At 44.7% G+C, this 57,671-nt stretch carries 49 protein-coding genes and 1 tRNA gene (1 of these 50 running past the window's edge); 34 read left to right on the plus strand and 16 right to left on the minus strand.

Annotated features, from left to right (window positions below; all coding sequences use genetic code 11):
- The 4 genes from MTF70_RS21415 to nspC all read left to right on the plus strand — a co-directional run bounded on the left by MTF70_RS21415 (position 1) and on the right by nspC (position 6,350).
- Positions 1-76, plus strand: a tRNA-Gly gene (locus tag MTF70_RS21415).
- Between the two features lie 897 nt (positions 77-973).
- Positions 974-3,850: a pyridoxal phosphate-dependent class III aminotransferase gene (locus MTF70_RS21420; RefSeq protein ID WP_205461179.1), complete on the plus strand. Its 2,877-nt coding sequence runs from the start codon at positions 974-976 to the stop codon at positions 3,848-3,850.
- A gap of 18 nt (positions 3,851-3,868) precedes the next feature.
- Positions 3,869-5,113, plus strand: a complete 1,245-nt coding sequence (locus MTF70_RS21425) for a carboxynorspermidine synthase (RefSeq protein WP_012841628.1) — start codon at positions 3,869-3,871, stop codon at positions 5,111-5,113.
- 103 nt (positions 5,114-5,216) lie between these two features.
- The gene (gene nspC / locus MTF70_RS21430; RefSeq protein WP_025767273.1) at positions 5,217-6,350 is read left to right on the plus strand and encodes a carboxynorspermidine decarboxylase; all 1,134 of its coding nucleotides are present in this window, start codon (positions 5,217-5,219) and stop codon (positions 6,348-6,350) included.
- A 77-nt stretch (positions 6,351-6,427) separates the two neighbouring features.
- Here the strand turns inward: nspC and MTF70_RS21435 are convergent, their stop codons facing one another.
- Together MTF70_RS21435 and MTF70_RS21440 are read right to left on the minus strand one after the other, a co-directional pair.
- Entirely contained in the window at positions 6,428-6,940 is a 513-nt protein-coding gene (locus MTF70_RS21435; protein ID WP_017636131.1) for an ACT domain-containing protein, read from the minus strand.
- A 222-nt stretch (positions 6,941-7,162) separates the two neighbouring features.
- The gene (locus MTF70_RS21440) at positions 7,163-8,065 is read right to left on the minus strand and encodes a DUF3943 domain-containing protein (RefSeq protein ID WP_025767274.1); all 903 of its coding nucleotides are present in this window, start codon (positions 8,063-8,065) and stop codon (positions 7,163-7,165) included.
- 191 nt (positions 8,066-8,256) lie between these two features.
- Here MTF70_RS21440 and MTF70_RS21445 point away from each other — a divergent pair, with 191 nt between their 5' ends.
- Positions 8,257-9,489, plus strand: a complete 1,233-nt coding sequence (locus MTF70_RS21445) for a CinA family nicotinamide mononucleotide deamidase-related protein (RefSeq protein ID WP_017636130.1) — start codon at positions 8,257-8,259, stop codon at positions 9,487-9,489.
- A 96-nt stretch (positions 9,490-9,585) separates the two neighbouring features.
- Here the strand turns inward: MTF70_RS21445 and yfaE are convergent, their stop codons facing one another.
- From yfaE to ubiG, 4 genes are all read right to left on the minus strand, one after another.
- Positions 9,586-9,867, minus strand: coding sequence for a class I ribonucleotide reductase maintenance protein YfaE (yfaE, locus tag MTF70_RS21450; protein ID WP_005376817.1), 282 nt, complete (start codon positions 9,865-9,867; stop codon positions 9,586-9,588).
- On the minus strand, positions 9,867-11,000 hold the full coding sequence (gene nrdB, locus MTF70_RS21455) for a class Ia ribonucleoside-diphosphate reductase subunit beta (RefSeq protein ID WP_005376818.1): 1,134 nt from the start codon (positions 10,998-11,000) through the stop codon (positions 9,867-9,869). The genes yfaE and nrdB overlap by 1 nt, the downstream gene beginning before the upstream one ends.
- Positions 11,001-11,083: 83 nt before the next feature.
- The gene (gene nrdA, locus MTF70_RS21460; RefSeq protein WP_205461180.1) at positions 11,084-13,366 is read right to left on the minus strand and encodes a class 1a ribonucleoside-diphosphate reductase subunit alpha; all 2,283 of its coding nucleotides are present in this window, start codon (positions 13,364-13,366) and stop codon (positions 11,084-11,086) included.
- 501 nt (positions 13,367-13,867) lie between these two features.
- Complete coding sequence (gene ubiG / locus MTF70_RS21465) at positions 13,868-14,575, minus strand: bifunctional 2-polyprenyl-6-hydroxyphenol methylase/3-demethylubiquinol 3-O-methyltransferase UbiG (RefSeq protein WP_017636129.1); 708 nt, start codon at positions 14,573-14,575, stop codon at positions 13,868-13,870.
- A gap of 475 nt (positions 14,576-15,050) precedes the next feature.
- On the opposite strand from ubiG, the gene gyrA reads away from it, so the two are divergent.
- The 3 genes from gyrA (at position 15,051) to MTF70_RS21480 (ending at position 19,115) form a co-directional block, all read left to right on the plus strand.
- A complete protein-coding gene (gyrA, locus tag MTF70_RS21470) occupies positions 15,051-17,771 on the plus strand; it encodes a DNA topoisomerase (ATP-hydrolyzing) subunit A (RefSeq protein ID WP_042522797.1) in 2,721 nt (906 codons plus the stop codon).
- Positions 17,772-17,894: 123 nt separating this feature from the next.
- Positions 17,895-18,518, plus strand: a complete 624-nt coding sequence (locus MTF70_RS21475; protein WP_042522844.1) for a tetratricopeptide repeat protein — start codon at positions 17,895-17,897, stop codon at positions 18,516-18,518.
- A gap of 42 nt (positions 18,519-18,560) precedes the next feature.
- Positions 18,561-19,115, plus strand: coding sequence for a hypothetical protein (locus tag MTF70_RS21480; RefSeq protein ID WP_005376825.1), 555 nt, complete (start codon positions 18,561-18,563; stop codon positions 19,113-19,115).
- A 118-nt stretch (positions 19,116-19,233) separates the two neighbouring features.
- Here the strand turns inward: MTF70_RS21480 and nrfA are convergent, their stop codons facing one another.
- Positions 19,234-20,661, minus strand: coding sequence for an ammonia-forming nitrite reductase cytochrome c552 subunit (nrfA, locus tag MTF70_RS21485; protein ID WP_205461181.1), 1,428 nt, complete (start codon positions 20,659-20,661; stop codon positions 19,234-19,236).
- A gap of 450 nt (positions 20,662-21,111) precedes the next feature.
- Between nrfA and nrfB the strand changes: the two genes are divergently transcribed.
- From nrfB to MTF70_RS21560, 15 genes are all read left to right on the plus strand, one after another.
- Positions 21,112-21,714, plus strand: coding sequence for a cytochrome c nitrite reductase pentaheme subunit (nrfB, locus tag MTF70_RS21490; protein ID WP_054866141.1), 603 nt, complete (start codon positions 21,112-21,114; stop codon positions 21,712-21,714).
- 1 nt (position 21,715) lies between these two features.
- Entirely contained in the window at positions 21,716-22,402 is a 687-nt protein-coding gene (gene nrfC / locus MTF70_RS21495) for a cytochrome c nitrite reductase Fe-S protein (protein WP_017636123.1), read from the plus strand.
- Positions 22,399-23,370 carry a cytochrome c nitrite reductase subunit NrfD gene (gene nrfD / locus MTF70_RS21500; RefSeq protein ID WP_005443386.1) on the plus strand — a complete coding sequence of 324 codons (972 nt, stop codon included), beginning with the start codon at positions 22,399-22,401 and terminating at the stop codon, positions 23,368-23,370. The genes nrfC and nrfD overlap by 4 nt, the downstream gene beginning before the upstream one ends.
- A gap of 9 nt (positions 23,371-23,379) precedes the next feature.
- Entirely contained in the window at positions 23,380-25,287 is a 1,908-nt protein-coding gene (gene nrfE, locus MTF70_RS21505) for a heme lyase NrfEFG subunit NrfE (RefSeq protein ID WP_104975450.1), read from the plus strand.
- Positions 25,265-25,798 (plus strand): DsbE family thiol:disulfide interchange protein, encoded by a 534-nt coding sequence (locus tag MTF70_RS21510; RefSeq protein ID WP_054577026.1) that lies wholly within the window; start codon positions 25,265-25,267, stop codon positions 25,796-25,798. The genes nrfE and MTF70_RS21510 overlap by 23 nt, the downstream gene beginning before the upstream one ends.
- A complete protein-coding gene (gene nrfF, locus MTF70_RS21515) occupies positions 25,785-26,195 on the plus strand; it encodes a heme lyase NrfEFG subunit NrfF (protein ID WP_085569796.1) in 411 nt (136 codons plus the stop codon). The genes MTF70_RS21510 and nrfF overlap by 14 nt, the downstream gene beginning before the upstream one ends.
- A gap of 146 nt (positions 26,196-26,341) precedes the next feature.
- Positions 26,342-26,518, plus strand: a complete 177-nt coding sequence (locus tag MTF70_RS21520) for a hypothetical protein (RefSeq protein WP_020480909.1) — start codon at positions 26,342-26,344, stop codon at positions 26,516-26,518.
- Between the two features lie 211 nt (positions 26,519-26,729).
- A complete protein-coding gene (gene ribA / locus MTF70_RS21525) occupies positions 26,730-27,386 on the plus strand; it encodes a GTP cyclohydrolase II (protein ID WP_005376846.1) in 657 nt (218 codons plus the stop codon).
- Positions 27,387-27,560: 174 nt separating this feature from the next.
- Positions 27,561-28,823 (plus strand): imelysin family protein, encoded by a 1,263-nt coding sequence (locus tag MTF70_RS21530; protein WP_053304295.1) that lies wholly within the window; start codon positions 27,561-27,563, stop codon positions 28,821-28,823.
- Between the two features lie 92 nt (positions 28,824-28,915).
- Positions 28,916-30,298: a di-heme oxidoredictase family protein gene (locus MTF70_RS21535; protein WP_005376848.1), complete on the plus strand. Its 1,383-nt coding sequence runs from the start codon at positions 28,916-28,918 to the stop codon at positions 30,296-30,298.
- A 10-nt stretch (positions 30,299-30,308) separates the two neighbouring features.
- Positions 30,309-31,346 (plus strand): imelysin family protein, encoded by a 1,038-nt coding sequence (locus tag MTF70_RS21540; protein ID WP_054866138.1) that lies wholly within the window; start codon positions 30,309-30,311, stop codon positions 31,344-31,346.
- Complete coding sequence (locus tag MTF70_RS21545) at positions 31,327-32,409, plus strand: DUF1513 domain-containing protein (protein ID WP_205461182.1); 1,083 nt, start codon at positions 31,327-31,329, stop codon at positions 32,407-32,409. The genes MTF70_RS21540 and MTF70_RS21545 overlap by 20 nt, the downstream gene beginning before the upstream one ends.
- Before the next feature lie 153 nt (positions 32,410-32,562).
- Positions 32,563-34,104 carry a L,D-transpeptidase family protein gene (locus MTF70_RS21550; protein ID WP_205461183.1) on the plus strand — a complete coding sequence of 514 codons (1,542 nt, stop codon included), beginning with the start codon at positions 32,563-32,565 and terminating at the stop codon, positions 34,102-34,104.
- A 166-nt stretch (positions 34,105-34,270) separates the two neighbouring features.
- Positions 34,271-34,819, plus strand: a complete 549-nt coding sequence (locus tag MTF70_RS21555; RefSeq protein ID WP_031778936.1) for a DUF882 domain-containing protein — start codon at positions 34,271-34,273, stop codon at positions 34,817-34,819.
- 129 nt (positions 34,820-34,948) lie between these two features.
- Complete coding sequence (locus MTF70_RS21560) at positions 34,949-35,605, plus strand: MBL fold metallo-hydrolase (protein WP_005376855.1); 657 nt, start codon at positions 34,949-34,951, stop codon at positions 35,603-35,605.
- 18 nt (positions 35,606-35,623) lie between these two features.
- Here MTF70_RS21560 and MTF70_RS21565 read toward each other — a convergent pair whose 3' ends face one another.
- Positions 35,624-36,289, minus strand: a complete 666-nt coding sequence (locus MTF70_RS21565; RefSeq protein WP_005376857.1) for a DUF2982 domain-containing protein — start codon at positions 36,287-36,289, stop codon at positions 35,624-35,626.
- Positions 36,290-36,562: 273 nt separating this feature from the next.
- Here MTF70_RS21565 and MTF70_RS21570 point away from each other — a divergent pair, with 273 nt between their 5' ends.
- The 6 genes from MTF70_RS21570 (at position 36,563) to MTF70_RS21595 (ending at position 42,565) form a co-directional block, all read left to right on the plus strand.
- Positions 36,563-36,967 (plus strand): hypothetical protein, encoded by a 405-nt coding sequence (locus MTF70_RS21570; RefSeq protein WP_005376863.1) that lies wholly within the window; start codon positions 36,563-36,565, stop codon positions 36,965-36,967.
- A gap of 414 nt (positions 36,968-37,381) precedes the next feature.
- The gene (locus MTF70_RS21575) at positions 37,382-38,473 is read left to right on the plus strand and encodes a TRAP transporter substrate-binding protein (protein ID WP_017636112.1); all 1,092 of its coding nucleotides are present in this window, start codon (positions 37,382-37,384) and stop codon (positions 38,471-38,473) included.
- Positions 38,474-38,588: 115 nt separating this feature from the next.
- A complete protein-coding gene (locus MTF70_RS21580) occupies positions 38,589-39,128 on the plus strand; it encodes a TRAP transporter small permease subunit (RefSeq protein ID WP_005376869.1) in 540 nt (179 codons plus the stop codon).
- Between the two features lie 12 nt (positions 39,129-39,140).
- Positions 39,141-40,427, plus strand: a complete 1,287-nt coding sequence (locus MTF70_RS21585) for a TRAP transporter large permease subunit (protein ID WP_005376871.1) — start codon at positions 39,141-39,143, stop codon at positions 40,425-40,427.
- 151 nt (positions 40,428-40,578) lie between these two features.
- The gene (locus MTF70_RS21590; RefSeq protein WP_205461184.1) at positions 40,579-41,934 is read left to right on the plus strand and encodes a cache domain-containing protein; all 1,356 of its coding nucleotides are present in this window, start codon (positions 40,579-40,581) and stop codon (positions 41,932-41,934) included.
- Positions 41,927-42,565: a response regulator transcription factor gene (locus tag MTF70_RS21595; RefSeq protein ID WP_005376875.1), complete on the plus strand. Its 639-nt coding sequence runs from the start codon at positions 41,927-41,929 to the stop codon at positions 42,563-42,565. Before MTF70_RS21590 ends, MTF70_RS21595 begins: the two co-directional genes overlap by 8 nt.
- A 40-nt stretch (positions 42,566-42,605) precedes the next feature.
- Here the strand turns inward: MTF70_RS21595 and MTF70_RS21600 are convergent, their stop codons facing one another.
- Positions 42,606-43,082: a MarR family transcriptional regulator gene (locus MTF70_RS21600; RefSeq protein WP_005376877.1), complete on the minus strand. Its 477-nt coding sequence runs from the start codon at positions 43,080-43,082 to the stop codon at positions 42,606-42,608.
- A 387-nt stretch (positions 43,083-43,469) separates the two neighbouring features.
- Between MTF70_RS21600 and MTF70_RS21605 the strand changes: the two genes are divergently transcribed.
- Together MTF70_RS21605 and MTF70_RS21610 are read left to right on the plus strand one after the other, a co-directional pair.
- Positions 43,470-45,041 carry a BCCT family transporter gene (locus MTF70_RS21605; RefSeq protein ID WP_005376879.1) on the plus strand — a complete coding sequence of 524 codons (1,572 nt, stop codon included), beginning with the start codon at positions 43,470-43,472 and terminating at the stop codon, positions 45,039-45,041.
- Between the two features lie 231 nt (positions 45,042-45,272).
- Entirely contained in the window at positions 45,273-47,156 is a 1,884-nt protein-coding gene (locus tag MTF70_RS21610; RefSeq protein WP_005376880.1) for a methyl-accepting chemotaxis protein, read from the plus strand.
- A gap of 69 nt (positions 47,157-47,225) precedes the next feature.
- Here MTF70_RS21610 and MTF70_RS21615 read toward each other — a convergent pair whose 3' ends face one another.
- Positions 47,226-47,945, minus strand: coding sequence for a 3'-5' exonuclease (locus MTF70_RS21615; protein ID WP_005376881.1), 720 nt, complete (start codon positions 47,943-47,945; stop codon positions 47,226-47,228).
- An 8-nt stretch (positions 47,946-47,953) separates the two neighbouring features.
- Positions 47,954-49,843: a DUF294 nucleotidyltransferase-like domain-containing protein gene (locus tag MTF70_RS21620; protein WP_033905640.1), complete on the minus strand. Its 1,890-nt coding sequence runs from the start codon at positions 49,841-49,843 to the stop codon at positions 47,954-47,956.
- Positions 49,844-50,157: 314 nt separating this feature from the next.
- Here MTF70_RS21620 and MTF70_RS21625 point away from each other — a divergent pair, with 314 nt between their 5' ends.
- Entirely contained in the window at positions 50,158-50,799 is a 642-nt protein-coding gene (locus MTF70_RS21625) for an outer membrane beta-barrel protein (protein ID WP_017820457.1), read from the plus strand.
- A gap of 89 nt (positions 50,800-50,888) precedes the next feature.
- On the opposite strand, the gene MTF70_RS21630 is transcribed toward MTF70_RS21625, so the two are convergent.
- From MTF70_RS21630 to MTF70_RS21640, 3 genes are all read right to left on the minus strand, one after another.
- The gene (locus MTF70_RS21630) at positions 50,889-52,079 is read right to left on the minus strand and encodes an amino acid aminotransferase (RefSeq protein WP_017636105.1); all 1,191 of its coding nucleotides are present in this window, start codon (positions 52,077-52,079) and stop codon (positions 50,889-50,891) included.
- 332 nt (positions 52,080-52,411) lie between these two features.
- Complete coding sequence (locus MTF70_RS21635; protein ID WP_005376885.1) at positions 52,412-52,711, minus strand: hypothetical protein; 300 nt, start codon at positions 52,709-52,711, stop codon at positions 52,412-52,414.
- Positions 52,712-52,956: 245 nt separating this feature from the next.
- Positions 52,957-53,187, minus strand: coding sequence for a hypothetical protein (locus tag MTF70_RS21640; protein WP_205461185.1), 231 nt, complete (start codon positions 53,185-53,187; stop codon positions 52,957-52,959).
- Positions 53,188-53,445: 258 nt separating this feature from the next.
- Between MTF70_RS21640 and MTF70_RS21645 the strand changes: the two genes are divergently transcribed.
- Positions 53,446-54,837 (plus strand): PLP-dependent aminotransferase family protein, encoded by a 1,392-nt coding sequence (locus tag MTF70_RS21645; RefSeq protein ID WP_205461186.1) that lies wholly within the window; start codon positions 53,446-53,448, stop codon positions 54,835-54,837.
- Positions 54,838-54,935: 98 nt separating this feature from the next.
- Positions 54,936-55,160: a hypothetical protein gene (locus tag MTF70_RS21650; protein ID WP_017636102.1), complete on the plus strand. Its 225-nt coding sequence runs from the start codon at positions 54,936-54,938 to the stop codon at positions 55,158-55,160.
- A 90-nt stretch (positions 55,161-55,250) separates the two neighbouring features.
- Here MTF70_RS21650 and asnS read toward each other — a convergent pair whose 3' ends face one another.
- Complete coding sequence (gene asnS / locus MTF70_RS21655) at positions 55,251-56,651, minus strand: asparagine--tRNA ligase (RefSeq protein ID WP_025767293.1); 1,401 nt, start codon at positions 56,649-56,651, stop codon at positions 55,251-55,253.
- Positions 56,652-56,840: 189 nt separating this feature from the next.
- Positions 56,841-57,671, minus strand: the 3' portion of a protein-coding gene (locus MTF70_RS21660; protein ID WP_205461187.1) for a methyl-accepting chemotaxis protein. Its footprint extends 795 nt past the window's final position; 831 of the gene's 1,626 nt are visible here — the last part of the coding sequence; its start codon lies off the right edge, out of view; the stop codon is at positions 56,841-56,843.

The raw sequence follows: 57,671 nt of genomic DNA on the forward strand, positions 1-57,671 counted from the left end.
GCGACACTAGCTCAGTTGGTAGAGCGCAACCTTGCCAAGGTTGAGGTCACGAGTTCGAACCTCGTGTGTCGCTCCAGATTTAAGGCCTAACATGAAAATGTTAGGCCTTTTTCGTATTTTTTGAAAATCTCAAACTTCTTTTCTGTCACAGACTTCGTTAAGTAACGAACCCTTTGTCTCATTGACTCAAGTGATTGTTCATTCTGCCATTGCAAAGCATCTTAGCCATTCCTACTAGTCTATGTTTAAACCATCACTTGTGGAGAATAACCACTCTTGCTCCAGGCAAAGCTGTGACGAGAATGCTATCTTTTTAAATGTTCCGGATATAGAAAGGAATGTTTTACGATTAAGTAGCACAACCTTAAACCTCTGTTGGATGAGGTGATGATATCTCAAGAATATTTGTTTAAATAACAGCTGTTTGAGAGAAGGAGAAAAGCATAGCTCATGAATATGAACATGCGAGTTACGATGGGGTATGTTTTGTTGTGATTTACATCACTGTTACTAATATGAAAAATCGTTGCCAGAAGATTTTATTTTGTGATAAATTCGCGCGCAATCTCGGAGCGTAATTAACAACGTTTGATCTCTGGGGGATACGCGTAGTGACCATTCAAGCTGATTGTGACACTGCGTAGGGTAGGTATCGGCAAAGCCTTTTGTCGATAGACGGGATACTAATGCTGTAAACGCGGCATATTAATGGGAAACCCAACATTGAAACCTTTGAATAAACACACACTAATCAGCTTCATACTGCCGAAATGTCCTGTTTTACAAAACGGGTGCATTACAGAACCTTGATTAATCCCTTTTACATATGAAGTCGCGAGTATCGTGGCGGATGATCTGTATTTGTCATTTATGCACTGACAAATGCGGAGGGGTATTCACACCTCCTGTAATTTCATTCTAATGATTATTAATACAGGATACAGAATTATTATAATTCAAGGGATTATGTAGTATGAGCACTGCCTTTGAAGTCGATAGCAATATCGCAAACATTTTTTCGTCTCAGGTTCCTATCGTTGAGGGAACGTATGACTTAACGCCAGATCAAGTATTGATTGATCAGGCTGAGCATGAATCTGAAGTACGTTCTTATCCACGTCGTTTGCCGATCGCAATTAAACAAGCCTTTGGGTGCTTGGTTGAAGATACGCGTGGACAGATCTTTCTAGACTGCCTTGCTGGGGCAGGCACTCTAGCTTTGGGGTATAACCATCCTGAAATAAACCAAGCTCTGAAAGAGCAATTAGATTCAGGACTGCCATATCAGACGCTAGATATTGCAACATCAGTAAAAACGACGTTTATTCAATCTGTTAAGTCTTTTCTTCCTCAAGAGTTAAGCGAGAACAGCGTTATCCAATTTTGTGGCCCGTCTGGAGCTGATGCGGTTGAAGCTGCTATCAAGCTCGCGAAACAGACTACCGGTCGCAACACTATGTTTGCCTTCCGTGGCGCATACCATGGTATGACTAATGGTACGATGGGGATGATGGGTAACTTAGGCACGAAAGCTCGTCGAACTGGTTTGATGTCGGATGTGCACTTTATGCCTTTCCCATACAACCTGCGTTGTCCTTTTGGGCTTGGCGGTGATGAAGGTGCGAAAGCAAGTATTCGTTATATCGATCGTCTTTTAAACGATGATGAGTCAGGCATTATGAAGCCTGCCGCGATTATCGTGGAGCCAGTGCAAGGTGAGGGTGGTGTTGTTCCTGCGCCAGCATTCTGGCTACGAGAGTTACGTCGTATTTGTGATGAACACGGTATCTTACTGATCTTCGATGAGATCCAGTGTGGTGTTGGTAAAACTGGCTACAATTTCGCGTTCGAAGAGTCGGGCATTGTTCCAGATATTCTGTGTTTATCAAAAGCAATTGGTGGTGGTTTACCAATGTCGCTATTGGTTATCAACAAGCAACATGATACATGGAAGCCGGGTGAGCACACAGGTACATTTCGTGGTAACCAGCTAGCCATGGTCTCTGGTGCGAAAGCATTAGAAATTATCCAGCGTGATAATCTTGTTGAGCATGCCAATATTGCGGGTCAGTACTTGCGCTACGGCCTTGAAAGTATTCAAAAGCGTGTGAACTGTATCGCAGAGGTTCGTGGCAAAGGTTTGATGCTAGGCGTGGAGATTAAAACTCCAAACGGTGAGCTCAATAAATTTGGTGAACCTCAAGCGGATAGTGAACTTACACTTTCTATTCAACGCGCAGCACTCGAGCGTGGCTTGATCGTTGAGAAAGGTGGACGCGAAGGCGCAGTAATTCGTTTCCTTCCTCCTCTTATCATCTCGTTTGAGCAAATCGACTTTGCTTTACGTGTATTTGAAGACGCGATTTTAGCCGCTGGCGGTAGTCACATCGAAACTCAGCCACAAGATGAATGGAAGAAGCATTTCATCCACACTGGAGAGATGGGCAGCAATGAATTTGCTTCGGTGATGAATCACACTACTACGGCAATGAAGTCAGTGTTTGAACAAGTGACTGCACCGTATTCAGGTATGGATCCAAAAGCATTGGAAGCAGCGATTCACGACGTTGATCTTGATAATGGAAATGCGCCTCTTAAAACCGTTATCGACGATGCTGCTGAGCTGGTCGCGAAAAACGCAATTTTTACTCAACATCCAGATTGTATTGCTCACCTACATACTCCACCGTTGATGCCTGCGATTGCGGCAGAGGCAATGATTGCGGCTTTGAACCAGTCGATGGACTCATGGGATCAAGCTTCATCAGCGACTTATGTTGAACAGAAAGTTGTGAACTGGCTATGCGATAAATATGAGTTAGGTGAAAAAGCGGACGGTATCTTCACGAGCGGCGGCACGCAAAGTAACCAAATGGGTTTGATGTTAGCGCGTGACTGGATTGCTGACAAACTCAGTGCACACTCAATTCAAAAGCTTGGCCTTCCTGAATACGCAGACAAGCTACGTATTGTATGTTCGAAAAAATCCCACTTCACGGTTCAAAAATCAGCGTCTTGGATGGGGTTGGGTGAAAAAGCGGTCATGACTGTCGATGCTAATGCCGATGGAACGATGGATGTCACTAAATTAGACGAAGTTCTCAATCAGGCCAAAGCAGAAGGTTTGATCCCATTTGCCATTGTTGGCACAGCGGGCACAACGGACCACGGTGCTATTGATGACTTAGACTTTATCGCCGATATGGCAGCGAAACATGACATGTGGATGCATGTCGACGGTGCATACGGTGGAGCTCTGATTCTAAGTAGCCAAAAAGCGCGTCTGAAAGGTTGTGAGCGTGCACATTCCATCAGCGTAGACTTCCATAAGCTGTTTTACCAAACCATCAGTTGTGGTGCGCTATTGGTAAATGACAAGTCTAACTTTAAATTCCTGCTTCACCATGCAGACTATTTGAACCGCGAACACGACGAACTACCGAACTTGGTGGATAAGTCTATTGCGACAACTAAGCGCTTTGATGCGCTCAAAGTGTTTATGACGATGCAAAGCGTAGGGCCAAAAGCCCTAGGCGATATGTATGATCATTTGCTTGAACAGACGCTTGAAGTGGCGGACATGATTCGAGATAACAAACACTTTGAGTTGTTGGCTGAACCATCACTATCTACGGTTCTGTTCCGCGCGACACATGAATCAGCGGATCTGGATGAACTGAACAAAACGTTGCGCTTAGAAGCGTTAACACGCGGTATCGCGGTATTGGGTGAAACCATTGTCGACGATAAAACTGCATTGAAATTTACGATTTTGAACCCGTGTCTGACGACGGCGGACTTTGAATCTTTGCTCTCAAAAATCAATACGCTAGCGGCAGAGCTAGTTTAACAAAGGTAACGGAAAACTATGGCAATTCTACAGATTGGTGCAGGCGGCGTTGGCTGGGTAGTTGCACATAAAGCAGCACAAAACAACGACGTTCTGGGTGATATCACAATCGCATCACGTACCGTAGGTAAGTGTGAGAAAATCATCGAATCGATTCAGAAGAAAAACAATCTGAAAGATTCAACTAAGAAATTAGAAGCGCGAGCGGTAAACGCGGACGACGTAGATTCTTTAGTTGCTTTAATTAAAGAAGTACAACCTGACTTAGTGATCAACGCAGGTCCTCCTTGGGTGAACATGTCTATTATGGAAGCATGTTACCAAGCTAAAGTGTCATACCTTGATACATCTGTTGCGGTTGATTTGTGCTCTGAAGGCCAACAAGTACCTCAAGCTTACGATTGGCAGTGGGGTTACCGTGAGAAGTTTGAAGAAGCCGGCATTACAGGTATTCTTGGTGCTGGTTTCGATCCGGGCGTAGTATCGGTGTTTGCCGCATACGCAGTGAAGCATCTGTTCGATGAAATCGATACTATCGACGTAATGGATGTAAACGCAGGCGACCACGGTAAGAAGTTCGCAACTAACTTTGATCCAGAAACGAACATGCTTGAGATTCAAGGCGATTCGTTCTACTGGGAAAACGGCGAGTGGAAACAAGTACCTTGTCACTCACGTATGCTTGAGTTTGAATTCCCGAATTGTGGTTCACACAAAGTGTACTCAATGGCGCACGACGAAGTTCGATCTATGCAAGAGTTCATCCCGGCGAAACGCATCGAATTCTGGATGGGCTTTGGTGACCGTTACCTAAACTACTTCAATGTGATGCGCGACATCGGTCTACTCAGCCCAGATCCACTAACGCTTCACGACGGTACGGTTGTTCAACCTTTGCACGTGCTAAAAGCACTACTACCAGATCCAACATCACTCGCACCAGGCTACACTGGCCTAACGTGTATCGGTACTTGGGTTCAAGGTAAGAAAGATGGTAAAGAGCGCAGTGTATTTATTTACAACAACGCTGATCACGAAGTCGCATACGAAGATGTTGAACACCAAGCTATCTCATACACCACTGGCGTACCAGCGATCACTGCGGCTTTGCAGTTCTTCCGTGGCAAGTGGGCAGACAAAGGCGTGTTCAACATGGAACAACTAGATCCAGACCCATTCCTAGAAACCATGCCATCTATTGGTCTAGATTGGCATGTTCAAGAACTGGAGCCAGGACAACCTGTTATCCATAAATTGAAGTAAGAATTTAGCGACTCTTATTTGTACGTTTAAGCCGATGCACTTGCGTCGGCTTTGTTCGATTTTATAGTGCCTTTGCTAAGGCGAAGGGACGTAAGGTATCAAAATGCAACAAAACGAACTAAAAACGCCATACTTCATGATCAATGAAGACAAGCTGATTGAGAACCTAGAGAAAGCAAAACAGCTAAAAGACATCTCTGGTGTGAAGCTTGTATTAGCACTGAAGTGCTTCTCAACATGGGGTGTATTCGACATCATCAAGCCTTACCTAGACGGAACAACAAGTTCTGGACCGTTTGAAGTGAAGCTTGGCTACGAAACGTTCGGTGGTGAGACACACGCATACAGTGTGGGTTACAGCGAAGATGACGTTCGCGATGTGGCGGACATCTGTGACAAGATGATCTTTAACTCTCAGTCACAGCTAGCGGCTTATCGTCATATTGTCGAAGGCAAAGCATCGATTGGCTTGCGCCTAAACCCAGGTGTGAGCTATGCAGGGCAAGACTTAGCAAACCCAGCGCGTCAATTCTCTCGTCTTGGTGTTCAGGCTGATCACATCAAACCGGAAATTTTTGATGGTATTGATGGCGTAATGTTCCACATGAACTGTGAGAACAAAGACGTGGATGCGTTTATCGGCTTACTCGATGCTATTTCAGATCAGTTTGGCGAGTACCTAGATAAGCTGGACTGGGTAAGCATGGGCGGCGGCGTGTTCTTCACATGGCCGGGGTACGATATCGAGAAGTTAGGGTTAGCACTTAAAGCGTTCTCAGAGAAACACGGCGTACAAATGTATTTAGAGCCGGGTGAAGCGATAATTACTAAGACAACTGATCTCGTTGTAACAGTGGTTGATATTGTAGAGAACGTAAAGAAGACGGCGATTGTCGATTCAGCCACAGAAGCTCACCGCTTAGATACGTTGATCTACAATGAGCCAGCGTCAATTCTTGAAGCATCTGAAAATGGTGAACATGAGTATGTGATCGGCTCGTGCTCTTGTTTGGCTGGTGACCAGTTCTGCGTGGCGAACTTCGAACAGCCTCTAGAGATAGGACAGCGTCTGCATATTCTAGATAGTGCCGGTTACACCATGGTGAAACTGAACTGGTTTAACGGTCTACGTATGCCGTCGGTCTACTGTGAACGCTCGAATGGTGACATTCAAAAACTGAATGAATTTGACTACTCTGATTTCAAACGTTCACTGTCTCAGTGGTCAGTGAAATAAAACGTATTGAGTATTAGAACGACAAAGAGCAGCTGAATTGCTGCTCTTTTTATTGGGGAAGCGTTAAAGGTATGCAGTTAGCTTTCTACAATTACACGAGTGTCTTCACTCAGAGATTCTAACTCATTGGCTATGTCTTCAATTTCTAGCTCGCTAGGTAGTTTTATCGCCATTTTAGCGCTGAATAAGCTAGAGCTTACCCCTCCGCCTCCAGCAATGAATACACGCTGACAATCCATATCTAAAATTGAGATACCTTGATTATCGAGAACGTGAGTAATTTCATTCACAATACCCGCTCTATCGTTGGCATCTAAACGAAGTTGGAAGATAGTGTCTTCACGATATGAGTGAGGCTCAGAGTCGACGAACCTAACAACAAGAGTCTGACAAGAAGAGAACGCTTGTTTAACGATGTCGACATTTTCTCTTGGAAGCTCTACTTTGATGACACCTGCAACTTGGTCTTCGATAAAGTTTACTTTGCTGATCAGCCATTTCCCGCCGTTTTCGTGTGTGATTGCAGCGAGCTCTTTAATCGTGGCGGGTGACGCTTGTCCGACAAAATTAACAATAAATACGGTGTTCATAATGTCCCCTCCTGGAATCAAGGTTTGGACGCAGTACGAATAAACGTGCTACTTAAGTTATTGGAATAAATCCTTTTATTTAGTGTAGGTGCTAAGGGCAGGTAATGTTTGATGAAAGTCAATTTTTAACACTAATTCGTGATGCAAATAATTAAAACAATGTTCAGAGCACAAAAAAAGCAGCCATCGTAAGGCTGCTTTTTACCGAGTATCAACTTAGGATTAGAAGGTTACTTTTAACTCGACACCATAAAATTGACTGTCATAGTTTGCGCCTGCGTCCATGGCGAATTTTGCAACATCTTGGTTTCCAAACCAAGGTGATGAATTGAATTGTAGTTCTGCACTACCGCCCCATGCATCAGTTACCCAATAATGAACATGTCCAACAGGGTTTAAGAAGAAGAGCGAAACATCACCTGCGGTTTCAGAGCCCATAACTTCGCCGCCGTTTGCAATAATGTCTTGCTCAGCCGTTAACATCATTTCACCAACAACAGCACCAAAGAATGGTGTGATAAAAATATCCTGCCAAGATGGTACTTCTGCGAACGCCTCCACGCCATACTCCCAAAAGAACGTCGACATAGTTGCGGAGTACAAAAACGACTGAAATTCATTATAGCCAGCGTGACGTGCTGCCGTGTAGTAAACGCCGCCAAAATATGGGTGCATGATGTAGTTGAGGACATGTTCATCGCGATCCCAAACGGGGCCGTCAGAGACATTATCTTTCCACTTTTGCCCCAACTTACTCATGTCTCGGTCTTCTTCGTCCCATTTGGTGATACTTTCTGGAAGAAAAGTCATCATGCCTACGGTCGCGATACTGAGACCTAGAATGGTGTAGGTTTGACCCATCAGGTAATCCCAGTCTTTATCTTGAGGGATGATGAGATGTTTAGGCTGAAGCCCTGCGTCAAGGTTTAGTGAATCATCATTATTCTGTTCATACATAACACCGCGATTTTGAGCCTCGAAGGTGTACAGAGTCGTCGTTTCGCAGTAACCTGACAAGCAATCAGGTGTGTAAGAAAACTCTGTATGACGGCTTAGGTCATAGTGACTTGCGTGCGCAAGCGCTGACGAAGCCAAGCAAAGGCCTGTTAGAGTCGTCTTGAACATGGATGATTTTGACACAAAGGTCTCCGAGTTAATGGTGTATGTTCGGGCTCGTAATTATCCCTCAAAACATCAATCATTTAAACACTTGACCCTTATTTAGTCCCAACAAACCTCGGCGAGATTTGTCCAAATAAAAAGAAAAATAAGCGCTATAACGAAAATAGGATTGTGCTTACGTTCAGGAGTCAGTTGTGAAAATAGCAATGCTTAGTACTGGTGAGGAAGTCCTCCACGGTGATATTGTTGATACTAATGCGGCATGGTTGTCTAGCCTGTTTTATCAACATGGATTTGGCTTAACAAAGCGCTCAACGGTTGGCGATAGCCTATCGAGTTTGGTTGAAGAGTTTTTAATGCTCAGTTTTAACAACGATGTGGTTATTGTTAATGGTGGTTTAGGCCCTACAACGGATGACATGAGTGCTGCCGCCGCCGCGAGAGCCGCCGATTGTAAACTGGTGCTATTCAAAGAGTGGTTGCAGCATCTAGAAAGTTTGTATGCTCGACGTGGCATCCCTATGCCGGACAGTAATTTAAAGCAAGCGATGCTGCCAGAAACAGCAGAGATATTGGACAACCCGATAGGCACTGCTTGCGGTTTCAAAGTGCTGATTAATGATGCCATTTTTTATTTCACACCGGGGGTACCAAGTGAATTTAAGCTCATGGCAGAGACGCAAATTCTTCCCGATCTGAGAAGAGTGTTTCCAGATGTTCAAGGCTCATGTTGTAGTCGAATCTACACGTTTGGTCTATCTGAATCCGGTATTTCAGATAAGCTAGATCAGCTAAAACTTCCTCAAGGCTATGAGCTAGGGTATCGCTCTTACTTGCCTTTTATTGAAGTGAAACTTTTTGGTCCTTCAGATCAGATTGAACAGCGTTTGAAACTAGTACAGATAATTAATAAACACCTTGAGAGTAATACCGTTAGTATTGACTTACCTATGGTTGAAAATGTCGGCCAGTTGTTGGTCGATAAAGGACTAACGGTGTCGACCTCCGAAAAAAGTAGCGGAGGATACTTAACGTACTGGCTAAACGGCGATGAAAACGCTGAAAAGCAACTAGGGCATGGTTGGATACTACCGAGCCTGACTCAAGCGATGGCCAACAGCGGAGATCCATTAGCAGAGACGTTTGCTCTGGCTGGCGCTACGCGAGAGAAGTGTGGGACGGATTTATCACTCGTTACTGGCCATATTGAAGAGGGCGTTTTTTCCGTCGCTTTATCGACACCGTCAGGCGAGTGGGGAGCGTTATATAAACTCTCGAAAAAGTATCAGCGCAATGATCAAGTTAAAGTGATCAGCACGGCAGCACTAGACTTGTTGCGTCGCTACCTAGAACGTAAACCGATGTTTGCGCATTATGCATTTTTAGAGAAAGTTAAAGAGATGCACCTCCCGAGCAGTGCTTTATAACCAAAGCTCTATACAGTAGTCTGAGAGACAAAACACAGAGACAAAAAAGCCAAGGTGATTACCTTGGCTTTTGCATTTTATACCGTCGAGTCAACGTTATGCGCGCTGCTTTTCTTTCATCGCGTAGTTAACGCCGCTAAGTGACAAATCTGATTTTGCTTTACAGATACAAGGTAATATTTCATCACTTTGTGTGTAAGCCATGGCAAAACCAACATACTCCACTTCACCAGACTCCAATTTGCAGCGACAGGCGCCGCAGTGCCCATCACGGCAGTTGTATTCTGGTAATAGGCCAGCTTGCTCCATTGTTTCCAAAATCGTATTGGAAGGGTTGGATTCAATGCTGATCAGTTTGTTGATTTTGAGTGTTGCCATTACAGCTCGAATCCTTCGAAGTCATCTGCGCGAACTTCATTGTCAATTTGACCCACAAGGTAAGAAGAGATTTCTGCTTCTTGAGGCGCAACTTGAACGTTATCTGAAGACAACCAAGCGTTAATCCATGGAATTGGGTTAGTTGTTGCTTCTGGATACGCTGCTGGTAGACCTACCGCTTGCATACGAATATTTGTGATGTATTCAACGTATTGGCTTAGGATGTCTTTGTTTAGACCGATCATAGAGCCATCTTTGAATAGATACTCTGCCCACTCTTTTTCTTGCTCAGCCGCTTCTTTGAATAGGTCAAAACAGTCCTGTTTTGCCTCTTCTGCGATTTGCATGAAAGTGAAGTCATCTTGACCGTTACGTAGCAGGTTGATCATGTGCTGCGTGCCGTTTAAGTGAAGTGCTTCGTCACGAGCGATCAGCTTGATGATTTTCGCGTTACCTTCCATTAGTTCGCGTTCTGCGAAAGCGAAAGAGCATGCGAAACTTACGTAAAAACGAATAGCTTCTAATGCGTTAACAGACATCAGACAGATGTACAGCTTCTTCTTAAGATCGTACAGACTAACCTTAACCGTTTCACCGTTAAGGACATGCTCACCTTCACCGTAGCGATGGTAATCATTCGTCGCTTGAATCAAATCGTCGTAGTAGTGCGCGATGTCTTTTGCACGCTTCAGAATGTGCTCGTTCTCAACGATATCATCAAACACTACAGCAGGGTCGTTCACGATGTTACGAATAATGTGTGTGTAAGAACGAGAGTGAATCGTTTCAGAGAAAGACCAAGTCTCAATCCAAGTCTCTAGTTCTGGCAGAGACACAAGCGGCAGCAGTGCCACGTTAGGGCTGCGGCCTTGGATAGAGTCAAGAAGCGTTTGGTACTTCAAGTTAGAGATGAAGATGTGCTTCTCGTGATCTGGCAGTTTGTTGTAATCGATACGGTCGCTAGATACGTCTACTTCTTCTGGACGCCAGAAGAAAGAAAGTTGTTTCTCGATAAGTTTTTCGAAAATCTCAAACTTTTGTTGGTCGTAACGTGCAACGTTTACTGATTGACCTAGGAACATTGGTTCCTTCAATTGGTCATTCTTTTTTTGGTTAAAAGTACTGTAAGCCATAATGCCTCAATTCCTTTTAAACCTCCCCGTAAGGGGGAGGTTATCGATAGTCTGTCTTTACGGGTTCGCTAGGTACGGGAAGATTAAATCTTACAACCGCCGCCAACACAATCGTCATCTTGTGGTTGAACAGCGTCTTTCTGTTCATCTTTCGCGCCATCACGAGTGTTGTGGTAGTAAAGCGTTTTCACACCAAACTTATACGCTGTTAGCAGGTCTTGAAGTAGTTTCTTCATTGGAACTTTGCCAGTCTCGTAACGTGACGGGTCGTAGTTAGTATTAGCAGAGATAGCTTGGTCAACAAACTTCTGCATAATACCCACAAGGTGTAGATAACCGTCGTTCGAACCGATATTCCAAAGCAGTTCATAGCTGTCTTTAAGTTCTGTGAACTCTGGTACAACTTGCTTCAGGATACCGTCTTTCGAAGCTTTTACTGAAACGTAACCACGTGGTGGCTCAATACCGTTAGTTGCGTTTGAAATCTGAGAAGAAGTCTCAGAAGGCATTAGCGCAGTCAGTGTTGAGTTACGTAGGCCGTGCTCCATAATTTCTTTACGTAGGCTGTCCCAGTCGTAGTGCAGCGCTTCGTCACAAATTAGGTCGATATCTTTCTTATACGTATCAATCGGCAGTAAGCCTTTCGCGTAGTTCGTCTCGTCGAATGAAGGACACTTACCTTGTTCTTTCGCCAGTGCTACAGATGCTTTCAATAGGTAGTACTGCATTGCTTCGAACGTACGGTGAGTTAGGCCGTTCGCGCTACCGTCAGAGTATTTCACGCCATTCTTCGCTAAGTAGTAAGCAAAGTTAATCACACCAACACCTAGCGTACGACGGTTCATAGTCGATTTGTATGCCGCTGGTAGAGGGTAATCTTGGTAATCAAGCAGTGCATCTAACGCACGAACAACAAGATCGGATAGCTCTTCGAAATCATCTAGAGACTTGATAGCACCTAAGTTGAATGCAGAAAGCGTACACAGTGCGATCTCGCCTGAGTCATCTTCAACGTTAGTTAATGGTTTCGTTGGCAGTGCGATTTCTAAACATAGGTTCGACTGACGAACTGGAGCGACTTCAGAATCAAATGGGCTGTGAGTATTACAATGGTCCACGTTCTGGATGTAGATACGACCCGTTGATGCACGCTCTTGCATTAGCAGAGTGAACATTTCAATCGCTTTAACCGTTTCTTTCTTGATTGAAGGATCGTTCTCGTACTTCACGTATAAACGCTCAAACTCTTCTTGGTTTTCGAAGAATGCGTCGTACAGACCAGGTACATCAGATGGTGAGAATAGCGTAATATTGCCGCCTTCAACTAAACGTTGGTACATCAGTTTGTTTAACTGAACACCGTAGTCCATGTGACGAACACGGTTTTCTTCAACACCACGGTTGTTCTTAAGTACCATTAGTGAGCGTGCTTCACCGTGCCACATTGGGTAGAACACAGTAGCTGCGCCACCACGTACACCACCTTGTGAACAACATTTTACTGCTGTTTGGAAGTACTTGTAGAACGGAATACAACCAGTGTGGAATGCTTCACCACCGCGAATCTCTGAGCCTAATGCACGGATACGACCTGCGTTGATACCAATACCAGCGCGCTGAGATACGTAACGAACAATTGAGCTTGCTGTTGCGTTAATAGAATCAAGACTGTCTCCACACTCGATCAGAACACATGAGCTGAACTGGCGAGTAGGGGTACGCACGCCAGACATAATTGGCGTAGGTAGAGAAATCTTAAATGTCGATGTCGCATCGTAGAAACGTTTGATGTAATCAAGACGTGTCGCTTTTGGATATTTCGCAAATAAGCACGCTGCTACAAGGATGTATAAGAACTGAGCACTTTCGTAAATTTGGCCCGTAACACGGTTCTGTACGAAGTACTTACCCTCTAGCTGCTTAACTGCCGCGTATGAGAAATTTAGGTCGCGTTTATGGTCGAGGTACGCATCAAGTTCGTCGAGTTCTGCTTTTGTGTAGTCTTCTAGAATATGTTGATCGTACTTACCCATATCGACGAGGCGAGACACGTGATCATAAAGCGTTGGTGGCTCGTATTGGCCATACGCTTTTTTACGCAGATGGAATACCGCTAGGCGAGCAGCTAGGTATTGATAATCCGGAGTCTCTTCAGAGATCAGGTCTGCCGCAGACTTGATGATTGTCTCGTGAATATCTGTCGTTGTGATGCCGTCGTAAAACTGGATGTGAGCGCGAAGTTCTACTTGAGAAACCGAAACATTATCTAGACCTTCTGCAGCCCAAGTGATAACGCGGTGGATTTTATCCAGATCGATACTTTCTTTACGGCCATCACGCTTGGTGACGGTAAGTTGTTGGTTCATTCTGCTTTATTTCCCTAAGAAAACTGATAAAAGCCGTATTTTTGTTTGTTTATGTGCAATATGAGTAAAGCTTGCGGCGGCTTTGTGATCAAAGTCTATCTATATATTGTCGCTTAAACACAACATATAGGGGTTCATTTGTTTGCGGGTTACAAGATAGTGCTATTACACTGATTTATCAAGGTACAGATCGGGGATGACTTGTGGATAACTGACAAAATGAAAAAAATCAGTAAGTGAACACTAACCGATGAGAAAAGGGCAGACTTGAATGGTTAAAAGTACGGTTTCGAGATCGGTTTAGAAATAACCGCATGCAAAAATATTTTCCTTGATCTTTGGTCGTTTTTATCTACGAAAAATAGCTTGGTCAAAATGGAATCTAGAGCACGAATTTTAGCCATAAAAAGACAAAAAAAGCGGCAACTTTGTGCTACCGCTTCCGATTCATTTTCTTTAAAAAATGTCAATCACAAAACTCATTTTTTAACTTAATAGCGTTCAGTATTTTTTAGTATGAACGATGTAGTTTACATCTACATTACGACCGAGTTTATAGCTGTCATTTAGAGGGTTGTAATGAAGCCCAGTAATGCCCATTTCCGTCAGGTCAGTTTGGTCTATCATCTTCATCATTTCGGCTGGCTTGATAAACTTATCGTGCTCATGAGTGCCTTCAGGAACAATCTTAAGAAGCTTCTCAGCACCGACAATAGCAAATAAGTACGACTTAATGTTTCGGTTCAAAGTTGAGAAAAACACGTGACCACCGGGTTTGACTAGCGCAGCACAAGAGCGGATAACGGAGAGAGGATCTGGAACGTGTTCAAGCATCTCCATACAAGTCACGACATCGTAAGTTCCTGCGTTTTCTATAGCGTGGTCTTCTATTGTGCTCTGAATGTAGGTCAGTTGAGTGCCTGTTTCTAATGCATGTAGTCGCGCGACTTCTAATGGTTCTTTACCCATATCAAGCCCCGTCACAATAGCGCCTTCTTTTGCCATGCTTTCAGCAAGAATGCCACCACCACAGCCGACATCAAGTGTTCGCTTGCCAAACAAGCCATTTGCTTTTTCAAGTACATAGTTCAAACGAAGTGGGTTAATTTGATGAAGCGGCTTAAACTCGCCTTCTAAATCCCACCATCGAGAAGCCATGTCCTCGAATTTCTTAATTTCACTTGGGTCGACGTTTTGTGCTTTAGTCATAATTGGTTTTATTGCATTCAATCTGAGTCCTTTAGAGGGCGCCAGTATACTCCAACGTTTTACACCCAAACAACCTCGATGTGCTTAGTTAAGGGACAATGACAGAGTTCACTGGCGCGGCAATCGAGACAGGTGCCTGTAATTTGTAAAGCGCTAACTATTGTTTTTGGTTCATCCTTGAACTGGTGCCAGTGATAATAACTCTAAAACCTGCATTTTCGCGTTGTGTGGTTAAAGGAATTTACCTCGCTTTTCCGCGTAAAGGGTCCGATTTTGCTCAATATTGACCGAAATATAACCACTAATCAGAAAGATATGGGATGAGTGTGCAAATTCTCGACATTTGATTCATAACCAAGCTCACAACCTGATAAAAGGAGAGGGAAAGTGATGCCGAAGTGATGAATTGTGTGTTATATTTTTGCACCTTACACGTATCGTAATTACGATCAGATAATAGAGGGATAATGGCTCTATGAGCGATTTAGCTAAAGAGATCACGCCCGTAAACATTGAAGATGAGCTTAGAGGTTCATACCTAGACTATGCGATGTCAGTCATCGTGGGTCGTGCTCTTCCAGATGTGCGTGATGGCCTAAAACCAGTACACCGCCGCGTTTTATTCGCGATGAACGTACTAGGCAACGATTGGAACAAACCATATAAAAAATCAGCCCGTGTTGTCGGCGACGTAATCGGTAAATATCACCCACATGGTGATAGTGCTGTGTACGACACAATCGTACGTATGGCTCAGCCGTTCTCGCTTCGTTACATGCTGGTCGATGGTCAAGGTAACTTTGGCTCGATCGATGGCGACTCTGCTGCGGCAATGCGTTACACCGAAGTTCGAATGGCAAAAATTGCCCATGAACTATTGGCTGACCTAGACAAAGAAACCGTAGACTACGTACCAAACTACGACGGTACTGAGCAGATCCCAGCGGTTCTTCCAACTAAAATTCCAAACCTATTGGTTAACGGTGCTTCTGGTATCGCAGTAGGTATGGCAACCAACATCCCGCCTCATAACCTTGGCGAAGTGATTGATGGCTGTCTTGCATACATCAATAATGAAGAAATCACTATTGATGAACTAATGGATTACATTCCTGGTCCTGATTTCCCAACGGCGGCGCTTATCAGCGGTCGTAAAGGCATTGTAGACGCGTACAAAACAGGTCGTGGCAAAATCTACATGCGTTCGAAAGCGGACATCGAAGTGGAGAAGAATGGTAAAGAGACCATTATCGTCACTGAAATTCCTTACCAGGTGAACAAAGCTCGCTTGATCGAAAAGATCGCTGAGCTAGTTAAAGATAAGAAAGTAGAAGGCATCAGTGCACTGCGCGACGAGTCAGATAAAGACGGTATGCGCATTGTTATTGAGTGTAAGCGCGATGCTGTGGGCGAAGTAGTTCTAAACAACCTTTACGCTCAGACTCAGCTGCAAACCACTTTCGGTATCAACATGGTGGCCCTAAACAATGGCCAGCCACAGCTATTCAACCTAAAAGATATGTTGAAGTGCTTTGTTGATCACCGTCGTGAAGTTGTGACACGTCGTACTATCTTCGAACTGCGTAAAGCGCGTGAACGTGCTCATATCCTTGAAGGTTTAGCTCTAGCGCTTGCTAACATTGATGAAATCATTGAGCTTATCCGTAAGGCACCTACACCGGCTGAAGCAAAAGCGGGTCTTATCGCTCGTGGTTGGGATTTAGGCAACGTTTCAGCAATGCTAGAGCGTGCTGGTACAGATGCTGCGCGCCCTGAATGGCTAGAGCCTGAATATGGTATTCGTGATGGTCAGTACTTCCTGACTGAGCAACAAGCACAAGCTATCCTAGATCTACGTTTACATAAACTAACAGGTCTAGAACACGAGAAGATTCTAGGCGAATACAAAACACTTCTAGAAGAAATCGCTGAACTCATGCATATCCTTGCGAGCACTGAGCGTTTGATGGAAGTTATCCGTGAAGAACTTGAAGCGGTTCGTGACGGCTTTGGTGACGCTCGTCGTACAGAAATCACAGCTGCGAGCCATGATATTGACATGGAAGAGCTGATCGCACGTGAAGACGTTGTAGTTACTCTATCTCACGGTGGTTACGTTAAGTACCAAGTACTGAGCGACTACGAGTCACAGCGCCGTGGTGGTAAAGGTAAGAGTGCGACTAAGATGAAAGATGAAGACCATATCGAGCGTCTTCTAGTGGCGAATACCCACGATAACATCTTGTGTTTCTCTACTCGTGGTAAGACATACCGCCTGAAAGTTTACCAATTGCCTCTAGCGAGCCGTACTGCGCGTGGTAAGCCAATTGTGAACATCCTTCCACTCGAAGAAGGTGAGCGCATTACCGCGATTCTGCGTGTTGATGAATTCTCTGAAGACAAATTCATCTTCATGGCAACAGGTGACGGTACGGTTAAGAAAACGCCGTTGAACCAGTTTGCAAACGTACGTTCAAACGGCCTAATCGCTGTGAACCTACGTGAAGACGATTCGTTAATCGGTGTGGATATCACTAACGGCGAAAACGAAATCATGCTGTTCTCTAAAGCTGGTAAAGTGGTTCGCTTTAAAGAAGCAGAAGAGATTCCAGTACTTGATGAAAATGGTAAACCAGTTCTTGATGAGAATGGTCAGCCAGAGATCAAGTTTAAAGGTGTTCGTCCTATGGGTCGTACCGCCTCTGGTGTTCGTGGTATGAAACTGGCTGAAAATGACCAAGTTGTATCACTTATTGTTCCTTCGCACGAAGGCGATATCCTAACGGTTACAGAAAACGGTTATGGTAAACGTACAGCACTTAGCGAGTACCCGACAAAAGGTCGTGGCACTCAAGGTGTAGTTTCTATCAAAGTTTCTGAGCGAAATGGCCCGGTAGTTGGTGCTATCCAGGTTGTTGAAGGTGATGAAATGATGATGATCACCGACGCTGGCACGTTAGTACGTACTCGTGTGGGTGAAGTTAGCCAGGTTGGTCGTAACACACAAGGTGTAACGCTTATCCGTACTGCGGAAGATGAATCAGTTGTTGGTTTGCAACGTATTGAAGAAGTTGATGATGAAGAGCTGCCTACTGATGAAGATGCAGAAGCGTTAGAGTCAACAGGCGAAAATACGCAGCAAGACGCTTCAGAAGCTCCAGCTGCTGATGATGCAGAGGAAGGTAACGAAGAGTAATCTTACATCGTTATCCTGATATGAAAAGCCGAGCCTTAGTTGCTCGGCTTTTTTGTATCTGTATCAACGCATTTAAAGTAAGAAATGCGTACACTGACGTTATCTTTGTTTATGGGACGTGTTATGTCTGTTTGGTTTTTCGCTGCCATCACTCTGATGGGATTGTTTATCGTACTCTTATCACTGAGTGCATCAAAAGTTAAACCTGCTCAATGGTTTGGCTTTTGCCTGTTAGTACTTGTCGTGACGAGTGCCAGTTTCTTATTGCTGCATCAAACTCCGCCTAAACCAATACAAGCGGAAATGTCACGAATGATGACTGCTCGTGACATCATGAAAGAGATTCAAGACCAGTTGCGTGAAGATCCGAACAACGCTGAATTGTGGTTCCAACTCGGGCAGGGCTACCTGCTAGAGGGGGAATTTGATGGCGCGCTGATTTGTTTTGATTACGCGATCCAGCTGACTGAGCCAGTCAGTGCCACGCAACTTGCCGCAAAAGCGACGACCTTGTACTACATTCACCAGCAATCAATGACGCAAGAAGTTAGCTTGCTTTTGGAGCAAGCTTTGCAGATAGAACCGCACAATGAAGCCGCTTTGTCTTTGATCGCAAATGATCATTTTCTGTCATTCCGATTTCAGGAAGCGATTGATGCCTGGGTACTATTATTAGATTCTAATGATCCAAATTTAGATAGGGTGAAAATCATTAACTCTATTAACAAAGCAAAAGAGCTGTTGTAAGCGTACAATTTAACAAGCAATAGAGGGAAAGGTGGGCAACGAATGAAAAATAAAGCACTAAGCATATTGGTTTTGCTGTGCGGCTCTGTGCTGGCGGGTTGTAGCTCTTCCGATCATTCTGGCTCTTCCTCTACGGTTTATTATTCATCGGGTTACTACGACCCGTGGTGGTACGATCATGACGACTACTGGATTTATTACTATCCGGGCTGTTGCGATAACGACGATGAATACAAAGAGAAACTGGAAGAGTGGTGGAATGGTTTAGATGAAGACCAACAGCAATCCATCAAAGACAAAGTCGAAGATTGGAAAGACGACGATATGTCCGCCAATATCGATAACATGAAACGCCAGCTTGATGATCATTGGCAATCATTGCCTGACGAGCAAAAGCAAGAGATTCGAACCCAATGGGAGAATCGTCCGGAGCATATTGAACCAGCGACTTTACAAGGCAAGGCGGTGAAAGAAAAGGTTCAACAAAGAAAAGCATTACCGGAAACGAAGATCCAGCGTCCAGTTGCTCGTCCAAATGTGCAGATACCTAAAGCACGTCCAAATATTCAACCTAGACCTAGGCTTCCTCGTCGCTAGTACATTCGATTTTTGTCTCTCGATAGAATCAGGATGAAGAGATAAAGATAATAAAGAAAGAAAAGGGGCGTTCAGTACGCCCCTTGTTGTATCTATAAGTTAACCGTTGCCAGTTAGACTAATACGTGGCTTCGCGTTCAGCTGCTGCTTTATCCCACTCTGGCGCTACTGTTTCTAGGAAGTGTTTCTTGTCTGCGTTCATCTTATCCATATCCATGCCTAGTGCTTGTTGCGCTTTCGCTTTGGTCGAGATATCTGGAATTTGAACAGGGTCAGTAATGCCTTTGGTTGCCAGTAAACGAACCAATTTGGTACGGGCGTCAGCAGCGCGGTCAACTGCAGTACCTAGTACTTCAAGTGCTACCTCAGGAGCATGCATGTGAACACCGTGAGAAGCAATCGCGTAGTCCCAACGCCATTGTGCATGGCGAATATCTTGTAGGATAGGTTCCATCTCTGCTTCTGTTGCACCTGCTTTCCACGCTGCGCCTGCTTCAAAGTGTGCCGCTACGATTTGCTTCTCGGCGGTTAGCTTCATGTTCAGTACTTGCGCTTTGCGAGTCGAGACGATGCCTTGTAGCTGCTCTTTAGTTTGGGTATGGCATTGCGCACAGGTGTCTTCAAAACGATCAAATGGGTTACCCACTTTGTGGTCTGTGTACACCGTACCGTCTTCTTTGGTCACTTTAGGCATGTGGCAGTCCACACACACCACTTTGTTTTTACCATGAATACCCGCTCTCCAAGTTTCGAAACCTGGATGTTGCGCTTTTAGCATCGGCGCTTTAGATACGGCATGCGTCCAATCTTTGAAATTCAACGCGTCGTAGTATTTCTCCATGTCATTAACGGTGGTGCCCATATCCCATGGGAATTTAACTGCTTTAGTTGGGCCGGTGAAGTAGTATTCAACGTGACATTGAGCGCAGACCGATGCTTGCTTATCTAGGCGAGATTGTTCATCAAAGTTTTTACCAATAGTATCAAAAGCACGCTCGACGTATGGGCGAGTCAGTGCCAGCGCGTGTTCGCCTTTCTTGAAGGCTTCAGAGCCCGTGTTGTGGCAATCGGAACAACCGATAGGGTTGACGATTTCTGAGCCTAAGCGTGCCCATTTACCTTCGAAATAACCGTCTTCACCCCGTTCATCAATCACGCGAGCAACGTCTGGGCTTTTACAGCTCCAGCACGCCATCGGCATAGGCCCGGACTTCTCGTCGGTTGGTGCGCCAGTACGTAAGGTTTGGCGAACATCATCAAGTGCGTAAAAGTGACCGCGCGCTTTGTTGTAGTCTTTCGCGAAGCCATAACCTGCCCACAGGATAACCATGTTTGGGTCTTCACTTAGAGCATCTTCAATGTGCTCACTTTCGGATGTTGCTTTCCAAGAATGGTATTGATCAGGGTGGTTCTGTTCAAAGACATCGTTACGAGGATCGATAAAATCCTTCTCTTCTGCCGCTAACGGAGCGTCAACCAAAAATAATTGGCTGGCGAATAAGGTCGCAACCGCAATAGGTGCGCTCATCCAGTGTTTTATGCTCACAGTGTTATCTCCATATTCGTTTTTATTAGCAGCGTTGTGAGGAGCTATTCCAAATAAGAACTGGAGATCTACGATTAATAATATTGCTTAATTGGATAGATGAAATAGTGAGTGAATCTTGTCTTGTTTTAGATCAATTTACACCAGTGATCTCAGTCATGTTTGAATTTATATACCTCTAAAGTGGTAGTTGCTAAGTCATTGTTCTGCAATGCTTTGGGTTTTTAACCTTTTTAAAAATAGGGTGATTTAGTTCGCTTTTTGAGCAGGCGTTTCTACCCCTTATGAATAATAGAGGTATTATAAATATAGGTTTAGCGTTGTGGCTTTCCGAAATAAGAATTGATGTCATTTGAAGATCTAAAAAATATCTTCAGAGGAAATTAATTGTCGCTCAAATAAATAATTGAGAATAGTTATCAATTATTATCGAGCTAAGGAAAGAACAATATGGGCAATATAAAATTGACCATAGAGACAATGCTGAAACTTCTCTTCGTCTTTGCCATCTATGGTTTCTCCATCGCCGCCCATGCGACTTCTTCAGAGCCAATTGATGGAGCTCAATCTGAGCGTCATCAAGTCGAGTTAATCCGTGACAGAGACTATAAATGTCTGCAATGTCACAAGGATGCCAAAGAGACTCTGAACCTTTCGCATGATCCTCAAGCGTTACTCAGTCAGGGTAAACAGCTTAATTGCACCAACTGCCATAGTAATATCGGTCCTGACCATCGAGAAGGCGCGCCTGATGTAATCAAGTTTTCAGCGGCTCAATCGAAAGCGGTGCACGACAAAGTGTTCTTAGACCCAAGCTTGATCCTCAAAGCGAACAGCCAATGTGTGGATTGCCACGCACCGACACAGCTGAGAGAAAGCCACTGGACGCACGATGTGCACGCCAAAAACCTCACTTGTTCAAATTGCCACGATGTACACGCAGCGAAAACCAAAGCGTTGTCGTACGACAGAAAACAACTGATCAAGCAGTGTGTGGATTGTCACTCTGAATTTGCCGTCGAACCTGAACTTGCCAAAGAAGAGGAGAGATAGCATGAAATGTTCGAGAAGAAACTTTTTAGCCGGCAGCGGCGCGTTGATTTTAACTACAGGCGTTGCAGGCACTTCCGTTGTTAGCTCCTCTCTCTATGCCAGCAACAGTGAACAAGCGAAACGCATGGGTATGGTTCATGATGAAAATGCCTGTATTGGCTGTACCGCTTGTACCGATGCTTGTCGCGAAGTAAATAAAGTCCCTGAAGGCGTAACGCGACTTAAAATTCATCGCAGTGAACCGATTGGCGAATTTCCAGATGTGGAATACCAGTTTACTCGCGAATCCTGTCAGCACTGTGATAACCCACCATGTGTGTACGTTTGTCCAACAGGCGCTGCATACAAAGATGAAGCGACCGGCATCGTGGATGTGCACAAAGAGAAATGTGTCGGATGTGGTTATTGCCTTGCCGCTTGCCCTTACCAAGTGCGCTTCTTTAATCCAGTCGATCACTCTGCGGATAAATGTAACTTCTGCCGTGATACCAACCTAGCGCAAGGTAAGCAGCCAGCTTGCGTGGAATCTTGCCCAACAAAAGCACTCATCTTTGGTGATTTGAATGACCCAACTAGCGAGGTGAGCAAAGCTATCGAAAGCCATGTTGTCTATCGCGATAAATCGCATTTAGGTACGCAACCTAAACTGTACAAAATTCCGCATAGCAAAGGGGAGGTGTCATCATGAACGGCTTCGAAAGTGCATTCCACTTTGACTCGTTAGTCTGGGATTGGATCATCGCGATTTACTTATTCCTTGCTGGGATGTCAGCAGGTGCGGTGATGATTTCTATCTATTTAAAACGCAAAGTGATTGAAGGTGATCCCGCAAACAACGGCATCATGAAAGCGATGGCTTGGCTTGCGCCATTTGGCATCATTGCTGGGTTGGTAATTTTGATTTTCCATTTAACCAAGCCTTTAGAGTTTTGGAAGATCATGATCTACTACAACCCAACGTCTGTGATGTCGATGGGCGTGATCTTGTTCCAAGTGTACATGCTGGTGCTGTTTGTTTGGATTGGCGTTATCTTCCGCCATCAAATCATCAGCTTCTGTGAAGGGAAGTTACCAAGCAAACTGCTGGATTTTGCCGATGGCATTTTGATTAAGGCGGGGAAAGCCAACAACGCCATTGAATTGTTCTTGGGCTTCTTAGCCATCGTGCTTGCAGCGTACACTGGCTTTCTATTGTCTGCATTGAAGACTTACCCAATGCTAAACAATCCAGTACTGCCAATCTTGTTCCTGTTCTCTAGTTTGTCCTCGGGTGCAGCGGCATGCTTGATGTTCGGCATCTTGGTGTTTAAAGAGTCGACTAGCAGCCCAAGTGTGTCTTGGGTGCACGGATTTGAACGCCCTGTAGTGTTGTTTGAGTTGTTTGTCTTAGTGACATTCTTTACTGGACTGATCTTCAGCGGTGGTCAGAACGAAGTCGCGGCTTGGAATGCTATTTCGAGTGGATTCTGGGCTCAATGGTTCTGGGTTGGCGTAGTGTTCATCGGCATGATTACGCCTTTGACTCTCAATTGGTTAACGCCTTCAGAAGTGCGCCACAAAGGCAGTTACGTTTTTGTGGTCACGACGTTGAGCTTGGTTGGCGTACTTATGCTACGTACTTTCATTCTCTATGCCGGTCAAATGACCATAGTGTAAGGGGGAAAAATGGAGGCTGAGCTAGGGTTCTTCTTACTGATATTGGTGGCTGTAACATCGACTTGTGCATCGTTGCTGCATTGGCTACGTCGTGCTATGGGTAAGAAGGCGACATTGCCGCATCAAGTCGCGATGTCCCACATCATTAGCTTAGCTTCCATCATTTGTTTAGCACTTCTGATCGTCTGCTTCGTGCAAGACAACTTCGCGTTGGAATATGTTGTTACGCATTCCAACAGTCAACTTCCCGTGGCGTTCAAAATTGCTGCCGCTTGGGGTGGGCACCAAGGCTCCATGTTGTTTTGGGTCGTCACCTTGAGTTTATGGGCGTCGTTTATTGCATTTAAGTCACCGCTCAACGCCCAATATACTTGTGACTGTTTAGGAATCATGAACGTTCTTATTGCGACATTTGCTTGGTTCACGTTAATGACCTCTAACCCGTTCGAGTATGCCCAAGTATTGGCGTCGGAAGGACGAGATCTAAACCCAATGTTGCAAGATGTTGGGCTTATCATTCATCCACCATTGCTTTATCTCGGTTATGTCGGTTACGCAGCAATATTAGCTTTTGCATTAGCAGCGCTATTGGGTAAACAACCGATGAGCGATTGGTATGTGGTTGCTCGAAGCGCAGCGTTTTTTGCATGGGGAACGCTCACGTTGGGTATCTTGGTGGGATCATGGTGGGCGTACAATGAGCTAGGGTGGGGCGGCTGGTGGTTTTGGGACCCTGTGGAGAACGCTTCTCTACTCCCTTGGCTTACTGGTACTGCTTTGTTGCACAGCGGTGTTGTCGCAACACGTAACAGAGGCGCAATTTGGAGCACCTATGCACTGGCGTTTGCTACGTTCAGCCTAAGCATTTTAGGGACATTCGTGGTGCGCTCTGGCGTGCTGACTTCAGTGCATGCTTTTGCGGTGGACCCAACTAAGGGTTTAGTGCTGCTTGGTGTATTGAGCTTGCTTATCATCATCACTTTTGGCGTATTGATTTTGCGAGGAGAACAACTCCCTCGCTTCAAACTTCAATCTCTAGCGAGCCGAGCTTACACTGCTTACATCGCCAAAGGGCTGCTGGTTATTGCGACTGCTATCGTTTTTCTTGGCACTTTTTATCCGATGGTTTATCAACTGCTCGGTTTAGGGAACATTTCAGTTGGCGCACCTTATTTTAATAGTCTGATCTTCCCATTAAGCATACTGGCTCTGATTTCCTTAGCTTTCACGCCGCTGCTGAAATGGACAAAAGGCACAGTGCCGAGTGTAAGCGCTGATATTGCGATCAGTATTGCGTTATCTCTTGTCTCTGGGATCGGGTTTATCTTCTTAGTGCACGCACTGCATTTCGAAGTATTGCTAACCATAACGTTGGCTACTTGGGTGATTGCGGCGCATCTCGTTATGCTGTTTCGTTGTTCCAATAAGCGCAAACTCATGCCAATCGTGATGGCACATATCGGTTTTGCGCTGGCGGTGAGTGGAGCTGTATTCAACAGTCACTACTCATATGAACACAATTTACGTGTCGAACCCGGCAGTTCTCAACAAAGGGCGGGGATCACTATCGATTATCATGGTATCGAATGGCTGGTGGGGCCAAACTACACCGCTGAACAAGGACAGATCACCTTGCACTTGGAAGATGGCCGCATGCTCAATTTCAACCCGCAAAAGCGTCATTACCCTGTGCGAGTGATGAATATGACCGAGCCTGCGATTCGTTCACTATGGCATGGCGATTATTACGTGACATTGGGTGACAAAGTCGACACTCATGCTTATGCGATTAAAGTTCAGTACCGCGCAGGCATTTGGTGGATATGGTCTGGCGGGCTATTAGCTGTGTTTGGTGCGCTATTAACAGGCCTAAAGAAAAGGAGAGAGGCTATCAATGCGATCGAGAAATACGCTTAAACTCGCAGGTCTCGTTGTGGCTGTTGCCGTGTTTGCTGTAGTTACTGCGGTGGCCTTGTCTGAGCGACCACATGTCGAATTGTCCCCACAACGAAATTTAGAGACACCTAATTTTCGCTCTACTTCTCTGATCTCTGATGACATAGTTTCTGAGCAATTGTTCAAAAGCGACGGATATAAATTATTGAATGTTTGGGCATCTTGGTGCGGGGTATGCAAGCGAGAGCATGAAGAGTTATTGCAGTTAGCAGAACTCGGTGTGCCTATTATTGGGCTGAATTATAGAGATCAAAAACAAGCTGCCCGTGAATATTTGAGCTCTAAACGAAACCCATATATTGAAGTAATTAGTGACCCTAATGGAAAGCTCGCTGTGGAGCTAGGTGTTATAGGAACGCCGGAAACTTACTTGATTGATCAAAATGGTCGTATATTGATCAAATATCGTGGAGAGCTAACGGCAGATAAATGGAACGATATATTTTCAGGATACTTGAATGTTTCGATTTAATAATCTTCTCCTCACTTTAATCCTATTTATACTATTTTCTCCTTTCACGAGAAGTGCGGATTTAGAACAGAATGTTGATCTGTTTGATTTTCATTCTGTTGAAGTGCAACAGCGTGCAACCTCGCTAGCCAAGACATTACGCTGCCCGCAGTGTCAAAACCAAAACCTTGTCGAGTCTAATGCACAAGCGGCTAAAGACCTGAGGTTGAAAGTGTATACGATGGCCAATGAAGGCAGCTCAGATCAAGAAATAAAGGACTATCTAGTTGCTCGTTATGGGAATATTGTTCTGTACCAACCACCATTAAATTATTCCACGGCGCTGTTGTGGATCTTTCCTGTGCTATTTTTGATCTTTTTTGTCTTATATTCGATCCGAATGGTGAAGCGTAATTAATGTGACCGTTATTCCACTATTAAAAATAAATTGTGCACTTAACAAGCAGAATGTTATCATTTTTCCGAATTTATGAAGTTTCCAGTATAAAGAAAATAAAAATTTTGAGCTGGATAAGTAATAAAAGAACGAAATAGGTGCACGCAGTGGATTCAGTTATATTACAACTTAAAAAAGACTTCTATTCGCAGATTCGTGCATTGCAATCACCGAACCTGCCTCAAGTTACTTCAACGCTCGCCGTGTTGACCGACGAGGAAATCCAAGAACTCGAAGCAGTTTGGATTGAACTCGCCGTTTGGAAGCGCAGTCAGACCCATTAAAAGATAGACCAAACGACCTTCTTGAAACCCCAGACAAAATTTGTCTGGGGTTTTTTATTGTAGTTTTTTTAAATTGTTATAATATAACAATTGTTCAGTTGGAGAGTGTTTCTCTTTTGCTGTCTTGAGTGGATAACTGCCCTCAATTGTGATCTCTATATTGCAAAATGCGGTATCAGTCCCCATAGTTGAAGAGCAACGAGTAAATCCCATGAATGCAATAACGAAAACGCATCAAGCGCATCAAGCAATAAATCGAGTGAGTATAGATATGGCGGAAGTACGTGCCAGAGTAGATTTTAAAGTCGGGGCAAAAAGTAACATTGATGCCGAAATTCTGTCTTTCCATGGTCTGAAGACAGACAAAGAGCATGTTGCTATTATCTTTAAACAAGCGGACCAAACTCAGGACATGCCTTTAGTTCGTATGCACTCTGAGTGTTTGACAGGCGATGTGTTCCACTCTTCACGCTGTGACTGTGGTGAGCAACTAGAAGAGACGATCAATCGCATGGGCGAGTCCGGTGGTATCATCTTGTATCTCCGTCAGGAAGGTCGTGGTATTGGCTTGTACAATAAGATCGATGCATACCGCTTACAAAGCCAGGGCATGAACACGTACGAAGCTAACAACCATTTGGGCTTTGATGATGACCTGCGTGATTTCACAGAAGCAGCACAAATGCTAGAAGCTTTAGGCGTGAATAAGATCCGCCTCGTGACGAACAACCCTAAGAAAATCCGTGAGTTATCTGAGTACGGAATTGAAATTGGCGAGGTTGTCAATACCTCTGCACATATCAAAGATGGCAACGAAAATTATCTGAAGGCAAAAGTCTCTCACGGAAAACATGACCTAAAGGTTTAATCCTAAAGATAAAACTGACAATAAAGTCTGTGAAAAACCTCATTTTTATGAGGTTTTTTTGTATCTGGAGTTGCAAATAAATTGTAAATTTGTATTATCTCGAGACTAAAGTGCAAATAAGAATAATTAGCACTACCAATACGATAATTGAAAAGCTCAACAAGGATGCTTCAGATGAATGCAAAAAAAGTTTTAGTCCAATCTATTGCTGCATCACTCCTCATTGCCAGTGGTTCTACCGTTGCTGCCACAGTAACTAAACAACAAGTAGTCGAACATTACGCGGACGTTGCCCATGCTGTATTTGCTGATTCAGTAACAACAGCGAAAGCGCTTGATGTGAAAATCGACGAATTTCTACAATCACCATCAGCGAAAAAGCTTGAAGAAGTAAAACAAGCTTGGCTAGATTCTCGCGTGCCTTACCAACAGTCTGAAGTTTTCCGTTTTGGTAACGCGATTGTTGATGATTGGGAAGGTCAGCTGAACGCATGGCCACTTGATGAAGGTTTGATTGACTACGTAGCGGCTGATTACCAATACGAATTGGGTAACGAGGGCGCTGCTGCCAACATCATCGCGAACACAAGTCTGCAGATTGGTGCTTCTAAACTGGACGTTTCAAAAATCACTCCAGAATTGCTAGCGGATCTAAACGAAGTAGGCGGTTCTGAGGCAAACGTTGCATCAGGTTACCACGCGATTGAATTCTTGCTTTGGGGTCAAGACCTAAACGGCACTAACGCGGGTGCAGGTCAACGTGCTTACACTGATTTCGTCGTTGGCTCTGAGTGTACGAATGGTCATTGTGATCGTCGTGGTGAGTACCTAAAAGCGGCCGCTGATCTACTGGTTCAAGACCTAGAGTGGATGGAAAAGCAGTGGTCTGCAGAAGTGAAAGGCAACTACCGTGAAGAGCTATTGAACGAATCTGCTGACAATGGTCTTCGTAAGATGCTATTCGGCATGGGTTCTCTTTCTCTAGGTGAGCTAGCGGGTGAGCGCATGAAGGTGGCACTAGAGGCAAACTCGACTGAAGACGAACACGATTGTTTCTCAGACAACACGCACAACTCTCACTACTACAATGAGCAAGGCATCTACAACGTTTACACAGGTACATACAAAGGTGTAAACGGCAAAGAGCTATCTGGTCCAAGTATCGCTGACCTTGTTGCTCAAAAAGACAAGAAAGCCGCGACCGAAATTCAAAAGCAGTTTGATACAACACGTAGCCAAGTTGGTGAGCTAGTGACTTCTGCAGAGAAGAACAACCAGCACTTTGACCAACTTATTGCAGCGGGTAACGCACAAGGCAACGCGCTAGTAAACGACACCATCATGTCGTTGGTAGCACAAACCGGTGCGATTGAGCGTGCGGCAAGCATTGTCGGCATCGACAGCCTAAGCCCTGATACTGCTGACCACGAGTTTTAATAAGAAAACCATAATAAATAAGGGCTCTTTGTGAGCCCTTTTGACGTTTGAGCTCGTTGTTATCACCCTTGTTGTCTATGTAGAGCAATGATATGAAGCCATACCTAATTTCTGCGCTAGCCGCGATCCTTTCTTCTTCTGCCATGGCTTATGATGTTAAGTCTGGTGGCAAAACCAGTGTTAAAAAAGACGGCGCGAATGCCTATTCTCTTCCTGCTGCTAACTTGCCAATGAGCAAACGCCTCGACTTTAGCGTAGGTAACAGCTTTTTCCGTAACCCTTGGGTACAAGCGCCAGCGTCAACGGACGCTCGTGATGGCCTAGGCCCGCTTTTTAACACCAATGGTTGTCAGAATTGTCACATCAAAGACGGTCGTGGTCATCCGCCAGAGAAAGATGATTTACATGCCGTGTCTATGTTAGTGCGCTTAAGCATTCCTGCGATGACGCCAGAACAAAAGAAAGCTTACATCAAAGATGGCGGCATACCTGAGCCGACTTATGGTGGCCAGCTTCAAGATTTCGCTCTGCAAGATCAAACGCCAGAAGGCAAAATCGAAATCACTTACACCGATGTCCCAGTGAAATTTAAAGACGGTACGACGGTGACGCTAAGAAAACCTCATTTGAACATTACCGATCTGGGTTACGGCGATATGCACCCTGATACCGAGTTCTCAGCACGCGTGGCACCGCCAATGATCGGCCTTGGTTTGTTAGAGAGTATTCCCGACGAAACGCTACTTGCTTGGGCTGATGAACAAGATGCCGACAAAGACGGTATCTCAGGCAAAGTCAATAAGGTGTGGGATATTGAGAAGGACGACTTCTCGATTGGTCGTTTTGGCTGGAAAGCAGGACAACCGACGCTAATGCAGCAAAATGCAGCAGCATTTAATGGTGATGTGGGTCTTACGAGCCATTTATTCCCAAATGAAAACTGTACCTCGAAACAAAGCATTTGTGACGACATGCCAAATGGCGGCAAACCAGAGGTGAGTGAAAATATTCTCGACTTCGTAGAGTTTTACAGCCAACACTTAGCCGTACCTATTCGCCGTAACGTCAATGATCCTAACGTGAAACTTGGTCAGCAAATCTTTGCTGCGTCTGGCTGTGAAAGCTGCCACAAGACCAGTGTTAAAACGGCGAAACGACCAGAGTTACCAGCGCTTTCTGAGCAGCTTATCCACCCATACACAGACATGCTTTTGCATGACATGGGTAAAGGCTTAGCCGATAACCGTCCGGAATACTTAGCAAACGGCCGTGAATGGCGAACGGCACCGCTATGGGGCATTGGTTATACCGAAGAAGTAAACGGACACACTTACTTTCTACATGATGGCCGCGCTCGTAACCTGATGGAAGCGGTGTTGTGGCACGGCGGCGAAGCTGAAACGGCGAAACAAAATGTTTTAGCTCTGAACAAAAAAGAACGTGATGCTCTCATTGCGTTTCTGAACTCTCTATAAGGAAGCAACCATGAAAAAAACACTGTTAGTGAGTGCGATTGCCGCAACGTTAAGTTTGGTTGGTTGCCAATCGACCATCGGTTCGAGCTCAGCCAAGCCTGAGAGTACAAGTCATATTTCTCAAAGCGTGTACGAGGTTGAGTTTCAATCAGCTCAGACGTTTTTAGCGCAAACCACAGAACTTGAACAGCGCTTCGCGGATTACTGCGCATCAGAGTCGAAAGATGATGCACAAGTAAAACAGCAATGGCATCAAACGATGCTTGCGTGGATGGCATTACAAGGTCAAGAACGTGGCCCTGCTACGGCGTTGGAGCAAAGCTGGAATGTTCAGTTTTGGCCAGATAAAAAGAATACCACTGGTCGTAAAATGTCTGTACTGACGAAATCTGATCAAGCTTGGAGTGCAGAAGATATCTCCACCCAAAGTGTCACCGTGCAAGGTTTAGGTGCATTGGAATGGCTGCTTTACGATAAAGCGTCGACCTTATCTAGCAACGGCAATACTTGTGTGACAGGCGTAGCGATTGCAGAAAACCTCGATAACAAAGCGCAGATCATCGCGGATTCTTGGGCAGAGAACCCTTGGAAATCGCTAGAGATGACGGAATGGGAGTCTGAGTACATTTCACTGCTCTCGAATCAGCTTGAATACAGCATGAAGAAGTTGAGCCGACCGCTAGCGAAGATTGGTAAGCCTCGCCCGTATTTCTCAGAATCGTGGCGTTCAGAGACCTCGCTTTCAAACTTAAAAGCCAACCTTCAAGGGATGGAAGCGTTGTACTTTGCTAACGGGAATGGTCTAGATGCGCTACTTAGAGAGCAAGGCCATGCAGATCTCGCAGACCGTGTCGTTCATCAGTTTGAAATGGCGTTAGAAACTTGGCCAGAAGATAAGAGCTTGTTTGCTGCACTACAAACAAAAGAAGGCTATCGCATGGTGCTCGCTCAATACAATAAGCTAGAGCAATTGAAGTACCTGATTCACGAAGAAGTGGCGATCGAGCTTGGCGTAGTTATAGGATTTAATGCAACCGATGGTGACTGATCAAACCCGCCGAATCTTGCTGAAAGCCGCTCTATTCGGGGCGGCTACACCTATGATGCCATTTGGTTGTTCTTCAACAAGCTCACGTGAGCCTGCGTTGATCGGCTGCTCTATCATTGGCCGAGACAAATTCGCAGCGGTGGTGGCGGATGAGCATGGTATGCCGCTATCTTCATTGCCGATTCCTGAACGTGGTCATGGTGTAGCAACGAACCAACAAGGCCACGCCGTAGTCTTTGGTCGACGACCTGGTACTTTCTTCATGGTATTTGATTTTCGCTCAGGGCAGATGATCAAACTGCAACTAGCAAAGTCAAATCGTCATTTCTATGGGCATGGCGTTTACTCCCATGACGGCACATTCCTATTTGCCACAGAAGGTGAGAGGGGGACAAGCCGTGGGATCATTGGTGTTTATGATGTACAGAAGCAATATCAAAAGGTCGATGAGTTAACGAGTTTTGGTCTTGGTCCTCATGAAGTGATCATGATGCCTGATGGTGTATTGGCGATTGGCGTCGGTGGCGTACACACTAACGGTCGTGAACCTCTCAATCTTGATAGCATGAAACCCAGCCTGAGTTACCTTTCACAGAAGGGTGAGCTACTGGATCAAGTGTCTTTACCGGATCATAAGTTGAGTATTCGCCACTTAGCCCATGATGGTGCGGAAACCGTGCTTTGTGGTCAGCAATATCGTGGTGAGCCGGACGAGTATCCAGCCTTGATCGCCATGCACACGCGTGGTGGTGAAATGCAAGATCTTCAAGCTGAGCCTGAAGAGTGGGCGCGTTTCAATCACTACGTTGCGAGTATTGCAGCAACCGATGAATGGATCTTAGCCACTTCGCCTCCGGGCAGTTGTTATGGTATATGGTCTAAATCTACGGGCAAATTGGTAGAGCTAAGTGCGTTACCAGACGCCTCTGGTGTTGTGGTCTATGGCGATGAGTTCCGAGTCAGCTCTGGGGCGGGAAAAGTGGTAGAGCAAAGACCAGAGGAGTCAAAAAGTACCTTCGCAAGCGGAGTGCAATGGGACAACCATTGGTCGAGAATTATCTAGAAAGATCATTGAGTAATTACTTATAGAGAGTTTTGTTGTCGTTTTCGGCATCAGATTCTTAATTTTAAACCTGCAAGCTGTGAGATATTTGCCATACTTTTTATTATGGCAAGTAGCGCAAGGATCATTTCAGTGTTTGCTAGGGTTTTAATCATGACGGCACTTCTGGTGCCGTTTTGCAGCTTTTCCACCGTCGTTTCTCTCGAAGCTTCAGCGCAAGTCGAGCAAGAGGGAGCGGTACAAAAGCTGTCTGTAGAAAAAATGATCCATTATCCAGAGGTGATTGATCAACTGTATCAAAGCACCAATTACCGTTTGAACTGGGAAAATGAAAGTGATATTGAGCAGTTTCTTTTTCAAGTAAACCTGGTTGCACTTGCGGATGTCACCGATGAATTCGAAAATCAACTTCACCGGATAAACCAAGTAAGGTGGCAGGGAGATAATCTCGACTTCGATTTAGTGATGACAGATTCACTCTTGATGTACCTTAGTTATCTTGAGCAACTCCCCGAAGAAGGGATTAATTGGCTATTTACAGACAAAGCCCATGTTACGTTACCCGCTCCTAGCATCGATACTTTATCGGTTCTGAGTAATGAGATTACGGTTGGCAAACTTGGTCAGTTTTTGGCAAGTCTCCGGTCTCCATTACAAACAGATGATGCTTTCTACTCCGCCTATTCTTCGCTATCGGAACATTCTCAGTACCAATATCCTGCCTATCAACAAACTGGGCTAGCACGTGTTGGCGATATATTAGAAAACAGACCCCTATTGATTGAGCGAATGGAGATCGTAGGCGTAGATGTTTCTTACTTGGATTTAGTCACTGAAGAATATGACGAACAATTAGAGCTTGCGATAAAAGAGTTCCAGCGTATTCATGGTTTGAAAGAAGATGGCGTTATCGGCCCGAATACCATTCGATGGATCAACTTTTCTCCTCAAGAGCGATTGCATCTGCTGGCGTTGAATTCTGAGCGTTCAAGAATTTGGTCGAAAGAAAGGGATAATGTTGTCTTTGTTAACGTGCCTGGATACGAAGTCACGTATTGGCATGACGGTCAACCCTTGTTTGAGTCTAAAGTTGTGGTAGGGAGAGCATCAAGAAAAACACCCATCATGTCGGTGGCATTGGATTCAGTTATTCTCAACCCAACTTGGAACGTGCCTTGGACTATCATGGTTAAAGACATTATTCCTAAAGTAAAACGTAATCCGATGTATTTGATTAACCAGAACATTCAAATCATTCGGTCTTGGACTTCGAACGAAATTATTGACCCTACAACCATCAATTGGGCAACGGTGAATCCGAGAACATTTCCTTATCGTATGCGACAGGCGTCGGGCTTACAAAATGCACTGGGATTGTACAAGTTCAATATGCCTAACCCACAAGCTATTTATTTGCATGACACGCCAAGTAAGAACTTGTTTGAACAGGACAGACGCGCATTCAGCTCAGGATGTGTTCGTGTAGAACATGCAGACCAGTTAGCAGAACTTCTGTTCAAAACTCAGGGGCTGGAAGAACGTTTAGCGAAAAAGCGAGAAAGTTCTCGTCGGTCTAACACGTCAGTTCCTTTGGGAGAGCGCATTCAAGTACACATCATTTATCAAACAGCATGGTTGGAAGAGGGAACGCTTTACTACCGTGATGATATCTATAAGTACGATCACCGCAGTTGAAATCTTTAAGGAAAATTTACAAAACGAAGAATTCTCTTTTCGTTCAATAATTAATCAATAATTACTGCATCTGAAAATCAAGATGGAGCATTTTATGCATTTGACGTGACAAATGTGTTTGGTTAATGTCCACGACTTGTCTAGTTGTTGAGCACTGTATTTTGAAATGGTAAGTCGTAACTTTTCCCGCCGAGATTTCCTTAAAATGACCGCTGGTGGTGTGGTGTTGGCGTCTGCCCTGCCATCATTTTCTTGGGCTTCACTCCCTGACGAGCCACGTGCGCTGGCGATGAACAACCTTAATACTGGAGAGATCCTCGAAACATGCTATTTCGATGGAAAACGATACATTAATGATGAACTGCAAAGGCTGAATGAGTTTTGTCGAGACCATCGACGAAATGAGGTTCATCCCATGGATAGACGCTTGTTCGATCAAATAAGTCAAATTCAAAAGTTAATTGGTACAGAAGCAGAGGTGATCGTCATTTCAGGTTACCGTTCTCCTGCCACTAATGCCTCGCTGCGCAACGGGTCTTCTCGTGTAGCGAAAAAGAGCATGCACATGGAAGGAAAGGCCATTGATTTCCGTTTAGACGGTGTGAAGCTTTCAACAGTTCGTGATGCTGCCTTAAGCCTAAAAGCCGGTGGCGTGGGTTATTATCCAGGCAGTAACTTTGTTCATATCGATACGGGTGCTGTTCGTTCCTGGTAGTGCCAGTTGAGACAAGGTTTCTAGTCTCAGAACGTCGTCGATTACCCACAGTTCAAAGCTTGAAGTCGATAGGCCTTAGTGTCATAGTTGCGGCAGTTTTCACGCAAATTTATTCGGTATAGGTTATCTATGGCTCTGAAATACCAAGTTGTTCCAGTAACATCTTTCTCTCAAAACTGTTCTATTGTCTGGTGTGACGAAACCATGAAAGGCATTGTGGTTGACCCAGGCGGCGATGAAAAGCAGCTCGCTATGCTTATCAAAGAGCTGGGTGTTGACGTGGTAAACCTAGTGCTAACACACGGTCACTTGGACCACGTAGGTGGCACGGAACCGCTGTCTGCACTGCTTGGCGGTACAGAGATTGTTGGTCCTCACAAGGCAGATAACTTCTGGTTGCAAGGTTTGGAAGGTCAGAGCCAAATGTTTGGTTTCCCGCTGACAGAAGCGTTTGAACCGCACCAATGGCTAAATGAGGGTGACACTGTCACTTTCGGTAATCAAGTGCTGAACGTATTCCACACACCTGGTCATACACCTGGTCACGTTGTGCTTTACAGTGAAGAAGCGCGTTTAGCGTTTGTGGGTGACGTTTTGTTTAACGGTAGCATTGGTCGAACTGACTTCCCACAAGGCGATTTCAATACGTTGATTAGCTCTATCAAAGAGAAATTGTGGCCTTTAGGCAATGATGTCACGTTTGTCCCTGGTCACGGCCCTCAATCGACTTTCGGTCACGAGCGTAAAACTAACCCGTTCGTTGCTGACGAGATGCCGCTTTACTAAAAGTGCGTGTAATAAGCATTATTCTGGCTCGGCGGCAGCTAAGTATCGCCGAGTCAGTCCCACAAAATCCTCAGCTTCACGATCTAGATCACTTGCTGATATAAATAGATCGTAGCCATAAAAGCCTCTCTGATACTTCATCCGGTTGGCGAGCATCGCTAACAAACCTTTGTACTCAATCCCATCTCTGTTTATATACGGTTTAGGGTCAAGCACCATATCCTCAAACTTATCTTCACACTGATTTTGTTTCGCGCCTAAGTAAAGCAGTGCTCGCTGGCTGAGGAGAATTTCTGTCGCTATACGAGGGCAGATTGAATTTAAGTAGGGTGAGTAGTGTTTTAGACGAATACCGATCCAAGGTAGCGGTTGGTGCCACCCTTCCTGTTGGTAGCTACAAATACCGATTGACTCAATATTTCGCCATCGGACGACCCAACCTCCTTTAAAAAGGTGTTGCTGAAAGTGAGAAGCTGTCAGCGTAAAAGTGACTTGGCTTTTCTTAATCATCAAGATGGCGAAACCAACGATTGCAGACATCAAAATGACCGACAGCATGGCTTGCTTCCATCCCGGAGAAATGGCAACCAAAAACAAAGTGATGAGTGCAACGAGCAACAAAAGTATTCTGTTGATAGGGGAGTCGGGTTTGAAATGTGAATTTGTTAGGTGCAGCGTTTCCATGCTTATAACCTCATCGAATACTTGTCCAAAAATAAGTGGGTAGCTTTATGTGCATTGATTTGCATTTAAAATAAAACAAACCTCTGTTTTTATACCCAGTATTCAATAAATCCGTTCATAAAATATCTGATTAAATAGTAGACGTTCTATGCTTTGAGCGCATTTTTCATCGCGTTTCGCCGCTAAAACCTACAAATTGCTTGTGAATTTTGGTATAAAACGCGCTTCAAATTTTCATCCCTGCTGAGATGCAGTGAACTGGAGAAATATTCAATGAGACTTGCTCATAAGCGTAAAGTGCAGATGAAACTGCAAAAACGCATTAAAGCGACAGTAGCAAACTTAGCTGCAGCACCTAAAGCAGTGAAGCCTGTTGCGGAAAAAGCAGTAGCACCTTCTGTTGCTGAAAAAGCTGTTGCGGAGAAAGTAGTAGCTGATAAAAAAGTAGCTGCAGTGAAAACAGTTGATGTTGCCCTTACTCCTAAGCAACAACAAGTATTAGACATCGTTATGGCGAATGCTGAAGGTATTAACCCTAAAGGCATCGGTCTAGCTGCAGGTCAAGAAGATACTAAAGCGGCATCATGGGCTACTGGCGCACTAAAGAAGCTTCTTGAAGAAAACCTAGTTCAAAAAGAGCAGTTAGCAGGTAACAAAGTTATCTACAAAGCAGTTTAATTACCGCTACCGTTCTGGATTGAATACCTCGGCCGATGCCGAGGTATTTTTTTATCTTGGTATTGGAAATAATGCATTAAGTACTGACTTTAACACTACCAATAAGTGGTTTGTCACATTTTCTTAAATACTATGTAAATTTTTTGGCAGAAAAATACGTACGTATTGTCTTTTATTTTTATTCATAGATAAAAATATAATTTATTGATTTTGCTATTAACAGTCTTTTGTCATGACGATTGTCCTACGTACTTGTACGTAATACCTTAGGCTAATGCCTTATTGATGAATTACTCGCTTCCGTGTTCATGCCCATTTCGCATTAGACAACATTGTTACATCTTTTATACCGAATACAGCCAATCCTAATGAAATGGATGACAACAATAACCTTGGTGATAAAGGACGTGAACGATGAGTCTAATCCAAAAATCTTTAAAACGAGTGCTCAAAACAACCGCTGTCGCTGCCGCGATGGCACTCGCAGCGACTTCTGTAAACGCTGCTGAAAAAGTCTATCGTTTAAAGCTTGCTGAAACTTGGGGGCCTAATTTCCCAATTTTTGGTGATACCACAAAAAACATGGCCAAAATGGCGGAAGAGATGTCCAACGGACGTTTGCAAATCCGCATTGATTCCGCAAACAAGCATAAAGCGCCTTTTGGGGTGTTTGATATGGTTAAGTCGGGTCAGTATGACATGGGTCACTCAGCGTCTTATTACTGGAAGGGTAAGGTTCCAAACACACTTTACTTCACTTCTATGCCCTTCGGTATGTTGCCAACTGAGCAGTATGCATGGTTTTACTACGGCGGTGGTATGGAGCTGATGGAAAAAGTGTACTCTCCACATAACTTGATGTCTTTCCCTGGCGGTAATACCGATACTCAGATGGGCGGGTGGTTCCAAAAAGAGATCAAGTCCGTCGAGGACTTACAGGGTTTGAAAATGCGTATCCCAGGGTTTGCTGGTGAGATTTTGGCTGAGTTAGGTGCCAAGCCAACGAATATCGCCCCTGGTGAGCTATATACTTCTCTAGAGCGTCGCACGATTGATGCCTTGGAATGGGTTGGTCCATCGCTGGATCTACGTATGGGCTTCCACAAAATCGCGCCTTACTACTACACAGGTTGGCATGAGCCAGCGACTGAGCTTCAGTTCCTCGTTAACAAGCGTACCTGGAATCGTTTACCTGATGATCTAAAAGCGATTTTGCAAGTAGCCATGAAAACGGCCGCTTACGATATGTACACGCAATCGAAACACGAAAGCGGCAAAAACTGGGCATCTATTAAGTCTGAATACCCAAATGTTGAAGTAAAAGATTTCCCACCTGAAGTAGTAGCTGCGTTGCGAGAAGCAAACGATCGTTTGTTGAAAGAACATGCAGAAAAAGATGCTTTGGCGAAAGAGATTCAAGAGTCGCAAGCGAACTATATGAATCAAGTTCGACCATGGTCAGATATTTCGCACCGAGCGTACTTAAACAGTCAAGCTCAACAATAACGTTATGAAGCAGGCGATGCCGAGAGGTTTAGCCTGCTATCGAAGCCCAAGAAAACTTCATAATGAATGCTCCGCACCATAGCGGAGCGCATCTAAACGTTCCACGGAGTTCGGAATGAGAAGTCTTATTTATATTGAGCGATTATTTAACCGCTTTAGCGATTTCCTCGGATGGTTATCCAGCATCCTGTTTATTTTGTTGTTAGCAAACGTTGTGTACGACGTTGTCATGCGTTACGTGTTTAATGATGTGTCTATCGCATTCCAAGAAATGGAATGGCATCTATTCTCTGCCGTGTTCTTGCTTGGTGTGCCTTACGCAATTAAGTCCGGTGGCCATGTTCGCGTCGACATTTTTTATGAACGCTTATCTTACAAAGCACAATCCATCATCGACATCATAGGCACACTATTTTTCTTATTCCCTTTTTGCCTACTGGTAGCTTGGTTTGGTATTGATTTCGCCAAGGAAAGTTACGCGTTAGGCGAGACGTCTGGTGACCCAGGTGGCTTACCATATCGTTGGATTATCAAAGCGATGATTCCGCTGTCATTTTTCTTTATGGCGGTGAGTGGTATTGGATTGTTACTTCATTCAATCAACAAAATTGTCAACCCTCATCTCATCTATGCCGGTAATAACGGTAAGTCGTAAAAGGAAGTCATTATGATCGGTATAGTGATGTTTTTTGTTGCGCTCTTTGCGCTTCTATTGGGATTTCCCGTTGCCTTTACTTTTGGTGGTATCGCGCTGATTTTTGGTGTTTGGGCTGAAGGCATCGAGATGTTTGCTTTTATGCCATATCGAATTCAGTCCATTATGGAAAATACGGTGCTAATGGCCGTACCGCTGTTCGTTTTTATGGGGCTAGTGCTACAGAAAACCAAGCTTGCTGAACAGCTACTAGAATCAATGGGGCGTTTGTTCGGTGGCGTTCGCGGTGGTATCGCTATTTCTACCGTGTTAGTTGGCGCATTGCTTGCAGCTTCAACGGGTGTGGTAGGCGCATCAGTTGTTGCGATGGGCTTAATATCTCTTCCTGTGATGCTCAAGTACAATTACGACAAAGGTTTAGCGTGTGGGACTATTTGTGCGTCTGGCACGTTGGGCCAAATTATCCCACCTTCTATCGTGTTGATCTTGTTGGGTGATGTACTTGGCGTACCGGTAGGGGACCTATTTCAAGCTGCGATCTGGCCCGGTATTACACTTGTTGGCGCCTATGTGATCTACATTCTCATCTACGCGAAGTTGAACCCTCAAGCCGCACAGGCGATAGAGCGTGATGAGTCGATCAGTCGTAAACAAGAAGTGCTCACCGCACTGAAAGCTGTATTGCCACCTTTAGCATTGATCATCGTGGTATTGGGCTCCATCTTTGCAGGGATTGCAACACCAACAGAGTCAGCGGCACTGGGCGGTGCAGGTGCGATTATTTTATCGCTATTGTATAAACAGTTTAGTTGGTCGATGATTTATGATGCATCAAAAGAGACAGTTAAGGTAACCGCAATGGTCTTTGCGATCTTACTTGGTGCGACCGCCTTCTCAATGGCATTTACCTACACCGGTGGTGATTATTTAGTTGAAGAGTGGATGTTAGAACTGCCGGGTGAAAAGTGGGGATTCCTTATTATTACCATGGTGGTGATTCTGATTTTAGGTTTCTTTATCGACTTCGTTGAAATCTGTTTTATCATCGTGCCAATTATTGCGCCAGTCGCTGAATTGATGGGCATTAATATGACGTGGTTTGCGATTCTTATTGCGATGAACTTGCAGACGTCGTTCCTCACACCGCCATTTGGCTTTAGTTTGTTCTATCTAAAAGGTGTCGCTCCAGCAGGGGTTACTACGCGAGATATCTACAAAGGTGTGATGCCGTTCATCGCGATTCAGATTGTTGTGTTGGCGTCTTTGCTGTTTTTCCCAGGTTTTTACGGTATGAGTTAATCACTCGATAATAAAGAGATTTTGTGAACTGAGAGTTTTTACCTTTTGAGACAAGTTGTTAAGCTGTTAATTATGTCTATGCAGACACAATCGATTCGTTTGTACTGCTAAGATAGTAAGCTGTAAAGGCAGCGTTTCATGGAGGGAAGGGATGCCTCTCAAAGCAAAGTTAATTCTGCTGACACTGATACCCGTGGTATTGGTGTCAGCGAGTATCAGCTGGATCTCTATCTATCAAACTAAGACCCTTGGCAAAAGGGAGGTGGAGATCTTTCATCAAAACCTGATCCAATCAAAAGAAGCGGCGCTGAAAGATACGGTCGACGTCGCTTTTGACTCCATTTCTTACATCTACAACGATCCGACTTTAGAAGAGAGTGCTGCCAAAACGCGTGTGAAAGCGATTTTAAATCGTTTGAGTTATGGGTCGGACGGCTATTTTTTTGCTTATGATAAATATGGTACCAACCTTGTACACCCAGTTCTTCCGGAGCTTGTCGGGGAAAACTTACTCTATCTTGAAGACGAAAATGGCGATCGCTTAATCGAAGCTCTATTGTATCAAGCGCAATCCGGTGGTGGATTTCATCAGTACCTGTGGCAAAAGCCATCTACGGGTGAAGTTGTCCCTAAGCTTAGTTACGCTGCATGGCTCGATAAGTGGGAATGGATGATAGGGACTGGGCTGTATATTGAGGATGTAAGCCGAGAAGTCGCCAATATGCGCGCGGCGGTGAACAAAAATATCGAAACGACATTTTTCTCAGTCGTCGTGATCTTAGCGGTGACCGTTGCTGTAATCATTGTTCTCACTCTGGCGATCAATCTGCACGAGCATCGCCTCGCTGATAAGAACCTGAAAGAATTGGCACATAAAACCGTGATGTTCCAAGAAGATGAGAAAAAGCATTTAGCGCGAGAACTGCATGATGGAATCAATCAGTTGTTAGTCTCCAGTAAATGTCATTTAGACTTAATGAGTCATAGACTGGAAGACGAAAAACTCAAATCCCACTTAGATAAATCACAACGATCGCTCGTCACCGCGATAAATGAGGTGCGGCATATTTCTCATCAGCTCCGTCCAAGCGCCCTCGATGATATCGGTTTAGAAGCAGCACTGACGACCTTGCTACAGGATTTTCATTCCCATTCCGGGATTGATATCGAGAGCAATTTCGATACTCAGCAGCACAAACTGACTTCGGAAGTCGCAACGACGCTATATCGCGTCGCTCAGGAGTCTTTGAATAACATTGAAAAACATGCGCGAGCGAAAAAAGTAACAGTTACTTTGCAAAAAATGGGCAATATGCTGCAATTACTCATACGTGATGATGGCGTTGGATTTGTGGTTAACCAAGCAGTGCACCAACAAGGGATTGGGTTAAGGAACATGCAAGAGCGTGTAGAGTTCATCGGTGGTGAATTTGAGCTAATGAGTGAGCTTGGCTTGGGAACAGAGATTACCGTGCTGCTTAATTTGGATGAAATAGTTTATGGATAAACCGATTAGTGTAGTGATTGTCGATGATCATCAAGTGGTGTTGGATGGCTTCATGGCTCGTTTGGAGTTAGAGCCTGACATCGAAGTGGTGGGTACAGCAAGTAATGGTTTGGAAGCGATAGAGGTCGCAAAGCACTTGCAACCGGATGTCATATTGATGGATATCAGCATGCCTATAATGAACGGTATTGAAGCGACTGGTGTAATTAAAGAAGCGCGCCCAGAGAGCAAAATACTTATGTTGACCATGCACGATAATCGCGAATACATCATGAAGGTTATGCAAGCTGGTGCCGTAGGATATATGCTCAAGGAAATCTCGGCCGAGAAAATGGTGCAAGCAATAAAAACGGTGAACCAAGGCTCGACGTATTTCTGTGAATCCGTCACACAAACACTCTTTACCCAAGAAGTGGTGCCTGCCACGCAAAAAACGAATCCTCTCAGCCGCAGGGAAGAAGCGGTACTTAAATTAGTTGCTCAAGGAAACAGCAGCAAAAAAATCGCCACTTTACTCAATATTAGTTATCGAACGGTAGAGACGCATCGCCATAACATTAAGCACAAGTTGGACTTACATTCGACGGCAGAGTTAGCAAAATATGCGTTTGAAACTGGCTTGACTGAGTAGGAGAGTAGTGCCCGCAAAAAGCGAGCACGTGGGAGCGAAACTAATCGGCTTTGGTAATGCTACCAAGCTCTAGCATTGGAGCAACATCGATGTCCTCTGCATTCATCATCGTCGAGATGCGTTGAACGGAAGATAGTAGAAGGGATTGCTCCCATTCTTCCAATTTTTGGAATCGATTAATGAAGTGCTCTTGCAGCGGCGTTGGTGCTTGTTTTAAGGCTTCTTGGCCCTTGCTCGTAAGTACAGCATGCACTTTACGCTTGTCTTGAACACTGCGCTGACGCTCAACAAACTGGCCTCGTTCTAGTCTATCTAGAATGGTCGTTGCGGTCGCTTGGCTCATGTTAGTGTGGCTAGACAACTGTTTAATCGTCACGTTATCTAAGTCATTGATAGCGCGCATCAAAATCAACTGTGGAGCAGTCAATCCAGACTCTTTGCTCAGCTTTTTAGAATGTAAATCAATAGCGCGGATGATCTGACGAATCGAGACCAATACTTCTTCGTACTTTTCCAATTTATTCATCCAGTCTGTAGGGAACATTTATCGAGGCGACACTAACTTAAATGCGCCCTTATTTAAAGGGGGGAAATCAAAAATTACCCCTACAATTTTACGCCGTGTCCTCAATACCATTTTGTCGCGCCTTTTCGACAAAATAAGAAGAGCTAAAATTATTATAGCAATAAATGTTTGTGGTCTAACTATTGTAGTAGTGATTTGTTCTATCAAAGGCCGTAACCACACAGTGAAAAGTAAGTTATTGGATTTTTTAATAGCAAAAAGATAGACAAAAACGTGTCAAATGATAGGATCTTGCGCCTTCACGGAATGCAAAACGTATCGTGTTCGAAAGATTTTTTTGTTTGGTACGTAAAAACACTACAAAAATAGAGAGGAACGATGACAAAGGGTATAGATAAGTACAGTATCGATAGTACCGACTATACGGTAGGTCAGGACAACGTTCAAAAATGGGGTTTTGATGTTCATAACCCAGTTTTTGGTATTAGTGCAGGTTTAATTGCGCTGTTTCTTGTCGCTGCATTAGTTCTAGATGCACATACCGCAAAGACGGCACTTGATGGGCTGAAGTGGAAAATTATTGGTTCATTCGATTGGTTGTTCATTATTGCAGGTAACATTTTCGTTATTTTCTGTTTGGCGCTTATCGTCTCACCAATGGGTAAGATTCGACTAGGTGGTAAAGACGCTGTTGCCGATTACTCGTTTATGTCATGGCTTGCAATGCTATTTGCAGCTGGTATGGGTATCGGTTTAATGTTCTGGAGTGTTGCAGAACCTGTCGCTTACTTCACCGGTTGGTATGAAACGCCACTTGGTGTTGAGGCAAATACACCAGAAGCCGCGAGATTGGCACTGGGTGCAACGATGTTCCACTGGGGCCTTCACCCATGGGCAATTTACGGTGTTGTAGCACTTTCTTTAGCATTCTTTGCCTACAACAAAGGTTTACCGCTATCTATGCGTTCGATCTTCTACCCACTTCTGGGTGATCGTGCATGGGGTTGGGCTGGCCACATTGTGGACATTCTGGCTGTGCTTGCGACTTTATTTGGTCTTGCTACATCCCTAGGTCTAGGTGCGCAGCAAGCAGCAAGTGGTATTCATCACGTATTTGGTGTTGAGCCAGGCCTAGGTCTGCAAATCGTCGTTATTACCGTGGTGACTTTACTTGCTGTTGTTTCAGTCGTACGCGGCATCGATGGTGGTGTTAAAGTCATTAGTAACATCAACATGGTTGTGGCGTTCTTGCTACTTCTCCTTGTTGGTCTTATCGGTTGGGCGGCGAGCCTAGGTTCGATTCCAACCACACTTATGGCATATGTAGAGAATATCATCCCACTAAGTAACCCGTTTGGTCGTACGGACGAAGCTTGGTTCCAAGGCTGGACAGTGTTCTACTGGGCTTGGTGGATTTCATGGTCGCCATTCGTAGGCATGTTCATCGCGCGTGTTTCTCGTGGCCGTACCGTTCGCGAGTTCATCACAGCAGTTCTACTGGTTCCAACTGCGGTTACCGTTGTTTGGATGTCTGTATTTGGTGGCCTGGCGATCGAGCAAGTTGTTGATAAAGTAGGTGAGCTGGGCACAAATGGCTTGACTGACGTATCTCTCGCTATGTTCCAAATGTTTGATGTTCTTCCATTTGGTAGCATGCTTTCTATCATCGCTGTTGTGTTGGTACTTGTGTTCTTCATTACGTCTTCTGACTCTGGTTCACTTGTTATCGACAGTATCACGGCAGGTGGTAAAGTTGATGCACCTGTACTTCAACGTGTCTTCTGGGCATTCATGGAAGGTGCAATTGCGGTTGCTCTGCTATGGATTGGTGGCTCCGAGGCGGTTCAAGCTCTTCAGGCTGGTGCCATTTCTACAGCACTGCCATTTACCTTCATTCTGCTTGCAATGTGTGTGAGCTTATTGATGGGTATGAGAACAGAGCGTCAGTAATTCGGCATTTTATAAAACCGTTTGACTAACAATCAATCAAAAGGCCAGCAATTTGCTGGCTTTTTTTGTGCGGTTTTTATGACGCTCGAGACAAAAAAATGACACATGAAAGTTCATATTTTACAAAGAGTTAATGTGCTATTTTGTTTTTTAAAAATTAGTGAATAGTCGTAAAAAAGTGTGTAATATTCATGCACCTTAACTGTTCTCCCAACTCAAAAAACTATAAATATGAAATTATCATTAAAACAAAAGCTTATAGGCGCAAGCCTTTCTGCTGTTGTTGTGATGGCAACAGCACTTACTTGGTTGTCGGCTGGTCAATTATTTGATCAGACTCGTTCAGGTGTCTATTCACGTGCGCAAAGTCTTAGTACTACTGCGTCAGAGGGAATTTCTGATTGGGTCAATATCCGTAAAGATATTGCCACTGCGTTCAACGACTACTCGACCGAGCAAGACGTTGTTCCTTTCCTACAACAAGCTCGCAAGGCTGGTGGCTTCGATGACATCTTCCTTGGTACACCAAACGGTGATATGTACCGCTCTCATCCGGAGCGTAACCGTGCTGATTATGACCCTCGCACACGTCCTTGGTACAAGGATGCTGATGCAGCGGGTAAGCAAATCATCACAGCCGCATATCAAGACGCAATCACGAATGCACTACTTGTGACCATTGCTGAGCCAGTAATGAAAAATGGTCAGTTTGTTGGTGTTGTTGGTGCGGATGTACTGATCGATCAGCTTATCAGCGATGTGATTAACTTAGATGCAGGTGAAAACGCGCATGCGATGCTAATCGACATGAATGAAGGCACCTTTTTAGCGCATCCAGATAAAAGCTTGACGCTTAAGCCTATCACCAGTGTTCTAAAAGATTTTTCAGAAGAGGCAATTGAGCGTGCCGCCGATGAAGGTCGTATCGAAGATACGGTAATCAAAGGAAAAGAGAAGCTTTACTACTTCAATAAAGTTCCTGGCACGCATTGGATGTTTGCGATTGAAATGGATCGCGCAACAGAAGAAGCAGGTCATGCGGTATTGCTACGAGATCTATTGTTCACTGCTGTGGCGATCACGATTGTGGTTATTCTTGCAGTTTCTTGGCTAGTTGGTTTCTTGTTCCGTGACTTGAACCGCGTATCAAATGCACTGGAAGAAATTGCATCTGGCGAAGGTGACTTAACGCAACGCCTAGAGCCACGCAGTGATGATGAAGTAGGTAAACTGGCGGAAAACTTCAACCGTTTTGTTGGCAACATGCACACAATGGTTACTAAGCTTAGCCACGTATCTTCTGCGCTTTCAGAGCAAGCACGCACGACAGCACAGCAAGCTGAGGAGCGTAGTCAGCGTATCTCTTACCAGCAAGATGAAATCAACATGGTGGCGACGGCCGTGAACGAAATGGCAGCAGCGACACAAGAAATTGCAGGTAATGCTGATAGCACGGCAAGTAACTCAGAAGAAGCGGTTCAAGCTTGTTCACACGGTTCAAGCCAAGTAACTCAAACGCAAGGCTCTATTCAGAACTTAGCGCAAGAAGTTCAAGTTGCTACTGATGTGATTCAAGAGCTAGAAGCACACGGAAATAGCATCAATACGATTCTATCAACGATTCAAGGCATTGCAGAGCAAACGAACCTACTTGCACTTAACGCGGCGATCGAAGCGGCACGTGCAGGTGAGCAAGGCCGTGGTTTTGCTGTGGTTGCAGATGAAGTCCGCGTATTGAGCCAACGTACTCATGCTTCAACGCAAGAGATTCAAGAAACTATCGAGATGCTACAAGGCACAACGGCCAAAGCGGTCGGTATTATGGGTGACAGTCGTCGTCTAGCTGATACCAGTGTTGATGATGCCAATGCGGCTGCAGCGAGCTTGACGCAAATCCACACTGCTGTTGAGCGTATCAGTGATATGGCAACGCAGATTGCTTCAGCAGCAGAAGAGCAAGCATCGGTAACCACTGAGATCACTCGTAACACTGAAGGTATTCGTGACGTGTCTAACGAGTTGTCAGTCGAAGCTCATCAAGCAGCAGAACAAGCTGCTCACCTGTCTGAGCTATCACACGAACTTGAACAAGAGATTCAACGCTTTAAGCTGTAATCTTGTCTCAACCTAAGTAAAAAGGAGCCATCTGGCTCCTTTTTTGATCGCTATTAAGCGTGAAATACATTACAGCCAGAACTCACTGATGGGTTGCTCTTCACTGTAATGATGGGCGATTTGCGCTTGCAGCAGCTCTGCGGTAGCAATTGCGTCGGTTAATGCATGGTGAGGCGTATAGTCTGGCAGCCCATAACGGCGTCGAGATTGCGCTAGCCTAACCGATTCTGGTTTTTTCCCTTTTAGACGCTCCCAGAGAGAGCCTGAACGTTTCTGTTGAATCGTTTCTTCAAGGTGCAGCGTATCTAAAACAGGAAACTCAATACCTTCCCCTAAACGGCTTTTGAGCGCTTTATCCAGAAACTCTCTCTCGATACGACGGTAATGAACAACAATGATTTTCCCGCTTAAGCATGGTAGCAGCTCGCTTAAGATATCGCCTAAGTCAGGCGCATCGATCAATTCGCTGTGAGTAATACCGTGTATAATGACTGAGTCTTCATCGAGTGCACGCTGTGGACGTACCTTCCAATGACGCGAGTTACGTAGGAAAATTCGCTTCAGGTTAAACGGCACCAAACCAATAGTAATGATGTCATGTTTTTCAGGATTCAAACCCGTCGTTTCGAAATCTAACGCCACGAACTCCACCTCAGATAACGGTGTTTCTGGAGCAGGCGGCTTGTTGCTATAGAACGCAATTAAATTCTCATCCTTCGCCATCTCCAGCTTTTGTTCAAACTTCGTTGGCCACTGAATGGTTGGCTTCTGAAAGAGCTTTTTAATCATGCTAAACCTCACTTAAAGCTCTTGTTCGCTTGGTAGCGGAACTTAAGGAAATTTTGACCATTGCTTAGGATCTGGAATGCATCCTTTAGGTTGCGACGTTCAAACTCAGAGAGGTTTTCCGGTTCGATATTGTTATCAGGCTCAATGCCTAGTTCCACATCCGTCGCTTGGTGACGAATACGTACCATGGAAATAAATTCTAACGCGTCTTTTAAGTCTTGTGCTCGACCTTTTGGCAAAATGCCAGCATCAATAATGTCGTCAAGACGCTCAAACGAGTTCTGTGCACGTGAACCAACCGCCAGAGAGTGAACACGAATTAAGTCGACCAGAGGAGCAGTACCGCGACGTTTGAGGTTGATGGAGTTGTTGTGTCTGCCATCTTTTTCCATCACGAAGTCTTTAAAGAAGCCCAGAGGTGGTGTTCTGTTTAGTGCGTTACGAGCCAAACACGCTAAGAAGCGGTTGTTCTTTCGAGCGCGACGAACAATAAAGCTAGTTAACTGTTCTGCCCATTTTAAGCGGCCATAGACGCCATCCAAGTCGAAAAAGATGGAGGCGTTGAGTAGTGCTTTCGGGTTCGGGTTATCAATCCAGTCAGCAAAACACTCTTCCCACTCTGAACGAGTCATGCGCCATAGTGGGTTGGTTGCCATAATATCACCTGTGCAATATTTGTAGCCACAGGCATCTAACCCATCGCTGACGTATTTTGCTAGGGCTTCGAAGTATTTACCATGTTTCTCTTCTTGATAAGTCTCATCTAGAATGATGGCGTTATCTTGGTCAGTCACCAACAGTTGCTCATCTCGCCCCATTGAGCCAAGTGCAAGGAAACAATAAGGAATTGGCGGTGGACCAAGCTCTTCTTCTGCCATTTCTAGCAGACGCTGTTTGAAGCTTCGGCCAATGACCGACATCGCGCTACCCACCATGTGAGAGTTGGCATCTTCATTGACCAGACGCACGAAGCTGCTTTTCACTTCTTCGGCAACAACTGCTAAATCTTCGATAGTCTGTTGTTGGAAAATACTACTCACCAACAACAACGAATTCTGAGATTCATAACGAACAATGTCGGTTGTTTCGATAATACCGATTGGTAATTGGTTTTTTACCACTGGTAGGTGATGTACGTTGTAACGCAGCATCGTTAACATTGCTTCATAGATGTAAGCGTTGTGGTCAAGAGACATGACCTCCGTGGTCATCACACTGGACACATCGTCCTGTGGGGACAAACCTTCAGCTAACACACGGGTACACAAGTCACGGTCAGTAATGATACCAAGTACTGGGGACTGTGGATCGTCTTCGTCACGAACGAAATCTGGGTCGACGATAAGTAAAGCCGATACGTTGTCATTCGCCATTTGCTGCGCGGCTTGCTGGATTGTCTGACCACGATCAATCGTATGAGCATCGCCAGTCAGCAAGGTTTTCACTTTCGACGTCGTCAGGTCATTGGCGTCTTTGTTTTCTGAAATGGCTTGGCGTAAACGAGCGCTATTTTCAACTTCAACAAAATCCGCAAAGGAATCAAAGTTATCGTAAATTTCTTGGAAAATGTCACCAGGAATACAGTAGAGCAGGGTATCCTCAATGGCTTTTACCGGAAAGCGGACTTTGTTATTGGTGAGCATGCCCATCTGGCCAAATAGGTCACCTTCGTCAAGGCGATTATACAGCTCACCTTTGCGTCGATAAACTTCAACAACACCGCTTCGCACCACGTATAAATCTTGGATATAGTCTCCAAAATGGATGATGGGGGTATCTTCTCGGTAGTACGAGATTTCGACACTCTCTGTCACCTTGTTTAGTGTTTCTTCAGGGAGTTCATTGAACGGGGGATACTTGGCGAGAAAGTTGTAAATCTCGAGAAGTTCTGCATCCATCGAAGGCGCCTTTTAGTTCGCAAATAATAAAGTAATCTTAACTTAGTTTTAAAACAGAGTCTTATCTGAACCGCGATTTTCGTGCTCAGTCATAAGATTCTGACATATCGCACGATAAGGGAGCTTCATTTTTACTACTATATGGTCACCTCAATTGAAAAAGACGTCGTCGATATGTTTTCTTCGTGATGACTGATTAGATCTTTGGCTGTTTCAGATCGTTATCACGTCTTTAGATTAAGCTATTCTTCTTGAGCCAAGTAGCTCAGGCGATGGAATACAGTGTTTAGATAATTCTCATGAAAGGAAGTCGAATGGTGAGAAATTTATTGCTTGTTTCTTTAGCTGCTTTGCCGGCGATATCAAGCGCAGCGGTCATGGACCAAGCAGAAAAATTTGGGTACGAACACATTCATTTGGATGTTGGTGCCGGAACGACAAACGAAGAATGGTTAGATAACTCTAATGCGACCACAGTTGGACTCGGTGGTAACTATTTGTTTACTGAGAACTGGTTGTTTAATGTTGATTACTCAGCGCAGTTTTTCCATCCGGATGATTTTACTCTTCGCATTGACCGCCTTTTGTTTGGTGGTGGTTACCGTTATGGAGTTACAGAGCAATTCGATATCTACGGGCTATATGGAATAGGCGCAATCAAAGCGAAAGCGACGGACGACAAAACGGATAATACGTTGTCTTCCGATAGCGAATTGATTCAAGCTGTAACTGTTGGGGTGAATTACTTGCTCAGTGAAAAGCTTATTGCGACAGCTGAAGTGGAGTTGAACCGTAGTGATATCGTTGATGAGAACAATTTTAAGATCGGTCTTAACTACCAATGGCATAAAGTCATCGGCACTGGTCTTTTTTATCAGTTTAGAGATACTGATTACAGCGGTGAAAGCTCAGATTACGTCAATGAAGTAGGGCTGAGTTTGAAGTTTGTCTACTAGATCGGACGGGTTCGTTTTTGGCGTTAAGTTAAAACAAAAAAGGTCAGCTTATGCTGACCTTTCCTTTTAATAAAGTATGCGACAGTCGATTATAAAACCGCTGCAATGCCTTTACATAGAGGGCCCATATTTGACTTCGTCATACCAGCAACACTGATTCGGCCAGAACCGACAATGTAAATACCGAACTCTTCTTTAAGGCGGTTAACTTGCTCTTTAGAAAGACCAGAGAAAGAGAACATACCATTTTGACGTTCGATGAAACTAAAGTCTGCGTCCACACCCTCTGCTTTTAGTGTCGCTACAAACAGTTCACGCATTTCTTGAATGCGGTCACGCATTTCTGCTACTTCAGCTTCCCATTCCGCACGCATTTCGGCGTTGCCAAGAATGTGAGTCACGACAGCGCTGCCGTGTGCAGGTGGGTTAGAGTAGATAGAGCGAATAATGGCTTTAACTTGAGAAAAAGCGGTTGTTGCGACTTCTTCTGACTCAGCTACTAACGTGAAGGCACCTACGCGTTCATTGTATAGGCCAAAGTTTTTCGAGAAAGAGCTCGCGACTAGGATTTCTTTGTTGTATTTAGCAAAAGTACGAAGACCTGCAGCATCTTCTTCCACACCTTTAGCAAAGCCTTGGTAGGCGAAGTCGAACAGAGGAAGCAATTTCTTCTCTGCGACAAGTTTCGCCAATGTTTCCCATTCTTCAGCCGTAGGATCGATCCCTGTAGGGTTGTGACAGCAGCCGTGTAGAAGCACGATGTCGCCTTCAGATGCAGATTGCAGATCATTTAGCATCGCATCGAAGTCTTTGTCTTTTGTTTCAGCATTGTAGTAGCTGTATTGTGCCGTTTCGATACCAGCAGCAGTAAATACGCCGTTGTGGTTCGCCCATGTTGGGTTGCTGATCCAGATCTTTACATCGCCTAGTTGACGTTTAATAAACTCGCCGGCAACACGTAGTGCACCAGTACCACCCGGAGCTTGAGCTGTTTTAGCGCGTTTTTCGTTTACAATTTCTGCATCAGAGCCGAAAAGCAGTTTTTGCACTGCAATGCCGTACTCTGCTGTGCCTTCGATGGTTAGGTAAGATTTGGTTTTTTCAGTTTCAACAAGTGCTGCTTCAGCTTTCTTTACTGTCGCAAGAACGGGAGTTTCGCCTTGCTCGTTTTTGTAAATACCTACGCCAAGGTTAATTTTGTCTGCGCGAGCATCTTTTTTAAACTCTTCAGTAAGGCCAAGAATAGGGTCAGCCGGAGCGGCAACTACTTTTTCAAACATAATCTTCATCCATGTTAATCGAAGGGGTGTGCTAACATTTATACCTTTCAGCAATATTGGTTACAACCGTTACTGAAAAGAAAACCTAAAAAAGTTGCGATTTGAAACAGAATTCTAACATAACTAAAGTTTTTGCCATGAAAACGTTTGGTAGGCACAGAGTTTGAAGGGCATTTATGCCATGGTTGGAGAAGTTTTGCACACATCCCAATCGTTTCAATTCAGTGCTTTGCGTTAACACGTTTATAATTGTCTAGTGAGGATTTGTTGAGACAAAAACGCCCCACCAAAGGTGGAGCGTTTACTGTTAGAAGTATGGATATCGGTTGGGGTTATTTCTTCAGATTGATTTCCGACTCAACCGCATTGGTTTCGATGTCAGGGTTAGAAGAAAGCTTTTCAGTCGCCCAGTCATTCATATGCTTTAAGATCGCTTTTAACGCGTGCTTTTCGGTTGGTACTTCTGTCTTTTCAACTTCAAGTTTTTGCTTCGGATGCGTACCCGTCGCATCTTCCGCAACGTGTAACCAATCTGGGTGCCAGTAATAAGGTTGGCCGGAAGGAGAGCTCCAAGAATGTACGCCGTTGGATTCACCTTTGTATTTAATATCTTCTTCGTTGTATTTCGCCATTATTGTTTTCTCTCATAATCCATGAGTTGAGGTGTGCATCACCATTACTATTTAAATGTAACAGATGTAATGAAAATTAATGTGATAACAATCGACTTATTTTGCCCTTTGAACGCTATAGAAGATGCGTACTTCTCATTCAGAAGAATTTACTATTTGGCAGGTTTTAGCTTTATTTGTGTTTAAAGCATACAACGATGGATTCGCCTACCTAATGCTATTCTTGAACGGTGATAGAGCCTAAACTACTCGTCATTCAAGTGTTTGAGAATCGCCGCTTTTGCATGCTCTTCTGTCGCTGTTTCTCCATCAGGGAGTTCAAGGTCAGCCTTTTTGTGTTCACCCAAAGCATCTTCAGCGATATGCAGCCAATCAGGATGCCAATAATAAGGGGTGGTACTGCCAGGATGGTCCCAACTATGTACACCTTTATGTTTTCCGTGATACGAGAGATCGTCCATTGTAAAAACTTTCATCGCTTCCTCCTGATTTAAAGACCGTAGCTCGAAGTGAGTTTAACGAACTCAGTCCAACGTAAAACCTTGGCTTTTAGGTATTGCAAAGATGTGAGGCAATATGTGTGTAACAGTCAAAGTATGGGATATAAACGCTCACTTCGTGGCTGAAATATCTATTATAAGCTTGATAAATTACGTTGCTAAATTGAATACTCCCATATCAGAATGCTGGCGCGAAGTATGCTATGGTGCGGCTGTAAGTGAAATGAGGGAAACATGAACCGATACCGTCAACTGGCTGAGCTGTTCAAAACGCAGATTCAGCAAAATACTTGGAGAGCAGGGGAAAAGCTGCCATCAGTGCGTGTAACAAGCCGAAACCATTCTGTCAGCGCAGGTACGGTATTACAAGCTTATCAGCTGCTCGAAGCACAAGGTTGGGTCGCAGCGAAACCTCAGTCTGGATACTTTGTGACTGCGGAGTTGGACCGCTTCGAACCGAGTTCTCCAGCCACTTCCGTTTATCGCTCCAGCATCAACGATGAACTTTACGACTACCTCAAAAATCAGGCCTCATCGAATGCGGTGAAGTTTGGCTCCGCGTTTCCAGACCCAGCATTGTTCCCATTAGAAGCGCTAAACCGCAACCTAGCCAGCTCAGGCAGGAAGATGGGGGCAGAGACGTTATTGGATAACTTGCCGCCGGGCTGTGAGTCTCTACGCCGTTTGATTGCTCAACGGTACATCCAACAAGGTATGGTGTTTACCCATGATGATATTGTCGTTACTTCTGGCGCATTAGAAGCATTGAATTTGAGCCTTCAGGCCGTGACCCAGCCTGGAGATACTGTTGTAGTTGAATCACCGACGTTTTATGGCGCACTTCAAGCGATTGAACGTTTAGGTCTAAAGGCGATAGAAATAACGGTGGATCCGTTAACTGGACATTCAGTGGATCAAATTGAAGCGACTTTTGCCGGCAATGAGGTTCGCGCATGTTGGTTAATGACTAACTTTCACAATCCAACAGGAACCTTATTAAGTGACGGGCAGAAGCAACGTATCGTCGAACTGGCTGACAAATACGATGTGTACTTGATCGAAGATGATGTGTATTCAGAGCTTTATTTTTCTGAAAAAAAGCCAAGCTCACTTAAAGCTTTTGATACACAAGAGCGCGTGTTGCATTGTGGATCATTTTCAAAAAGCCTTTGCCCTGGCTATAGGCTGGGCTGGGTGGTAAACAAACGCTTCAATGAGCAACTTCAAAAGCTGCAACTTATCTCGACGTTGTCAGGCAGTGCACCAATCCAGCAGGGTATCGCGCATTACTTGCAAAACGATAGTTATGATAGCCATCTTAGAAAACTGCGAAAGAATCTTGAGCAGCGGCAATTGGCGTTTATTGAACTGGTTGATAAGTACTTTCCCCAATCGATTCGTTACACGCAACCGGAAGGCGGCTATTTTCTTTGGATAGAACTGCCGAAAACAAAGTGCGGAAAAGCGATTTATCAGAAGTTATTGGAAGCGAACATCACTGTAGCATTTGGTCAGTTGTTTTCTATCGCTCCAAATTATGAGAACTACCTGAGGCTTAATACATCGTTACCTGTAAATGATGAATTAGAACAAGCCGTGAAGACGGTCGGAGAATTACTTCATTAGCCAACTGTTTACCTGTTTTTTGCTCAAACTGTATCAGTGGACGATACCGAAGCTGTGTTTCAATCATGGGCAGACAACCATTTAGGTTAGGAGCCGTAATGAAAAAGCAGTTGGTAAAGCATGAACTTAGGTTGATGGGTGTTGCTATTTTTAGCGCATTTTTGTTGGTGTTTGCACACTTGATATTGGCGAAATCTTTCTCTCATATGGTTTGGACGGAATACACTGCTGCCGTTATCCCATTTGTGATGTTTGGCTTGTGTGTGGTTGGAGTAAAATACGCAGCGCGAGCAGATGAGGATGACGACGAAAATAACAACTAGAGTGCATACACCGGTTGCTAGAAAATCATTCGTACAAATAAAAGACCTCCACATGGGAGGTCTTTTTAATTCGATATCACTAAAAAGTGATTAGAAGTTCGCAGAGCGAGGAGTACGTGGGAATGGGATCACGTCACGAACGTTGCCCATACCAGTGACGTAAGATACTAGGCGCTCAAAGCCTAGACCGAAGCCTGCGTGTGGCACTGTACCGTATTTACGTAGGTCGCGGTACCAGCTCATGTGTTCAGGATCGATACCCACTTCACGCATACGTGCATCTAGAATGTCTAGGCGCTCTTCACGCTGAGAACCACCGATGATTTCGCCGATGCCCGGTGCTAGAACGTCCATCGCTGCAACTGTTTTACCGTCATCGTTAGCACGCATGTAGAATGCTTTAATGTCTTTCGGGTAGTTCTTAACGATTACAGGTGCTTTAAAGTGTTCTTCAGCAAGGAAACGCTCGTGCTCAGAAGACATATCGATACCCCATTCAACTGGGAACTCGAACTCACGACCTGAATCAAGAAGGATCTGGATTGCGTCAGTGTAGTCAACTTGCGCGAAGTCAGAAGAAACGAACTGCTCTAGACGAGTGATTGCTTCTTTATCGATGCGTTGAGCGAAGAACTCAAGGTCATCACGACACTCTGCAAGCACCGCTTTAAACACGTACTTGAGCATGTCTTCAGCCAGTTTCGCTACATCATCCAGTTCTGCGAACGCAACTTCAGGCTCAACCATCCAGAATTCTGCTAGGTGGCGGCTTGTGTTTGAGTTTTCAGCACGGAAAGTAGGGCCGAAAGTGTAAACTTTGCTTAGTGCACAAGCGTAAGCTTCTGCGTTTAGCTGACCAGATACTGTTAGGAACGTCTCTTTACCGAAGAAGTCTTCGTTGTAGTCCACTTTACCAGCGTCAGTGCGAGGAAGGTTTTCCATGTCTAGCGTAGATACGCGGAACATTTCACCAGCGCCTTCAGCATCTGAAGCCGTGATCAACGGCGCAGATACCCAGAAGTAACCTTGCTCGTGGTAGAAGCGGTGGATTGCTTGAGATAGGCAGTTACGTACACGTGCTACTGCACCGATTACGTTTGTGCGCGGACGTAGGTGCGCAACTTCACGTAGGTACTCGATTGAGTGACGAGTTTTTGCCATTGGGTAAGTTTCAGCATCTTCAACCCAACCAACCACTTTAACGTCAGTGGCAGCAAGTTCGAAGTCTTGACCCTTTGCAGGAGATTCAACAATCTTACCAGTTACTTCAACAGAGCAGCCAGTCGTTAGCTTTAATACTTCCTCTTCGTAATTATTAAGATTATTTGGGACCACGGCCTGAATCGGGTCGAAACAAGAGCCGTCATATATGGCAAGGAAAGAGATTCCAGCTTTGGAATCACGACGTGAACGGATCCAGCCACGAACAGTCACTTCGCTGTCTACTGCTAGCTGACCTTTCAATACGTCTGATACAGGCGCGTAAGTCATGTTTTCAATATTCTCCATTGAGGTAAAAATTCAACTCAACGCTTACTTAAAGTACTTGTCTAATAACATTTTTGTTCAAAAAACAAGCTAAGCGCTGAGTTGGGTAGCATTTTACAGATTCAACGAGACATATTACCTGTCAATTCGCTCGCATCAACCTTTATATTCGTTTTGATGGGGAGAATCTCTCTATTTATTCACTCTTTGGTGCTCTGAAAGTGTGAATTGGTTTAGTAATTGCTCTAAACGTTCGGATAGATGCTCTAAATCAACACTAATATCACGCGTGTGTGATGCTGATTGCGATGTGTCGTTAGCATGCAGTGTGATCACATCTATTTTAGATTGAATATGCTGACTTACATCAGATGTGGTTTGCGTCTGGTTTTGGATATCTTCTGCATGTCTGAGCACTTGGCGCATTTCGTCAACAACGTTATGCATTGTGGCTGATAGTGCCTCGACATCGACAGAGCGTTGATGAGCAAACTGGCAGACGGTATCAACAGAAGTTAATGACTCTTCACTTCCTTGCTGGAATTGAGAAATGATATGTTCAATATTACCAGTGGCTTCAGCCGTCCTAGAAGCCAGGTTACGCACTTCTTCCGCGACGACCGCAAAACCGCGTCCTTGCTCTCCGGCTCGGGCGGCTTCAATAGCAGCATTCAACGCGAGCAGATTGGTTTGTTCTGCAATACCCTTAATAACCACAAGAATGGACGACACTTCTTCGGTTCTTTGGTTTAGAGAGCTGATTTTTTCCCGTACGGTATCAATGTTACTTACTAGTTGTTTGATGTCTTCACTTACATTGTGTGCTTGGCTTGCACTATGAGTGGCGACATCAACGGTGTGATTGACCAAAACAGTAGCGTTGTTAGTCGAGTCCTCAACAGCAGTTTGTTGCTGCAGCATATCGGTGATATTGCTTTGTACTTCGCTGGTCTCTAGCTGTTGGTTATTGGCCGCTTTATCTGTGGACTGCGCGACAGCAGTTAGTTTACTCGCGGAGTCGGC

The organism is Vibrio sp. 2CM40D, assembly GCF_023161825.1.
GTDB classification, from domain to species: Bacteria; Pseudomonadota; Gammaproteobacteria; order Enterobacterales; family Vibrionaceae; genus Vibrio; species Vibrio alginolyticus.

Bases quoted from the DNA above. Each gene is read 5' to 3' on its own strand.
- MTF70_RS21650 (WP_017636102.1), top strand. From the start codon at position 54,936: ATGAAAAAGCAGTTGGTAAAGCATGAACTTAGGTTGATGGGTGTTGCT.
- MTF70_RS21510 (WP_054577026.1), top strand. From the start codon at position 25,265: ATGCGATCGAGAAATACGCTTAAACTCGCAGGTCTCGTTGTGGCTGTT.
- MTF70_RS21590 (WP_205461184.1), top strand. From the start codon at position 40,579: ATGCCTCTCAAAGCAAAGTTAATTCTGCTGACACTGATACCCGTGGTA.
- MTF70_RS21540 (WP_054866138.1), top strand. From the start codon at position 30,309: ATGAAAAAAACACTGTTAGTGAGTGCGATTGCCGCAACGTTAAGTTTG.
- MTF70_RS21555 (WP_031778936.1), top strand. From the start codon at position 34,271: ATGGTAAGTCGTAACTTTTCCCGCCGAGATTTCCTTAAAATGACCGCT.
- nrfF (WP_085569796.1), top strand. From the start codon at position 25,785: ATGTTTCGATTTAATAATCTTCTCCTCACTTTAATCCTATTTATACTA.
- MTF70_RS21640 (WP_205461185.1), bottom strand. From the start codon at position 53,187: ATGAAAGTTTTTACAATGGACGATCTCTCGTATCACGGAAAACATAAA.
- nrdB (WP_005376818.1), bottom strand. From the start codon at position 11,000: ATGGCTTACAGTACTTTTAACCAAAAAAAGAATGACCAATTGAAGGAA.
- MTF70_RS21545 (WP_205461182.1), top strand. From the start codon at position 31,327: ATGCAACCGATGGTGACTGATCAAACCCGCCGAATCTTGCTGAAAGCC.
- MTF70_RS21530 (WP_053304295.1), top strand. From the start codon at position 27,561: ATGAATGCAAAAAAAGTTTTAGTCCAATCTATTGCTGCATCACTCCTC.
- MTF70_RS21635 (WP_005376885.1), bottom strand. From the start codon at position 52,711: ATGGCGAAATACAACGAAGAAGATATTAAATACAAAGGTGAATCCAAC.
- nrfE (WP_104975450.1), top strand. From the start codon at position 23,380: ATGGAGGCTGAGCTAGGGTTCTTCTTACTGATATTGGTGGCTGTAACA.
- nrfC (WP_017636123.1), top strand. From the start codon at position 21,716: ATGAAATGTTCGAGAAGAAACTTTTTAGCCGGCAGCGGCGCGTTGATT.
- MTF70_RS21420 (WP_205461179.1), top strand. From the start codon at position 974: ATGAGCACTGCCTTTGAAGTCGATAGCAATATCGCAAACATTTTTTCG.
- MTF70_RS21615 (WP_005376881.1), bottom strand. From the start codon at position 47,945: ATGATTAAAAAGCTCTTTCAGAAGCCAACCATTCAGTGGCCAACGAAG.
- MTF70_RS21475 (WP_042522844.1), top strand. From the start codon at position 17,895: ATGTCTGTTTGGTTTTTCGCTGCCATCACTCTGATGGGATTGTTTATC.
- MTF70_RS21620 (WP_033905640.1), bottom strand. From the start codon at position 49,843: ATGGATGCAGAACTTCTCGAGATTTACAACTTTCTCGCCAAGTATCCC.
- MTF70_RS21610 (WP_005376880.1), top strand. From the start codon at position 45,273: ATGAAATTATCATTAAAACAAAAGCTTATAGGCGCAAGCCTTTCTGCT.
- MTF70_RS21535 (WP_005376848.1), top strand. From the start codon at position 28,916: ATGAAGCCATACCTAATTTCTGCGCTAGCCGCGATCCTTTCTTCTTCT.
- yfaE (WP_005376817.1), bottom strand. From the start codon at position 9,867: ATGGCAACACTCAAAATCAACAAACTGATCAGCATTGAATCCAACCCT.
- nrdA (WP_205461180.1), bottom strand. From the start codon at position 13,366: ATGAACCAACAACTTACCGTCACCAAGCGTGATGGCCGTAAAGAAAGT.
- MTF70_RS21570 (WP_005376863.1), top strand. From the start codon at position 36,563: ATGAGACTTGCTCATAAGCGTAAAGTGCAGATGAAACTGCAAAAACGC.
- ubiG (WP_017636129.1), bottom strand. From the start codon at position 14,575: ATGACTAAAGCACAAAACGTCGACCCAAGTGAAATTAAGAAATTCGAG.
- nspC (WP_025767273.1), top strand. From the start codon at position 5,217: ATGCAACAAAACGAACTAAAAACGCCATACTTCATGATCAATGAAGAC.
- asnS (WP_025767293.1), bottom strand. From the start codon at position 56,651: ATGACTTACGCGCCTGTATCAGACGTATTGAAAGGTCAGCTAGCAGTA.
- MTF70_RS21480 (WP_005376825.1), top strand. From the start codon at position 18,561: ATGAAAAATAAAGCACTAAGCATATTGGTTTTGCTGTGCGGCTCTGTG.
- ribA (WP_005376846.1), top strand. From the start codon at position 26,730: ATGAATGCAATAACGAAAACGCATCAAGCGCATCAAGCAATAAATCGA.
- MTF70_RS21645 (WP_205461186.1), top strand. From the start codon at position 53,446: ATGAACCGATACCGTCAACTGGCTGAGCTGTTCAAAACGCAGATTCAG.
- MTF70_RS21425 (WP_012841628.1), top strand. From the start codon at position 3,869: ATGGCAATTCTACAGATTGGTGCAGGCGGCGTTGGCTGGGTAGTTGCA.
- MTF70_RS21595 (WP_005376875.1), top strand. From the start codon at position 41,927: ATGGATAAACCGATTAGTGTAGTGATTGTCGATGATCATCAAGTGGTG.
- MTF70_RS21630 (WP_017636105.1), bottom strand. From the start codon at position 52,079: ATGTTTGAAAAAGTAGTTGCCGCTCCGGCTGACCCTATTCTTGGCCTT.
- MTF70_RS21565 (WP_005376857.1), bottom strand. From the start codon at position 36,289: ATGGAAACGCTGCACCTAACAAATTCACATTTCAAACCCGACTCCCCT.
- nrfD (WP_005443386.1), top strand. From the start codon at position 22,399: ATGAACGGCTTCGAAAGTGCATTCCACTTTGACTCGTTAGTCTGGGAT.
- MTF70_RS21435 (WP_017636131.1), bottom strand. From the start codon at position 6,940: ATGAACACCGTATTTATTGTTAATTTTGTCGGACAAGCGTCACCCGCC.
- gyrA (WP_042522797.1), top strand. From the start codon at position 15,051: ATGAGCGATTTAGCTAAAGAGATCACGCCCGTAAACATTGAAGATGAG.
- MTF70_RS21560 (WP_005376855.1), top strand. From the start codon at position 34,949: ATGGCTCTGAAATACCAAGTTGTTCCAGTAACATCTTTCTCTCAAAAC.
- MTF70_RS21440 (WP_025767274.1), bottom strand. From the start codon at position 8,065: ATGTTCAAGACGACTCTAACAGGCCTTTGCTTGGCTTCGTCAGCGCTT.
- MTF70_RS21580 (WP_005376869.1), top strand. From the start codon at position 38,589: ATGAGAAGTCTTATTTATATTGAGCGATTATTTAACCGCTTTAGCGAT.
- MTF70_RS21550 (WP_205461183.1), top strand. From the start codon at position 32,563: ATGACGGCACTTCTGGTGCCGTTTTGCAGCTTTTCCACCGTCGTTTCT.
- MTF70_RS21575 (WP_017636112.1), top strand. From the start codon at position 37,382: ATGAGTCTAATCCAAAAATCTTTAAAACGAGTGCTCAAAACAACCGCT.
- MTF70_RS21585 (WP_005376871.1), top strand. From the start codon at position 39,141: ATGATCGGTATAGTGATGTTTTTTGTTGCGCTCTTTGCGCTTCTATTG.
- nrfB (WP_054866141.1), top strand. From the start codon at position 21,112: ATGGGCAATATAAAATTGACCATAGAGACAATGCTGAAACTTCTCTTC.
- MTF70_RS21605 (WP_005376879.1), top strand. From the start codon at position 43,470: ATGACAAAGGGTATAGATAAGTACAGTATCGATAGTACCGACTATACG.
- MTF70_RS21625 (WP_017820457.1), top strand. From the start codon at position 50,158: ATGGTGAGAAATTTATTGCTTGTTTCTTTAGCTGCTTTGCCGGCGATA.